The 57,671-nt window shown below is 38.9% G+C and carries 50 protein-coding genes (1 of these 50 running past the window's edge); 10 read left to right on the top strand and 40 right to left on the bottom strand.

The genetic code is table 11. The features are described from left to right. The 16 genes from KI363_RS13490 to flaG form a co-directional block, all read right to left on the bottom strand. Positions 1–339 carry the 5' portion of a peroxiredoxin family protein gene (locus KI363_RS13490; protein WP_212966633.1) on the bottom strand. The gene continues 273 nt to the left of window position 1, outside the view, so the window shows 339 of its 612 coding nt (coding positions 1–339); its start codon is at positions 337–339; its stop codon lies off the left edge, out of view. Further along, a complete protein-coding gene (locus KI363_RS13485) occupies positions 336–914 on the bottom strand; it encodes an LPXTG cell wall anchor domain-containing protein (RefSeq protein WP_281414131.1) in 579 nt (192 codons plus the stop codon). Before KI363_RS13485 ends, KI363_RS13490 begins: the two co-directional genes overlap by 4 nt. 66 nt (positions 915–980) lie before the next feature. After that, the gene (gene cls, locus KI363_RS13480) at positions 981–2,435 is read right to left on the bottom strand and encodes a cardiolipin synthase (protein WP_158320875.1); all 1,455 of its coding nucleotides are present in this window, start codon (positions 2,433–2,435) and stop codon (positions 981–983) included. A gap of 179 nt (positions 2,436–2,614) precedes the next feature. After that, positions 2,615–4,042, bottom strand: a complete 1,428-nt coding sequence (locus tag KI363_RS13475) for a murein hydrolase activator EnvC family protein (protein WP_212966631.1) — start codon at positions 4,040–4,042, stop codon at positions 2,615–2,617. Between the two features lie 82 nt (positions 4,043–4,124). After that, the gene (gene ftsX, locus KI363_RS13470) at positions 4,125–5,015 is read right to left on the bottom strand and encodes a permease-like cell division protein FtsX (RefSeq protein ID WP_158320873.1); all 891 of its coding nucleotides are present in this window, start codon (positions 5,013–5,015) and stop codon (positions 4,125–4,127) included. After that, entirely contained in the window at positions 5,005–5,691 is a 687-nt protein-coding gene (gene ftsE, locus KI363_RS13465) for a cell division ATP-binding protein FtsE (protein WP_212966630.1), read from the bottom strand. Before ftsE ends, ftsX begins: the two co-directional genes overlap by 11 nt. Before the next feature lie 397 nt (positions 5,692–6,088). Next, complete coding sequence (gene cccB / locus KI363_RS13460; RefSeq protein ID WP_212966629.1) at positions 6,089–6,436, bottom strand: cytochrome c551; 348 nt, start codon at positions 6,434–6,436, stop codon at positions 6,089–6,091. 245 nt (positions 6,437–6,681) lie between these two features. Further along, positions 6,682–7,780 (bottom strand): peptide chain release factor 2 gene (gene prfB / locus KI363_RS13455; protein WP_212966628.1). Its coding sequence is split into 2 segments (ribosomal slippage): positions 6,682–7,707 and positions 7,709–7,780, totalling 1,098 coding nucleotides; the frame shifts between segments, so codons are not numbered across the junction. A 100-nt stretch (positions 7,781–7,880) separates the two neighbouring features. After that, a complete protein-coding gene (secA, locus tag KI363_RS13450) occupies positions 7,881–10,391 on the bottom strand; it encodes a preprotein translocase subunit SecA (protein ID WP_212966627.1) in 2,511 nt (836 codons plus the stop codon). Positions 10,392–10,561: 170 nt separating this feature from the next. Then, positions 10,562–11,089 (bottom strand): chromate transporter, encoded by a 528-nt coding sequence (locus KI363_RS13445; protein ID WP_158320868.1) that lies wholly within the window; start codon positions 11,087–11,089, stop codon positions 10,562–10,564. A 2-nt stretch (positions 11,090–11,091) separates the two neighbouring features. After that, the gene (locus KI363_RS13440; RefSeq protein ID WP_158320867.1) at positions 11,092–11,661 is read right to left on the bottom strand and encodes a chromate transporter; all 570 of its coding nucleotides are present in this window, start codon (positions 11,659–11,661) and stop codon (positions 11,092–11,094) included. Positions 11,662–11,802: 141 nt separating this feature from the next. Continuing rightward, positions 11,803–12,357: a ribosome hibernation-promoting factor, HPF/YfiA family gene (hpf, locus tag KI363_RS13435; protein ID WP_158320866.1), complete on the bottom strand. Its 555-nt coding sequence runs from the start codon at positions 12,355–12,357 to the stop codon at positions 11,803–11,805. 196 nt (positions 12,358–12,553) lie between these two features. Continuing rightward, positions 12,554–12,904, bottom strand: a complete 351-nt coding sequence (gene fliT, locus KI363_RS13430) for a flagellar protein FliT (RefSeq protein ID WP_158320865.1) — start codon at positions 12,902–12,904, stop codon at positions 12,554–12,556. After that, positions 12,904–13,308, bottom strand: a complete 405-nt coding sequence (gene fliS, locus KI363_RS13425) for a flagellar export chaperone FliS (RefSeq protein ID WP_158320864.1) — start codon at positions 13,306–13,308, stop codon at positions 12,904–12,906. Before fliS ends, fliT begins: the two co-directional genes overlap by 1 nt. A 32-nt stretch (positions 13,309–13,340) precedes the next feature. After that, positions 13,341–15,377 (bottom strand): flagellar filament capping protein FliD, encoded by a 2,037-nt coding sequence (gene fliD, locus KI363_RS13420; RefSeq protein WP_212966626.1) that lies wholly within the window; start codon positions 15,375–15,377, stop codon positions 13,341–13,343. 21 nt (positions 15,378–15,398) lie between these two features. Beyond that, entirely contained in the window at positions 15,399–15,773 is a 375-nt protein-coding gene (gene flaG / locus KI363_RS13415) for a flagellar protein FlaG (protein WP_246516868.1), read from the bottom strand. A 351-nt stretch (positions 15,774–16,124) separates the two neighbouring features. Between flaG and ymaG the strand changes: the two genes are divergently transcribed. From ymaG to KI363_RS13400, 3 genes are all read left to right on the top strand, one after another. Further along, the gene (ymaG, locus tag KI363_RS13410; protein ID WP_373306788.1) at positions 16,125–16,373 is read left to right on the top strand and encodes an inner spore coat protein YmaG; all 249 of its coding nucleotides are present in this window, start codon (positions 16,125–16,127) and stop codon (positions 16,371–16,373) included. 531 nt (positions 16,374–16,904) lie between these two features. Then, on the top strand, positions 16,905–17,891 hold the full coding sequence (locus KI363_RS13405; RefSeq protein ID WP_246516867.1) for a Gfo/Idh/MocA family protein: 987 nt from the start codon (positions 16,905–16,907) through the stop codon (positions 17,889–17,891). A 16-nt stretch (positions 17,892–17,907) separates the two neighbouring features. Then, positions 17,908–18,837, top strand: coding sequence for an aldo/keto reductase (locus tag KI363_RS13400; RefSeq protein WP_212966625.1), 930 nt, complete (start codon positions 17,908–17,910; stop codon positions 18,835–18,837). A gap of 33 nt (positions 18,838–18,870) precedes the next feature. On the opposite strand, the gene KI363_RS13395 is transcribed toward KI363_RS13400, so the two are convergent. The 6 genes from KI363_RS13395 to KI363_RS13370 form a co-directional block, all read right to left on the bottom strand. After that, positions 18,871–19,644 carry a YybI family spore inner coat protein gene (locus tag KI363_RS13395; RefSeq protein WP_212966624.1) on the bottom strand — a complete coding sequence of 258 codons (774 nt, stop codon included), beginning with the start codon at positions 19,642–19,644 and terminating at the stop codon, positions 18,871–18,873. 224 nt (positions 19,645–19,868) lie between these two features. Further along, the gene (locus tag KI363_RS13390; RefSeq protein WP_212966623.1) at positions 19,869–21,551 is read right to left on the bottom strand and encodes an ABC transporter substrate-binding protein; all 1,683 of its coding nucleotides are present in this window, start codon (positions 21,549–21,551) and stop codon (positions 19,869–19,871) included. A gap of 58 nt (positions 21,552–21,609) precedes the next feature. Further along, positions 21,610–22,524: a carbohydrate ABC transporter permease gene (locus KI363_RS13385; protein WP_212966622.1), complete on the bottom strand. Its 915-nt coding sequence runs from the start codon at positions 22,522–22,524 to the stop codon at positions 21,610–21,612. A gap of 12 nt (positions 22,525–22,536) precedes the next feature. Beyond that, positions 22,537–23,508, bottom strand: coding sequence for an ABC transporter permease (locus KI363_RS13380; RefSeq protein ID WP_212966621.1), 972 nt, complete (start codon positions 23,506–23,508; stop codon positions 22,537–22,539). Positions 23,509–23,649: 141 nt separating this feature from the next. Further along, positions 23,650–25,167, bottom strand: coding sequence for a response regulator transcription factor (locus KI363_RS13375; RefSeq protein WP_212966620.1), 1,518 nt, complete (start codon positions 25,165–25,167; stop codon positions 23,650–23,652). Continuing rightward, positions 25,160–26,962 (bottom strand): sensor histidine kinase, encoded by a 1,803-nt coding sequence (locus tag KI363_RS13370; protein WP_212966619.1) that lies wholly within the window; start codon positions 26,960–26,962, stop codon positions 25,160–25,162. Before KI363_RS13370 ends, KI363_RS13375 begins: the two co-directional genes overlap by 8 nt. A gap of 307 nt (positions 26,963–27,269) precedes the next feature. Here KI363_RS13370 and KI363_RS13365 point away from each other — a divergent pair, with 307 nt between their 5' ends. Beyond that, the gene (locus KI363_RS13365) at positions 27,270–27,725 is read left to right on the top strand and encodes an NUDIX hydrolase (RefSeq protein WP_212966618.1); all 456 of its coding nucleotides are present in this window, start codon (positions 27,270–27,272) and stop codon (positions 27,723–27,725) included. Between the two features lie 52 nt (positions 27,726–27,777). Here the strand turns inward: KI363_RS13365 and KI363_RS13360 are convergent, their stop codons facing one another. The 9 genes from KI363_RS13360 to KI363_RS13320 form a co-directional block, all read right to left on the bottom strand. After that, the gene (locus KI363_RS13360) at positions 27,778–29,319 is read right to left on the bottom strand and encodes a plasmid pRiA4b ORF-3 family protein (protein WP_212966617.1); all 1,542 of its coding nucleotides are present in this window, start codon (positions 29,317–29,319) and stop codon (positions 27,778–27,780) included. 248 nt (positions 29,320–29,567) lie between these two features. After that, positions 29,568–31,253, bottom strand: coding sequence for a methyl-accepting chemotaxis protein (locus KI363_RS13355; protein ID WP_212966644.1), 1,686 nt, complete (start codon positions 31,251–31,253; stop codon positions 29,568–29,570). A gap of 460 nt (positions 31,254–31,713) precedes the next feature. Continuing rightward, positions 31,714–32,067, bottom strand: a complete 354-nt coding sequence (locus tag KI363_RS13350) for a hypothetical protein (RefSeq protein ID WP_212966616.1) — start codon at positions 32,065–32,067, stop codon at positions 31,714–31,716. 226 nt (positions 32,068–32,293) lie between these two features. Further along, on the bottom strand, positions 32,294–32,494 hold the full coding sequence (locus tag KI363_RS13345; protein ID WP_212966615.1) for a YjfB family protein: 201 nt from the start codon (positions 32,492–32,494) through the stop codon (positions 32,294–32,296). Between the two features lie 45 nt (positions 32,495–32,539). Beyond that, positions 32,540–34,003 (bottom strand): methyl-accepting chemotaxis protein, encoded by a 1,464-nt coding sequence (locus KI363_RS13340; RefSeq protein WP_212966614.1) that lies wholly within the window; start codon positions 34,001–34,003, stop codon positions 32,540–32,542. 1,038 nt (positions 34,004–35,041) lie between these two features. After that, positions 35,042–36,448, bottom strand: a complete 1,407-nt coding sequence (locus KI363_RS13335) for a vWA domain-containing protein (RefSeq protein WP_246516866.1) — start codon at positions 36,446–36,448, stop codon at positions 35,042–35,044. Positions 36,449–36,629: 181 nt separating this feature from the next. After that, positions 36,630–37,586: a metallophosphoesterase family protein gene (locus KI363_RS13330; RefSeq protein ID WP_212966613.1), complete on the bottom strand. Its 957-nt coding sequence runs from the start codon at positions 37,584–37,586 to the stop codon at positions 36,630–36,632. 105 nt (positions 37,587–37,691) lie between these two features. Then, positions 37,692–38,147: a DUF2269 family protein gene (locus KI363_RS13325; protein ID WP_158320850.1), complete on the bottom strand. Its 456-nt coding sequence runs from the start codon at positions 38,145–38,147 to the stop codon at positions 37,692–37,694. A gap of 39 nt (positions 38,148–38,186) precedes the next feature. After that, on the bottom strand, positions 38,187–38,591 hold the full coding sequence (locus tag KI363_RS13320) for a globin domain-containing protein (protein WP_281414130.1): 405 nt from the start codon (positions 38,589–38,591) through the stop codon (positions 38,187–38,189). A 450-nt stretch (positions 38,592–39,041) separates the two neighbouring features. Here KI363_RS13320 and KI363_RS13315 point away from each other — a divergent pair, with 450 nt between their 5' ends. From KI363_RS13315 to KI363_RS13305, 3 genes are all read left to right on the top strand, one after another. Further along, complete coding sequence (locus KI363_RS13315; protein ID WP_212966611.1) at positions 39,042–39,179, top strand: hypothetical protein; 138 nt, start codon at positions 39,042–39,044, stop codon at positions 39,177–39,179. A gap of 470 nt (positions 39,180–39,649) precedes the next feature. Next, positions 39,650–40,882, top strand: coding sequence for a dicarboxylate/amino acid:cation symporter (locus tag KI363_RS13310; RefSeq protein ID WP_212966610.1), 1,233 nt, complete (start codon positions 39,650–39,652; stop codon positions 40,880–40,882). Between the two features lie 37 nt (positions 40,883–40,919). Next, positions 40,920–41,345, top strand: a complete 426-nt coding sequence (locus KI363_RS13305; protein WP_212966609.1) for an OsmC family protein — start codon at positions 40,920–40,922, stop codon at positions 41,343–41,345. Positions 41,346–41,496: 151 nt separating this feature from the next. On the opposite strand, the gene KI363_RS13300 is transcribed toward KI363_RS13305, so the two are convergent. The 7 genes from KI363_RS13300 to KI363_RS13270 form a co-directional block, all read right to left on the bottom strand. Next, the gene (locus KI363_RS13300) at positions 41,497–42,387 is read right to left on the bottom strand and encodes an RpnC/YadD family protein (RefSeq protein WP_212966608.1); all 891 of its coding nucleotides are present in this window, start codon (positions 42,385–42,387) and stop codon (positions 41,497–41,499) included. Between the two features lie 454 nt (positions 42,388–42,841). After that, the gene (locus tag KI363_RS13295) at positions 42,842–45,010 is read right to left on the bottom strand and encodes a DUF4350 domain-containing protein (protein WP_212966607.1); all 2,169 of its coding nucleotides are present in this window, start codon (positions 45,008–45,010) and stop codon (positions 42,842–42,844) included. Between the two features lie 25 nt (positions 45,011–45,035). Then, a complete protein-coding gene (locus KI363_RS13290) occupies positions 45,036–47,060 on the bottom strand; it encodes a glutaminase family protein (protein WP_212966606.1) in 2,025 nt (674 codons plus the stop codon). 91 nt (positions 47,061–47,151) lie between these two features. Continuing rightward, positions 47,152–48,783: an extracellular solute-binding protein gene (locus KI363_RS13285; protein ID WP_212966605.1), complete on the bottom strand. Its 1,632-nt coding sequence runs from the start codon at positions 48,781–48,783 to the stop codon at positions 47,152–47,154. Positions 48,784–48,844: 61 nt separating this feature from the next. Further along, positions 48,845–49,735, bottom strand: coding sequence for a carbohydrate ABC transporter permease (locus KI363_RS13280; protein WP_212966604.1), 891 nt, complete (start codon positions 49,733–49,735; stop codon positions 48,845–48,847). Positions 49,736–49,753: 18 nt separating this feature from the next. Further along, entirely contained in the window at positions 49,754–50,719 is a 966-nt protein-coding gene (locus KI363_RS13275) for an ABC transporter permease (protein ID WP_212966603.1), read from the bottom strand. 654 nt (positions 50,720–51,373) lie between these two features. Further along, positions 51,374–52,477, bottom strand: a complete 1,104-nt coding sequence (locus KI363_RS13270) for a GntR family transcriptional regulator (protein ID WP_212966602.1) — start codon at positions 52,475–52,477, stop codon at positions 51,374–51,376. Positions 52,478–52,755: 278 nt separating this feature from the next. Between KI363_RS13270 and KI363_RS13265 the strand changes: the two genes are divergently transcribed. Then, the gene (locus tag KI363_RS13265) at positions 52,756–54,795 is read left to right on the top strand and encodes a GxGYxYP domain-containing protein (RefSeq protein WP_212966601.1); all 2,040 of its coding nucleotides are present in this window, start codon (positions 52,756–52,758) and stop codon (positions 54,793–54,795) included. Positions 54,796–55,152: 357 nt separating this feature from the next. Here KI363_RS13265 and KI363_RS13260 read toward each other — a convergent pair whose 3' ends face one another. After that, positions 55,153–55,449, bottom strand: coding sequence for a helix-turn-helix transcriptional regulator (locus KI363_RS13260; protein ID WP_212966600.1), 297 nt, complete (start codon positions 55,447–55,449; stop codon positions 55,153–55,155). Between the two features lie 625 nt (positions 55,450–56,074). Between KI363_RS13260 and KI363_RS13255 the strand changes: the two genes are divergently transcribed. Together KI363_RS13255 and KI363_RS13250 are read left to right on the top strand one after the other, a co-directional pair. Then, positions 56,075–56,581 (top strand): hypothetical protein, encoded by a 507-nt coding sequence (locus KI363_RS13255; protein WP_212966599.1) that lies wholly within the window; start codon positions 56,075–56,077, stop codon positions 56,579–56,581. A gap of 298 nt (positions 56,582–56,879) precedes the next feature. Continuing rightward, on the top strand, positions 56,880–57,539 hold the full coding sequence (locus tag KI363_RS13250) for a hypothetical protein (protein ID WP_212966598.1): 660 nt from the start codon (positions 56,880–56,882) through the stop codon (positions 57,537–57,539). Here KI363_RS13250 and KI363_RS13245 read toward each other — a convergent pair. After that, on the bottom strand, positions 57,520–57,671 hold a 152-nt coding region (locus KI363_RS13245; protein ID WP_212966643.1), incomplete at its 5' end, for an ATP-binding protein. The two genes, KI363_RS13250 and KI363_RS13245, sit on opposite strands and share 20 nt — an antisense overlap.

Here is a 57,671-nt window from a genome sequence, read left to right as displayed (position 1 = left end):
TTCTTTATAAAACTTTTCCATATGGGGCATTTCCGCTTTACATGGGGGACACCAGGTTGCCCAAAAATTCAATAACACCTTTTTGCCATTGAGATCAGACAATCTGATTTTTTCACCAGATATGGTCTCTAATTCAAAATCTGGAGGAATATCACCTGTAGATAATCCTTCCCCCATGCCATCCACCGTCGTTTCAGTTGCGGCCTCCAGCCTTTTCTGGAGGATTTGTTCTTGATTTTCTTCCACCTCTTTCTTCGCTTGTGTTTCTTGGACAATATTAATGACTAAAACTCCTGCTAAAATCGCTAAAAGAGTAAAACCAAATATTTTCTTCGTCATTCTAAAACCTCCCATTTTCGCAAAGCGATGACTAAGAATATTGCCATGAACAAATAAGTTAGCATTGGAGCGGATAATAAATTGTGGTGAATGGAATAAAATAAAGCTTGTCCACCTGTATAAAGGATGAGCAATTGTTCCTTCCATAATACCTGCTTTTTCTTCACCACGAGTAATAAGAATGAAACGCCGAAGAATAATTGAATGCCTGTCCATAAGAATAATCCTTGATTCAAAATCGCCTGAAGCACTTCATAAAAAATCATGGAACTTATCCAAACTTGATAAATATCCGCTACTCGTAAATTCTGGCTCCACACCTTACTTAGTGTATAAAGGATCGTTATGGCAAAGCCTAACCAATATCCTTTCACACCACCATGAAAGTATAAAATGGATAATGGATGAGACCTTATCATAGAAAATTGGAAAAGAAGGACACTGAACTTCCATGTTAACAGCCATATAAAAACGGCATTGCCATACCACTCTGCTGCTGACTTCTTTTTAAAAAAGTAGAGACCTGCAGATGTAAGGATGCAGGCCCCCACAATTGCTAACCAAGAGGCGGGAATGGTTACTGAACCAATTGTATACCATTTAATGGATCATCACTCGCTTTCCACAATCAAGATGATGGTTTACAAAATTGGCGATAACAGTCGGGAGAATGATTCCTTAAAGCGAATATAAAGAGGACGATTTTGATATTCCTCCCAACTTAATTCATGGGAAAGCTTAACATCATCATGAAAAATACCGACTAATTGTTGGACAAGCACTCGATCATATAAAAAAGCATTCACTTCAAAATTTAATTTAAAGCTACGTACATCAATATTCGCCGTACCAACGGTGGCAATTTTACCATCGGCGATAATTGTCTTCGCATGGATAAACCCATTATCGTAAATATAGACCTTTGCCCCTGTCTTTAATAATTCGCCCACATTCGAATAGGTGGCCCAATAAACAAAGGCATGATCAGGTTTGTTGGGGATCATTAGCCTTACATCAATCCCTGAAAGAGCGGCTATTTTTATGGCATCCAATACACTCGCATCCGGAATAAAATAAGGTGTCTGAATGTAAATATATTTTTGGGCAGATGAAATAAGTTTCAGAATACCGTATTTGATCTGTTCCCATTCAGAATCAGGTCCACTTGACACAATTTGGACATCTGTATCCCCTTTTGCCCCAATTTCCGGAAATAGACGATCCTCATAGCGAATTTTGGCCGTAGAGGCTTGGTTCCAGTCAAGGATAAACCGCGTCTGCATACCAAAAACAGCCTTCCCGGTAATCTTCAGGTGGGTATCTCGCCAATAACCAAATTTTTTGTTCAGACCGAGATATTCATCCCCAATATTAAACCCGCCGATATACCCACTTTCCCCATCAATAATGACAAGTTTACGGTGATTACGAAAATTCACCTGTAAGTTCAAGTGAGGGATTAATGCTGGAAAAAAAGCACTCACCTTTCCACCGGCTTCTATCAAAGGTCTAAAAAACCTTTTTGGTAATCGCCTTGAACCCATTGCATCATATAAAAACTTTACATCGACGCCTTCTTTCGCCTTTTTAACAAGCATTTGCAATAACTCATTGCCAAGCTTATCATTCCTCACAATGTAATATTCTATATGGATATGATCCTTTGCTTTATCTAAATCATGTAATAAAGAGCGGAACTTATCATTTCCATCAATGAAAATTTCTACTTTGTTATCCTGTGTAAGAATGGAACGATCATTCACAAGTAACATATAAATTAAATCTTTGTATTGAACCGTTTTAGTATCGTGGAAAGGAAAATCCCCTCTTTGTAATAGTTCAATCTGATTTTTAGTGATTTCCATAATGCCAATTTTATTCGTATCATTCCATTCAAAAATCTTTTTACGGCTTAAATTCTGTCCAAAGATAAGATATAAAATAAAGCCAACTACTGGAACAAAAAACAGCACTAAAAGCCAAGCCCAAGTTGAACCGGGATCTCGCCTCTCCAAAAATACTACGAAGACAGCCAAGATAATATTTAATAAAAGTGCTAAACTAACCAAAGCTGCTGTGATCGTTGTAAAAGTCATATGAACTCCTTATGTTTCCCTTTTTTATTGTATTCAATTGATCATCTATATTTTAGCATGTTTTTACAACCGACTGTACCTTTATCAACTTTATTAGAGTTAAAATGAAAAAAGTACAGAAACTCAAGGGTTTCTGTACTGATTCAGTGAAATTTATTTAACTTTAAAATATGCTAGTGTTATTTTAAATATCCCATAGGATTTACTCCACCGTGGTAACTCCATGGACCATTATGGACTTCAAAGTGCAAATGATTACCAAATGATTCGCCCGTATTACCTATTTCACCTAGTTTTTGTCCTTCACTAACATTTTGGCCAGAGGAAACCGATCTAGCAGACATATGAGCATAAACAGTTGTTAGATTTAATTGTGGGTGGAACACATACACAACATTCCCATAGCTGCTTGAATAATCTGATCTAGTTACGACACCAGAAGCGGCAGCGTAAATTGGAGTTCCAGCGGCATTAGCAATATCAATACCAAAATGGGTGCCTCCTGATCTTCCACCATAACCCGAGGACAATCTTCCACTTGCAGGCCAACTTAACACACCACTACCACCAGCATTTAAATTAGCATCATTACTAGAGTTTGTGCTTGGGGTTGAACCTGAAGTTTGACTTTTTGCGGAAGTGCTCTTTTCACTTTGAGTTTGAGTTTGAGTTTGTGCTTGATTTTGTTCTTGAGCTTTAGCCTGTTCTTGAGCTTTTGCTTGTTCTTGAGCTTTGGCTTGTTCTTGGGCTTTAGCTTGAGCTTCTTGCTGTGCTCTTTTTTCCGCTTCTGCTGCTTCTTTAGCTTTTCTTTCTTCCTCCGCAATTCTTGCCTTTTCATCTGCCATGGCTTTACTTATAATCGCTTCTTGTTCCTTTAATACTCGCTCCTGCTCTTCAAGAGACATTTTTTCATTTTCCACATGCTTTTTCTGAGCAGCTAGTTCCTTCATTAACACTTTCTTTTCTTCATTTTGGGCTTTCAAGTCCGCTTTTAGAACTTCTAATTCTTCAAGCATTTTATTTAAACTATCAAGTTTTTCTTCTACTTTCTTTTGATCAGCTTCTAACTTTTCCATGTCAGCTTGTTGCTCGTCCAATATTTGTTTATCAGCACCCACTAATGTAGAAACAGCCGAAACACGATCTACTAAATCTCCAAAACTATTAGCGCCTAATACAACATCAATAAATTTAACAGAACCACCGTTTTGTTGAATATTTCTCGCGCGGTCTCTAAGAACTTCATTTCTCTTTTCAATTCGTTCTTTCAAATCTTTAATTTCCGCTTTTAATTTTTCAATTTCCGCTTTTGTATCATCGATTTGCTTTTCTTTTTCTTTTATTTTTTGATCCGTATCAGCCATTTTAGCTTCTAATTTTTCGATTTCATCTTCGACCGAATTTTGCTGATTTAAAATATTAGAAATTTCCCCATCTTTTTGATTGATCGACTTGTTTACGTTCGATCTTTTATTATGAATATCGGATTGTTGTTGCTCCAACTCATTAAGTTTGGAATTGGCTTGTGCTTTCCCCGTAAAGGTGAATAATCCTCCAAAAGCTAATGTTGTTGCCAGTGTTACCGAGAGTACAGAACTTTTTTTCAAGAATAGCTTCCCCTTTCTCCCCTTGAATTTATCTCTCTGTTTAAGTCGTTTCGATCTTATCCAGAGCACATTCGAAAATCTCTTATATTTTTAAAAAGCGTCGAACAGAAATGAAACTTCCCCATGCTCCGATGATAACCCCAATGAGTAAAAGTAAGAGACTTACTTGATAGACAAATGGAGTGTATTCAAGTGGAGACATAAAATAATTTTCCGGAATACGTCCGGCCAAAAAGTCATATCCATAATGATAAGCTGTTGCAACGGTGGTGATCGGAATAATGGCACCCAATATTCCTAGCCAAATCCCCTCAAAGATAAATGGCCAACGTATAAACCAATTCGTTGCTCCTACTAGTTTCATAATCTCTATTTCTCTTCTTCTAGCAAAAATGGTGATTTTAATTGTATTTGAGATCAAAAACATAGCGGTAAACAATAGTCCAATTACGAGCACAATTCCTACATTGCGGCTTGTTCTAAGTAAGCTGAATAGTCTCTCAACCTTTTTTTCGCCATATTCAGCAGAGTGAACATGATCTAATGCCCGGATTTTTTGGGCTATGACTGGAGTTTCATCTGGTTTCTTTGTTTTGACAATAAAGACATCATGAAGAGGGTTTTCGTCATCTTCAATCAGACTCCACTCTTTCCCCATTGTTTGAATAAGATGATTAAGCTCGTCCTCTTTCGACGAGAATTCAACCGATTCTATTTGGGAGATTTTTTTGATGTTATTCTCTAAATCCTTTTGTTCATCTTGATTCGCAGTTAAGTCGATATGTACACGGATTTCCACATCATTTTCTATGTCTGTTGCAAATTTGTTCATATTCATCATAATGACGAGAAAGACACCAACTAACAGCAATGTCACCGTTACTGCGCTTATTGATGCAAATGTCATCCAACCATTACGGCGCAGACTCTTGAAGCTTTCTCTTAGATGGCGACCGATGGTTCTAATTTTCATAACCGTATTCCCCCCGCTGCTCATCACGGACAATTCTTCCATTTTCGATGGCAATAACCCGATGTGTAATCGTATTTACAATCTCTTTATTATGGGTGGCCATTATAACGGTTGTTCCATTTAGATTAATTTCTTCTAAAATACTCATAATATCCCACGCCGTATCAGGGTCTAAATTTCCAGTAGGTTCATCCGCAATAATCATTTGGGGATTATTAACAAGTGATCTTGCAATGGAAACACGTTGTTGTTCTCCACCTGATAATTCCGAGGGAAGCATACGCATTTTATGTTTTAGCCCTACCATGGAAAGAACATCCATCACTCTATTTTTTATGTCTTTCGGTCGATGCTCTGTTACTTCCAAAGCAAAAGCCACATTTTCAAAAACAGTCAATGTGGGCAATAGTTTAAAATCTTGGAAGACGACACCGATATTACGCCTTAAAAAAGGAACTCTTCTATTTTTTAATGTAGTTAAATCAATCCCGTTTACAAGTATTTTTCCAGATGTTGGTTTCTCTTCCCGATAAACCATTTTGATAAAAGTGGATTTACCAGCACCACTAGGACCAACAATATATATAAATTCGCCTTGTTGTATATCAACGTTAAAACGATTTGCGGCTATAATACCGTTCGGGTATTTTTTCACAACATCCTGCATTTTAATCATTTTCTCACCCGACCTTAAAATTTTCGCCTAAAACTTGCAAAAAAAATGAAGCTATTTGAATGTCAAATAAAGATAATTACCGTCAATCCATGACGAAATTTCATAACATGCTCATTATAACATCCCTATTCGGGCTTTTATATTACAGTTATATTTCATTTTTAGAGCTTTAGTTCTAAATTTTTACAAATTGCGCGATAGCAAAATTAGTGACAACTTTCCATAAACATTTTTAATAGAGGAGTAAAGAACTATCTTTTTTAGGAAGTATGAGGGGTAGGTTTGGAATAAAATGGAAGGTTTAGATATTAGTGATATGACATTAGGTGTGGTTTTATATAAAACGTTTGTCACAAAAAAACGACAGCAACTTTTCTCACTGTCGTTTTGGTCCTACTTATTTTTTCTCCGATAACCATTGAGCTACTTTGTCAGCATCATCACCTGTAATGAGGTTTCCAGGCATTCCAGGTCGGCCATTTTCAATGACATCTAAAATGTCGTCTTTAGATAACTTCGAACCAATATGTGCTAATTCTGGTCCATTTTGACCTTCTAAGTTTTCTCCATGACATGAAATACAATTGTTTTTTACGATTTCTTCTGCGTCGTTTGTTGCGGTTTCGCCGCCAGTGTCATTACCAGTATTATTATTATCATTATCTGCGTTATTTCCGCCGCCACAAGCTGCCAGACCAATCGCTAGCATAAGTCCTAGTGATAACCCCATCCATTTTTTCCTCATGGGAACAACTCCTTTTTTAGATTGATCAATTTTAGTATACCAATAATACACTTTATTTAAACGCAAAAAGGAGGCGGTGAAAAAGGTATAATTTAACAAAAAGCATACGGATCGCAGCAGTATCATGAACTTACGCAATTAGCACAAGTTTGTGAACCAAAAAAGGGCAAGGGATGAACAAAGGATAAACGGCTAAAAGCGCCATCTCCCGTGTTGGTTTCCCTAACCCTTATTATTTACGATATTTATACCCGAGAACGTAAGTAGGCATTGATAAAGGCATCAATATCTCCGTCAATTACTGCTTGAACATTTCCAGTTTCTTCATTCGTACGATGATCTTTCACCATCGAATACGGGTGAAAAACATAGGATCTTATTTGGCTGCCCCAACCAATTTCTTTTTGTTCCCCGCGAATTTCCGCCAATTGCTTTTCCTTTTCTTCCAACTCACGTTGATAGAGCTTAGCCTTTAGCATGTTCATGGCTTTTTCGCGGTTTTTAATTTGTGATCTTTCATTTTGGCACGTTACAACCGTTCCAGTTGGTATGTGGGTAATCCGAACGGCAGAATCTGTTGTATTAACGTGTTGCCCCCCCGCACCACTTGAACGATAAGTATCAATTTTCAGGTCATCCTGTTTAATATCAACCTCGACATCATCTGTAAATTCAGGCATGACGTCACAGGAAACAAAGGATGTGTGACGACGACCGGAAGAATCAAATGGTGAAATCCGCACTAAACGATGAACACCTTTTTCGGCTTTTAAATATCCGTAGGCGTTATGACCTTTAATTAACATCGTCACACTTTTGATCCCAGCCTCATCACCAGGTAAATAGGAAAGAATTTCCGTTTTGAAATTTTTCTTTTCTGCCCAACGTGTATACATGCGCAAGAGAATCGATCCCCAATCTTGCGACTCTGTTCCACCTGCTCCCGGATGGAGTTCAATAATTGCATTGTTTTTATCATAGGGATCACTTAATAATAATTGCAATTCAAAATCATGAAGTCGTTGAATAAGCTCCTTTAACTCTCCTTCAAGTTCAGCTTCAAGATCAGGATCACTTTCCTCTTTAACAAGTTCATGGGTCAATTCTAGATTTTCATGGATCTCTAGCAATTCTTTGTATTCATTCACAAGGTCTTTCAGACTATTTGCCTCATTAATGACCGTTTGTGCTGATTGTTGATCATCCCAAAAACCGGGCTCAAGCATCCTTTCGTCCAGCTCAGCGATTCTCGTCTCCTTCTCTTCTAAGTCAAAGAGACCCCCTAAATTCAGCTAATCGCTCCGCTGTTTTTTCAAGTTCTGTTCTTACTTCAAATAATTCCATCACAAACACCTCTACTAGTGATTTTTAGGCCTGCGGGGCGCAGGTCAAAACGGCAAAGACATTCGGAAGTGACACCTTTAGCCGTTTTGAACACGCACTTTTAAGTTAGCCGACCATGACATTGTTTATATTTCTTACCACTTCCACATGGACAGGGATCATTCCGGCCAACTTTTTCACTTCTGCGGATTGGTTTTCTTTTAACCTCTCCCCCGTCTTCTTTTGGATTGACCGCTTGCCCTTTTGCCACTTCTTCCCGTTCCAGATTATTTCGTATTTCAGCTTTCATGACATATTTAGCCGTGTCTTCCTCAATGGCCTCCACCATGCTTTCAAACATGGCAAATCCTTCACTTTGATACTCTCTAAGCGGATCAATTTGTCCGTACGCACGTAAATGGATACCTTGGCGGAGCTGATCCATTGCATCAATATGATCGATCCATTTCGTATCAACAGAACGGAGCAAGATGACTTTTTCAAATTCACGCATCTGTTCAGGTGTTAAATATTCTTCTTTTTCATCATAATGCTGTTTCACCTTAGCAAAGATGATTTCTTTCATTTCTTCTGGATCTCTTCTTTGCAAGTCTTCAACAGTCAAGTCACCTTCAAACAGAACAGTCGCATTTAAATAGTCAATTAATCCTTGGATATTCCATTGTTCTTCATCAGGTTCACTTGTATAGTTAGCAACCGCGCGATCAATGACAGATTGAATCATTTTCTCAATGATATCTCGTACATTTTCCGAGCTCATTACATCGTCACGCTGCTGATAGATAATCTCTCTTTGTTGACGAAGGACATCATCATATTGTAAAAGCTGTTTCCGCGCATCAAAGTTATTTCCTTCTACACGTTTCTGAGCTGATTCCACTGCTTTGGAAACCATTTTACTTTGGATCGGTTGAGAATCATCCATTCCCAATTTTTCCATCATCGATTTCATATTTTCTGATCCAAATCGGCGCATTAATTCATCTTCCATAGAAAGATAAAATTGCGTAACCCCTGGATCACCTTGACGGCCAGAACGCCCTCTTAACTGATTATCAATTCGGCGTGATTCATGGCGTTCTGTTCCGATTACAGCCAATCCACCCAGCTCTTTTACACCTTCACCCAGTTTAATATCTGTTCCACGACCGGCCATATTCGTCGCAATCGTGACAGCTCCCTTTTGCCCCGCCTCTGAAATAATTTCCGCTTCTCTTTCATGGTTTTTCGCATTTAATACATTATGTCGCACACCTTTTTTCGTTAAAAGCGAAGAGACTAATTCCGACGTTTCGATGGCCACTGTACCGACCAGGATCGGCTGTCCTTTTTGGTGTCTTTCATAAATATCGTCAACGACTGCACGGAATTTACCATTCATAGAAGCATAAATTAAATCAGAACGATCATCGCGGGCAATCGGCACGTTTGTTGGGATCGAAATGACTCGCATATTGTAAATATTGCGAAATTCTTCTTCTTCCGTTTTGGCTGTACCGGTCATCCCGGCTAATTTTTCATACATCCGGAAATAGTTCTGGAATGTGATTGTCGCCATGGTCATCGATTCACTTTGAATTTCGACGCCTTCTTTGGCCTCAATCGCTTGATGGAGTCCATCACTAAACCGTCTACCTTTCATCATCCGGCCCGTAAATTGGTCGACAATGATAATTTCGCCTTCCTGAACAACATAGTCTACATCTTTTTGCATGCTGACATGGGCTTTTAGAGCTTGATTAATATGATGATTGAGGACAACGTGAGAAAGATCGAATAAATTATCGATTTTGAAGAAACGTTCGGCTTTATTGATTCCTTCTTCTGTTAATTGGACCCCTTTTGTTTTCTCATCGTACGTATAATCTTCTTCTCGCTTTAATATTTCCGCAAAAGCATTGGCCTGTAGATATAATTGGGTTGATTTCTGCGCTTGTCCGGAAATAATGAGCGGTGTTCGCGCCTCATCAATTAAAATCGAGTCCACTTCATCAATCACGGCGAAATGAAGGGGACGTTGGACCTTTTGTTCTTCATACAACACCATATTATCGCGAAGGTAATCAAAACCAAACTCATTATTCGTTCCATACGTAATATCTGCAGCATAAGCTTCTTTCTTTTCTTCCTTCGACATGCTGTTTAAATTGAGCCCTACGGTTAAACCAAGAAATTGATAAAGCTCACCCATTTCCGTCGCATCACGACTAGCCAAATATTCGTTCACCGTGACAACATGAACACCTTTTCCAGTAATGGCATTTAAGTAAACAGGCATTGTGGCGGTTAATGTTTTTCCTTCACCTGTTTTCATTTCCGCGATGTTTCCTTCGTGTAAAGCCACGCCCCCCATAAGTTGGACAGGGTATGGATAAAGGCCTAACACTCGGCGAGAACCTTCTCGAACCACAGCAAAAGCTTCCTCTAGCATATGATCTAACGCTTCACCATTTTGATATCTTGCTTTTAATTCATCTGTTTTTTGGCGGATTTCCTCATCTGATAACTTCTCCATATCTGGGGCTAGTTGATCAATTTTCTCTGCCATCTTTTCTAGTCGTTTCAGATCACGTTTATTGGGATCAAATAATTTATTAAGAAAAGCAACCATATTAAAACGCTCCCCTATCTATTGAAAATGCATACTTCTCAATTCAAATTGTAATACATTAAAAAGCTATTTTATTAAAAACGTTCTGTAAAAACTAAAACCTTTTACCTAATTATCTATCATAACACTATCGGTTTTCCCTGACAACATGGGAAAAGATTGAAAAAGCTTTAAAGGAAAAGCGCTCCATAAATGAGGGCCCCAGTAATAACAAGAGCAGGATGGATTTTCCATTTCGCTAATAACAAATAGCTCATAAGACCGATAAAGATGGTATGCGGAAAACCGGAGCTTTTTACAGAACCTGCAAAGAAATCAAAGGTCATGACGCCCAAAAGTACGGCAATCGTAGGGCGAACCAATTGTGTCATCCTCCTGACCTTTGGTGAGTCTTTATGTTTCAAAAGAAATCCTAATAACGGAATCATCAGGGCGATAGAAGGGGCGACAGTGGCGAACAAAGCAATGATAGAGCCTAACACCCCACCTTGTTGATATCCAATATATCCCGCCATTTTCGTAGCGATCGGGCCTGGTAATGCATTGCCTAAAGCCAACACTTCACTAAACTCTTGAACAGAAAGCCATTGATAACGATCCACGACTTCATGCTCAATCAATGGAATCGAAGAAGGTCCTCCTCCATAACCAAGAATACCCGGGATGAAAAAAGCAATAAAAATTTGCCAGTAAATCATGGCTAGCTCCTTTCTTCCTGTTTGTTTACGGAAGATTTCTTCTTACTCCGAGCTGATAGGGCAACGATTAATAAGACGGCGATCACGATTGCAGGGTGAACACCAAATAATTGCATAGCTAGAAAGCTTGCAATGACGAGGAGAAGACTATAAATCCAACCGAGCGATTGGTTGGATTTTTGAATAAACTCCCATGTAAGGATGCCCATTAAAACACCTGCCACCGGGAGAACCGCCTGTGACATGCCTGCAACCCACGGTTTATCTTTATAAGCACTTAATAAAGCCAAAAATAAAATCATCAACGCAACAGTTGGCACAACCGTTGCAAAAATCGCATTTAACATCCCCATAAATCCACCAACTCGCCAGCCAATATACCCGGCCATTTTTGTATTAATGGGACCTGGTAAAGCATTGGCAAGCGCCAACACATCGCCAAACTCATCGTCATTCATCCATTTATACACACGGACGACTTCATGCTGAACAAGTGGAATCGCTGAAGGACCTCCTCCAAAACCAAGAATACCCGAGCGGAAAAAGGCGATAAAAATATGTACCTGTTTCAAGTGAATCACCCTCCCTAAACCTTCTATAAGAATAACAAATGATAGCTCAGCCGAGAAGATGACTTTCTAATCATGAAAATCCAATTAAGAGGGCAAAAAGCACGCCACCGTTGAGGCAGCGTGCTCCAGATAGATGATTTCTTAATTTGTTTCAATTAATCCATACTTTCCATCTTTACGGCGATACACGATGTTCGTCGCATTGGTCTCGGCATCTGTATAGATAAAGAAGCTATGCCCTAACATGTTCATTTGCAAAACGGCTTCTTCACTATCCATTGGTTTAAGACTAAACTGCTTAGTACGGACAATTTGAAGCTCATCTTCTACTTCATCATTGGCTGGAATCTCATTTCCATTCATTTTGAAAAATTCTTTGGCATTCCCTCGATCTCTAAATTTACGATTGACCTTTGTTTTATGCTTACGAATTTGTCGCTCTAATTTATCGACAATCAAGTCAACGGCTGCATACATGTCGTCATGTACTTCTTCAGCGCGAAGAACTAATTGTGGAAGTGGAATCGTTATTTCAACTTTTGCTTTTTTATTTGGATTTACTTTTAAATTAACGTGAACATTTGCCTCAGGAGTTTCATTAAAATATCTCTCCAGTTTACCCACTTTCTTTTCAATGTGATCACGTATTGCATCTGTCAGGTTGATGTTTTCACCGCGAATATTATATTTTAGCATCTTAACTCCTCCTTATTTAAGGCTATGTATATATACTTCTATATATCCTTGTAAAATCCTGCTTAATTCCATAAAAATTTTGTCGATTTTGTGATTGTTTTAACAAAAAGATGAACAGGTGGACCCATACAGGTCCATATCTGCTCTAAAATAAGGAATAGCGAAGCAAATGATGCAAATTTAGCTATGTTCTAATTTATTGCCGTTTATCGTAAAACATCCCGTCCAAGCTATCTGTTGCCGCATAAGGATTAGAATAATGGCTAACAGATTTCTTTTTTCGGTCTAGCGTTTCGAGGTCTTTTTGTATGACTTTTAAATATTGTTTTAACAATGCATTCATTTCTCGATCGCGGGCAAGTAACGCTTTCCCAAGCTCCTTCTCTTCATCTGAATAAGGAGCTTGGAGTTTTGCAAAAAAGGTTGAACGCTGTCGTAATAATTGTTCTATTTTCTCAATAATCGTGTCTCTTTGTTCATCATTCGTTGTTTGGGCCAACACGATGATTTTCTCAGTAAGGGCTAAACATTTTTGTAGATCATTCATTAAATGCCACTGCTTCCTGCTATGTGTTGATGTTGGCGATTTAATTGAATCGCTTGTTTCCAAGTATCACGAAATTCTTTCATCATCTCTTCCACTTCCGTAAGAATGTCAACATCATTTTTAATATTGGCTTCCATTAAACGGCGGTTCATATAGTCATAAAGAGTCATCATGTTTTGGGATATCGCTAATTCCATATTTAAGGTGACCATTAGCTCACTAACAATGTTTTGCGCTTTTTGGATATTCGTATTCTTTTCTTCGATTTTATTATTTTCCATGCCGACTTTAGCCATATGAATAAATTTCAGACAGCCATTGTACAGCATTAAAGTTAACTCACCTGGAGCAGCCGTTGTCACAGCATTTTTCTGATACGTTTGGTATGGGTTTGCACTTGCCATTTTTCCACTCCCCTAAACTTCAAAAATTGATCTTAAAAACCACCAAATTGCTGCATGAGATACATCGATTGTTGATTAGCCTGTTGAATCGCTTTTTCCATCGCAGTAAATTGACGCCAATAACGATTTTCCGTCATTTTCAGCCTTTCTTCAAAGCGATCAATACTTTTATCCACGTTAATCAATTCACGTCCAAGTGTGAACTGTTGATTGGTTGAAGTAGCACGACCAGCTTTTTCCTGTAGTTTTTTCATCGAAGCATCTACTGTGTCGTAAAGCCTGTGGACGATCCCTTTCCCTGCTTCGGAATCGTTACCACGGAATAAGTTTTCAACAGATTCTGGATCCTCTTCTAAGGCTGCTTTTAATTTCGCTTCATCGATCTCAAGCTTTCCGCCTTCAAGATAATTCGCTGTCGTTTTAATGCCGATACTAGCTAATTGTTTAAAAATACCGTTTGTCTCAACTGTGCTATACATATCCATTCTCATACTGGATAACACACCAGATAACACCATATCGCCTTTGAGCAGACCACTTCTCGCCATTTCTTCCCATTTTTCTTGTTGCTTTTCGGAAAGTTCTTCCCGCTCATCGTCGGTCAATGGCTTGTAATCGCGGTAACGTTCCTCCTTCAACTTATCGCCAATTTCTTTGATTAGTTCGTTGTAATCTTCGACAAACTTTTTAATGTTTTCAAGCACTTGCCCTGTATCATTTCCGACTGAAATGGTTGTTGGTTGCTGGTCTCCTTCACCGAATGTTTGCTTTAAGGTAATAGTTACGCCGTTCATGTCGAAAGTGTTGGAGCTTCGTTCAGTTTCAAGTCCGTTGATCGTGAATTTTGCGTTTTGGCCGTCGGTGACATCATTATTATTAAATTGCAAAACATTTGTCATAAAATCGCCAGATACTTCAATATCTCTTTTTCCCTCTCCAAATTTCCCCGTTTCTTTACGGGTTAAAGTCACTCGATCTGTGACAGAATCATAAAACATCGTCACACCAGCAGATGATTCATTGACCTTACGGATGACGCTGTTTAATGTATCCGTGCCCGTCATAAAGATGGTTTCGTTCACTTCGCCTTTTGATGTATGGGTGTTAATGCCGAAGGAAGCGTAGTTTTGGGTGAAAGTAGCTTCTATTTTTTTAGGCCAGTTTTCTTCATCGTCCTCTTTAAACTTGGCAGAATTGAAAGCAATAGCTCCTGTATCTAAGTTGATATGTCCAAGCACATCTGTTGTATCGTTCTTATTTACAAGTGTGCTGCTACCTTGTTCATCTGTTGTAACTGTATATTCCGTACCATCAACAATTACTGTAACCCCTGCGGTTAGCGAACTTTTCCCTAAATTCCAAGTCGTAGGTGGTTTTTCACCAATCTCCAATGTTTTTGTTTTTTCATCTATAACATAATCGACTTTCACAACACTGCCTTTTGTTGGTTTAACATTATCACCAAACTTAATCGTGCCATCCTTTGTAACAAGAATTTGATTCTCTGTTGGTTGTTGTGAATCATCTTCAGTAATTGTTGCTTTTACCGCACGGCCATTCACTTTAATGTTAATCTCGCTGCCGTCTTTAAGGAATTCGTTTCCCTGAAGATCAATTTTCAAGCCTTCTGTCGAATCTCCTACATTAATTGTCTGGGACTCCACTACACCTGTTTCCCATGTAACTTTGTTACCGACCTGCTCCCTTAAGCTTTTAGTGGGGGCAATAGAAATTTGGCCATTATTCACCAATGTCGCCGCCTTAGCAAGCTGATCCACCTTCGAAATCGAATACGATGCCTGTGCTGCCCCGCTAGAAACCGTGGCTGTGACGAATTGGTCATTCGAAGAGGAGACGGTTCTTGCCCGATAATTGGTTGTTAATTTTAGTTGTGCGAGTTTGTCCCGGAAACTCAGTAATTGTGTGTTGAGTGCACGGTAATCATCTCTTTGCCATTCTAGGATTTGTTTCTTTTGTTTTAATTTGTCGAGCGGCATGCGCTCAGCTCGCATTAAATCCTTTACAATTTGATCTATATCCATTCCACTTGCCAAACCGGCAATTCTCATTTATCTCACTCCATCTACCATTTATATTTTCTTATCAACCATGATGCCTAAATACTCAGTCATGGCGGCAAACATATCTAGTAACTTTTTCGGTGGAATTTCTCTTACCACTTCATCTGTCACTTCATCCACGAGTGTGACATAGTATTCATTTAATTGATCATGGAATTCAAATTTTAAATGAGTTTGTGGAGAGGCTTTGAGAAACTTATTCATTCCATTGACAACATGCGTTAAATCTTCTTTTGAAAAGGAAGAATTCATGTTTATCACATGGTCCTTCGTTCCGGTCTTTTCTGCTGCATGATTCGTTATTGGCGTTTCGTCAAGTTTCCCGATCATACTCCCACTATGTGTAGATGTGGATGAGAGACTTGTCCCTATTTGTCCTGACATCACTTTACTCCTTTTCACACATTGGTTTATTTAAAACTAATATCGGCATCATACGCTTTTTGTTTATAGATAATCTTTACTAAGTTTTATCCCGTATTAACTAGCTGTAAGCCCCCCACTTCAAGAATTTGCGGAAGTGGGGGGCAGGGGAATGCACACTAAGTTCGCCACAATCCCAAGCAACGTCTGCATGAACTGCATCCCACAGTCCCTCCTCCTGATTGAAGTTTATGGCTAAAGCCTATTTTTGTCTGGTTATTGCGCCTTCTTTTAGATTATGCATACTATGCAATGAAAAGAGATTTAGGTTATTTTCACCCCATAAACTTTAAGCAAATTGGAGGTTCCCTTATGAATCAAATGCAATATCCTGTAGAAATTCATGATCACTTAGGAAATGCGGACGAAAGAATAATTCGCCCATTCGGATTTGGCAGACCATTTGGTTTTCGACCAGGCTTTGGACGACCTTTTGGATTTGGCGCTCCATTTGTCGGAGGTTTTTTAGGCGGTTTAGCATTAGGTTCCTTGGCACGGCCATACCCTTATCCTTATTATCCTTATTATCCATATTATCCGTATGGGGGGTATTATTGGTAAACACCTGTAACGATCAGCAAAGATTTCCCGGGAAATGGTGGGTTTTGTTGAAACATGGAAATTCTCCAATAATTAACTATATAGGCTAAATATTTATTTTGCGGATAGGTTAATTTATTCGTGAATGGGAATACCAAAAGAGAAGGAGAATTTCATAAAAAGGAGTGACCTTCATGAAAGGCAAAGCGATTATGGCAACTGTTGCCCTTGGTGCTGCGTATTTACTCAGAAATGAAAAATCACGCAATAAATTAATGAATCAATTTAAGAGTATGGCTTCAGGATTGAAGTAAATAAATAGCCTATCCGTCGATTTTTTATTTGGACGGGTAGGCTATGGTATTTGTTAGATATTGTCGATTCATTTTTATTTCAAAAACGGAAAATGTTGTATACTATCGGGAAATTACGATAAATTCCAACGTTCTTAAGCTGAGTTTAATAGAATTTTAGAAAACGCTCACTTCTCTACTGTTACTCTGGGAATGATATGCTATACTAAACATGAAATATAGCAAAGGAGTTGAGCTTTTGAAAAAATTACGTTGGGGAATTTTGGGTACGGCTAGTATTGGTAAGCGTTCCGTAATTCCTGGAATTCAAGAATCAACAAGCAATGAAGTGGTGGCGGTTGCTAGTCGATCCCTGAACAAAGCCAGCGATTTTGCCAAGGAACTGGGAATTCCAAATGCCTATGGAAGTTACGAAGAGTTATTAGCGGACCCAGAAATTGACGCCGTTTACATTCCCCTCCCAAATCATTTACATAAACCATGGACCATTCAAGCTGCACAATCCGGCAAGCATATTTTATGTGAAAAACCCATTGCCCTTGATGCTGATGAAGCAAAGGAAATGGTCGCTGTCTGTGAAAAGGAAAATGTGCTATTAGCTGAAGCTTATATGTACCGGCATCAGCCTCGATATGAGGAAATTAAAAAGCGAATAAAAGCGGGCGAAATCGGGGCCATACGAGGGATTCATGGCGTCTTTACGTTTAATAATGCAACAGATTATGAAAATATCCGTTATACGAAGGAATGGGGTGGCGGTTCGATCTATGATGTTGGCTGTTATCCGATCAGTGCCGCGAGATTATTATTAGATGAAGAACCAACCGCTGTCACCACACATGCCTTTTTCTCACCGGAACATGGTGGAGTGGATATGATGGCTTCAGGACTAATGGAATTCTCTAACGGTGTCGCTTTAACGTTTGATTGTTCTATGTGGGCCGCTGGCCGTAATGAGCTTGAAATTCTCGGATCTGAGGGAAGAATCGTTTTGAATAACGCCTTTCTGGGGGATCAGACGTATCAGATTATCAAAGGCGATAAAATCGAAACGATTCAACAAGAAAATAAAAATCCCTATGCATTACAAGCAGACGCATTTGCTGAATCTGCATTAGAAGGGAAACCACTAAAATTTTCGTATGAAAACCTTATCAATGGAATAAAATCTGTTAAGGCAGCACTAGATTCCGCTGAGAAAAATGAAAGAATGATTTTGTTATAGAAAGGGAGACAATTTTATGAAAAATATTCGTGTCAAAGGGATGGACAAAGAAATATCCAGTTTAGTAATGGGATCAGACTATTTCGCTCCTGAAAAAATCGAACAAGTTACTGAGATTTTAAATGACTATCTTGAAATCGGTGGCAATACGATTGATACCGCCTTTATCTATGCAGGGGGAAAAAGTGAAGAAGCGATTGGGATTTGGATGGAAGAAAATAAACGGCACGATGATGTGATCATTCTAACAAAAGGTGGCCATCCTAATGCGAAAGGACCACAAATCAATAAGCAAGCGATTGATAATGAATTGAAGATCAGTTTAGAGAGATTGCGTACGGATTATGTTGAATTGTATGCCCTTCATCGTGATGATCCAAATGTACCGGTTGGGGAGATTTTAGAAATTTTGAATGCTCATGTAGAAGCAGGTCGCATCGGAGCCTTCGGCGGATCGAATTGGTCTTTCGAACGTCTACAAGAAGCTAATGAGTATGCCGAAAAACATGGGTTAGTTGGCTTTAGCTTTAGTAGTCCTAATCTTAGTTTAGCTAAAGCACAGGAACCTTATTGGGCTGGCTGTGTTTCTGTAGATGATGAAATCATGTCATGGCACGAGAATACCCATATGCCGCTATTCTCATGGTCATCTCAAGCACGTGGATTTTTCACTGGCCGTTTTACACCGGAAGACCGCTCCAATGAAGATTTAGTTCGTGTTTTCTATAATGATGAAAACTGGGAGCGTTATCGTCGTGCTGAACAACTCGCCAAGGAAAAAGGGGTGGAAACGATTCAAATCAGCCTTGCCTATGTATTGAATCAAGCCTTCCCAACAGCCGCTATTATTGGACCGCAAAACAGGGAGGAAATGCTATCCTGTCGTCAAGCTGCTGATATCCATCTGACAGAGGACGAAATTCAATGGCTTGACTTAAGAAAATAACGATGTTAGTAAACTAAAAACCGTTGAGCAGTTTCAACGGTTTTTTCTTGGCTTTGCTTTTTGATCTGCGGCTTTCCATTCGATATGAACGGGATGCCATTTTCCATTTTCGAAATACCAATCTGTTTCAACGACCCCAAGTCCATCGGCATGATAGGCGCCGCTAATCTGCCGATATCCTTTAAGTCCGTAACCATTTTTCCCCTTTATTTTGATCACTTCAAAAAAAGCAATAGGATCAATCATTAATTCCGTTGGTTCATTGAGCTGGCCATTTTTTTGATATAAGCCCATCGAAATATAATCCTTCCTTCTATTCCATAAATCCAGAATAATCGGTTTCTCTATTCCCGGAATCTTGATGACAGCGACAAAATCTTGGTCAAAATAGCCTTGGATCGTAAGTGGCGTTGGCAGAGGAATTTCTTTTATCTTCCCTCCTTTTGCCGTATGCAAAGCGTAATTATAGAGACCACCACTTCCTCCGGTTGCACTAGAATACAATATATCCTTCACGCCGTCATGATTGAGATCTGCAAAATCCAGCTTCGGTTCATAGCCACCTTCATAATCAATTTTTAGCTTTTGACCTCCAGATGTCATAATTTCGGCCCAGACTTTTTGGTAGTATGGAGAATCTCCTTTGAATGGAATGCCATACACCATAATTTCATCCGCTTTTCCGTCCCCTGTCACATCATGTTTATATTCTAAAATAGCCCTCCCCTGCTCCGCCGCTACAGTCGGAATGGCAAAAGAAAGAATGACAACAAACACAACTGAAACAAGTGCCATTTGCTTTTTCAAAAAAATCCCTCCAAACAGTGGGTCATATTAATAGATTTCCCTGTTTGGATAGATTTATGAAAAGTCATTTAATCATTCAAGAGATTCTTACCTTTATCATCCAACTGGGCGTATACAAGCAGACTTTTTCAATGTCCCAGAAATGAAATCATGATATGGAAATTCCCTTTATCCGAATGTCAGAAAAGGGATCCGCTCAAACGAATCCCTTACTTTTTTCGATCTTACTTACTCCATAATTCCACTGTATTTTGAATAATCGTTGTATATTCCTTTTCGGCCTCTTCCACTCCTGCTTTATCGAGATCTTTCATAAATGTATCCCACACATCATCATAGTCTTCTGGATCTGCCAGGATGGCTTCTGGAATCCGTTTAAATGTCACATCTAACATTCTTTGATTTTTCACTTCGAGGTCTGAACCACCTGGAATGGGAATATTGTAAGCTGCTCCCCACGGCTTGACTTCAAATTCATCCATTTGTGGATATAAATCCTTCCATAATTCCACACCATACGCTTTTAGTACTTCTTTTTCTACGTCGGTTTGATTTTCGATTTGTTGTTCACGTGTAGCTACCGTAAACGTTTGGCCCGTTGAATCTAACACACCATCGCCATATCGTGGGGCAAAGCGTTGGAAGTTATACCCAATTCCCGTTTCCTTCGCAAAGTCTTTATTATTATTGCGGTACTCCCACACCTCTTCGGGAATCACACGTTTTCCATCCACAATCTCATAATGTTCACCTTCGAGACCCCAGTTTAGCATGATCTGTGTTTCTTCCGCTACCAAATAATCAAGGAACTGAATCGCACGAACTGGATCATCACAATCAACGGAAATCCCGATTCCCCAACCCGCTTGAAAACCTGGACTTTGGTAAACATGAGATTGATATTCTTCACTTAAAGTGATTGGATACATGCCATACATTCTGTCATGCTTACCTGCTTCTCGTAAAGCATTTTGTGCTTCGCCTACCATATAATCAGGGGCAATGGTAGCAAGTGCTCGACCAGTGGAAAGTTTGGCTAGCCATTGATCATTTTTTTGCACAAAAGATTCAGTATCTAATAATCCCTCGGCATTCATATGGTTGTACCAACGGAATACTTCCTTTTCAATTGGACGACGATAATGTAATGTTGCTTCATATGTTTTAGGGTCCACATAATACTCCCCATCATCCCCAGCCCCCGTCATCATAAAGCCACTGTTAAGAGTGGATGCTTGAAAACGCCATCCATCTGATTGCAGGGTTAATGGAATTGTTGGTTGTCCATCAATTTCCGGGTGTAATTTATAATATTCTTTCAGCGCTTTTTCTAAATCTTCCAATGTCTTTAATTCCGGATAATCTAACTCCTTCACCACCGCATGTTGTACAAGCGCTCCATAGCCAGGATACATCGCTTGGTTATCCACTGCGGCGTTTGGAATAATATAAATGGATGGATCATCCTTGCTCCATTTCAAGCGATTCATATTATCTCCAATCATTTTCTTTAGGTTTGGAGCATGTTCTTCAATCAGATCGGAAAGATCAATTAATGCCCCAGCATCTACTAATGTCCCCGCTTCTCCCTTTGGTAAAATCATATCCGGGTATTCTCCACTCGCCGCCATTAAGGCAATTTTTTGTTGCCCGCCATCAATATCAAACTCCGGCTTCAAGGTGACACCTGTATCTTCCTTCACTTTTTGGCCAATCGGACTCTCCATTTTTTCCCAATCAGCATTCGCATCCGAGTCAAAGACGGTTAAGGTGATGTCGCCATTGTCATCCCCTGTTGCTCCGTCCGTTTTCTTGGCAGTTCCTTTCTCTGAACTTTGACAGGCAGTCATAACGATCATGAAAGTCGCAATAAGCAATACAGCAAGAAGCTTTTTAAATGATTGCATCCCTTTTTCCTCCCCTTTTATTTTGTATCAACAGATAAGCCTGTTATTACCAAATTCATCACTGCTTAACGGCCCCTAATGTCATGCCTTGGATAAAATAGCGTTGTAAAAATGGGTACACCAACACAATCGGAATCACGGTGACCATCGTAATCGCCATTTTAATCGAATCTGGTGACACCATTTGCGATTGTTGAGCCGCATTGGGACGCATTTGATTGGCATCCGTATTTCCACCCATCGTGGTATTTTCAAGAATTTTCATCAATTCATATTGTAGTGTCGTTAAGTTTTCATTCATGCTGTTATATAAATACGTATCAAACCAACTATTCCATTGCCCTACCGCAACAAATAACGCAATGGTCGCTAAAACCGGTTTACATAAGGGTAAAATAATTCGGTAAAAAATCGTAAAGTCATTAGCCCCATCCATTTTCGCCGATTCCTGGAGAGAAAATGGTAATCCATCCATAAACGAACGAATGATAATGATATTGAAAGCACTGACTAATCCGGGCAAAATATACACCCAAAATGTATTCATAAGCTGTAAATCACGGATTAACATATATCCAGGAATTAACCCTCCCGAAAAATACATCGTTAAAACAATCACAGTTGAAACGAACCGTCTTCCCTGAAAATCAGTTCGACTTAATGTAAAAGCGACCATCGCTTGGATAAACACTCCCAATAAGGTTCCTACGACTGTACGAAGCACAGAATTACCAAAACCCGTTACTAAGTTGTCGTATTTAGCGATTTCTAAATAATTATTAAATGTAAATTCTCGTGGCCATATATAAATCCCACCCCGAATTGTATCGGTTGATTCATTTAGAGAAATCGCCAAAACATTTAAAAAGGGATATAGAGTTACAACCATTACAATGATTAAAAATGTATAGTTGAGAATATCGAATAGATAATCCTTATACGTTGATTTATTTAACACTCTTTTTGTTGCCATGAACTTCCCTCCCTACATGACACTTTGATTGGAGTAGCGCTTAAATATGCCGTTCGCAAGGAATAACAGGAAAATACTTACAACCGAATTGAAGATCCCGATGGCTGTGCCATAAGAAAATTGGCCTAACCCAATCCCATAATTAAGCGCATACAATTCTAGCACTTCGGAATAATCCACAACGAGCGAATTCCCTAACAGCATTTGTTTTTCAAAGCCAATACTGACTAAATGCCCTATATTCAATATCAACACCACTAAAATGGTCGGGCGAATTCCCGGTAAAGTAATATGCCACATTTGCCTTAATCTGCTTGCGCCATCCACTTTTGCTGCTTCATAAAGTTGGGAATCAAGACCGGCAATCGCCGCCAAAAAGATAATTGCATTCCACCCCATCTCCTTCCATAAATCCGCTGCTGTCACGATCCCCCAAAACCATGATCCTTCTGCCATAAATTGGAAGGGTTTATCAATAAAGCCAAATTTTAAAAGCAGATCATTCACGATCCCACCATCTGTTGAGAGCATTTTTGTCACAATTCCGGCTACCACAACCCATGAAACAAAGTGAGGTAAATACGTAATCGTTTGGACGGTGCGCTTAAATAGACTATGGCGGACCTCATTTAACAAAACGGCAAATATAATCGGAACAACAAACCCAATCGTCAAACCGAGTAAGCTCATTGCTAATGTATTTCTTAGCGCTAAATAAAATCGTTCATCACTTAATAAAGCAATAAAATGTTTCAGTCCCACCCATTCTTGTTCGAAAAAAGAACGACCAGGCCGAAAGTTTTGAAAAGCCATTGTCCATCCCCATACAGGGAGATAATTAAACACAAATACCCATAATACGAAGGGCAGTGACATCATATATAATATTTTTTGCGAATAAAACGTCTTCCAGAAATGTTGGCTTTTTGTTTTTGGCTTTTTAGGACTGAAATTTGAATGCGCTTTCCTCTTTACCGTCTCCATCTAACCCCCTCCTAATCGGTAACTTCATTTTAACGTGTAGGTAAAGCGAAAAATACCACCATAATTAAAGTGAAAATCATATAAAAATGTAAGATCGATTTTGCGGAGAAAAAGAAAAGAGAAATAACCATCCGCAAATGATTATTTCTCTATCGCCTTCTTTTTTCGATATTCTGACGGTGAAATCCCAACATACTTCTTAAATTTACTATGAAAATAATCAACATTGGCATAGCCAATTCTTTCGGCTACTTGATAAACCTTTAAATCTTGTAATAATAATTTTTTACTGTTTTCAATCCTCACTTTATCTAAATACGTATTAAAATATTGGCCTGTGGAATCTTTAAATAATTGGCCTAAATAGCCCCGATGATAGTGAAGTGTTTCTGCTAGAGTGTCAAGTTTAATATTGGAATGATAGTGTCTTTCAATTAAGTGAATCATTTTTTTCACAATCAAGTCAGAATCTTCCCGATCGATCTGTTCCATGATTTCTACCAATATAGAATTGACATGAATTAAGAGTCGGTCGATAGTGGGTTGCTTTTCAATTTCCATTACTTTTTCCATTAGGTTTGTGAGTTCTTTATAATCCGACATCCATTTATTGATCAGAGTGGAAACCAAATGAATATAATTCTTTTTGATCGATTCTTCAGTTGGATTTTCATGTGTCCACTGCTCTCCCATTTCTAGACAAATATCTTTAACAGCCTGCTGATCTCCTAACTCAATCATGTAAATTAATTTCTCCATTTGCGTTTCCGAAGATTTTCCTTGCTCTTTTTTATTTCCTTTGACTAAAAAAATCGGTTTTGATTGTGAAGTTAAGATTTGTTGTTCATCGTAAAAAAATTTATTGGCAAGCAGTTGCTCAGCTATTTGATAGACTGTAGGCAATTCTTCTATCCTTTCAACTGGATCAGTCAATGCCGCAGCAAATGGCTCTGACATGGGAAACATCCTTTGGAGCTTTTCATATATAACATTCGGTTGATGGGAAAGAAAAAACTGCCCATTCGATGCAATGACTAAACGTCGTTGATGAGTACATACAATCACGGAATCATCCTTTTTAAAATAGGCTTTTAATTGTTGTTTTCTATTTGCTAACTCTAGATCGTTGTCTAAAGTAATGAATAGAAGACGATAATGAGACCATCCCAGTTTCCGGAAAAATTCAGTCACCTGCGCATCTACATTCCCTCTTAAGAGGCTTTCTAGCATCCTCTCTTTGTTTTCAGCTTCTAACTTATCTTTCATCTGTCTATAGTCGCGTTCTTGCTCCCATTTCAACTTTAGTTTATCTAAATAGTCCATCAACTCTTCTTCTACGATTGGTTTTAATAAATAGCCCTCTACACCAAAAGAAATAGCCCGTTTCGCGTATTCGAATTCTGCATACCCACTTAAGATAATAAAATCTACAGATGGATCCCTTTTTCTTATTCTTTCCATTAATTCAATTCCTGTCATTCCAGGCATTTTGATATCGACAATCATAAGATCGGGTACCAACCTTTCATGCTTATGGAGCGCCTCTACACCATTTTCTGCCGTTTCTACCTGGCTAATCATATATTCTTCCCACGGAATAAGAGCCGCCAAACCTTCTCGAATGGTTGGCTCATCATCGACAATCAATACTTTAAACAATTCCATTCCCCCCTTCAATCGGGATTAAAAATGATATTGTCGTCCCTTTCCCTAATACACTTTCAATTGTCAAACCAGCTGAATGACTATACGTTAGTTGTAATCGTTGATGTACGTTTCGCAGACCAATGCGAATACCTTCTTTTTCCTCATTCTCCGCTAACATTTGTTTGATTTCTTTCAATTTATCCTCACTAATCCCTTTACCACTATCCGTGACTGCAATATAGATTCCAGTGGAAGTCCATTTGCTGATGACTGATATCACTCCCCCTTTAGCTACATCTTCAATTCCATGAACAACTGCGTTCTCAACAAGTGGCTGAATGATGAATGGTGGTATTTTCAAGTCATTCGTTCGTGGATCAATATGAAGCTCGTAATCAATTCGCTCCCTATAGCGGAATTTTTGAATTTCAAGATAGGATTGGATCACGCCAATTTCACTGCTTAGCTTGACTTTACTTGTCCCAACTTCAATACTATTGCGCATCAATTTTCCAAGTAATTTCACAACTTGAGCGATTTCCCTTTCGCCATTCAAACTAGCCCTCATTCGTATCGATTCAAGTGCATTAAATAAAAAATGCGGATTAATCTGACTGGCCATCATTTTAAACTTGATATGATTTTGTTTTTGTTCCAGCAAACTTTTCTGTTTATTCGATTCTTCTATCTCTCGGAGGAGTTGTTTCGTATTCGTCGCCATAGCATTTAATTGTTTAGAGAGTTGGCCGATTTCGTCTTTTCCATCTACCAATATCGCATGATCAAAATTTCCCTTACCCACTTCATGAATCTGTTCGCTCAAAATCAATATTCGCTGTGATAACCATTTGGAGAAATAGTAGATTAAACATAAAGCAATAATCACGCTAATGGTGACAACGAACAGCCCCATTCTGCCGAATCGATTGGCATTTTCGACGATCTCTTGGTTCGGGATAACAGAAACAACCTTCAGTCCATTCGAACTATGATCCGGGTGTATCTCTTCTAAAAAAATATAGGATGGTTCTCCATTCACCTTTCCACGGAACGCTCCTATTTGCTCTTCTAGCATTTGTTTGGATTCAATCATTTTACTAAAGGATTTTGTTGTAAACTCAGGATCATTCGTTGCAATAATATTATTTTTATCATCGATGATCATCATGGGGGATGATTCCTGTGATAATATCAAATTTAAATGATCCGTATTGACGGTTATAACCAACATTCCATATGTTTTAAAGTCTAAAAAATCAATCCGTCGAACAAAACTGAGATATTTTCTATTTTGTTTCGTTTCATCTTCTATATATGTCCAAGAAGCCAATCCTTTGCCCTTTTTTCCATTGATATACCAAACAGATTGGCTTACTTGTTCAGAGGACGGAATGATTTGCCAGTTGTTTAATAGAGTAGGATTTTCCATATAAAAACGAATACTGGAAATTTCATGGGGGTATGTATTTAAATAGTGATCAAAGGTGGAATAGTTTTTATAGGCTGCTACGACATCATACGTATACTGATATTCTGTATTGACAATTTCCTTTAATCGCTGATCATATAAAATATTATTCGATAAATACAATGGGATTTTCAATGTTTCCAAGGTTCTTTTTTTGACACGATCAAGATTAGCCGTCTCTTGTTTGACAGCGTCTGTAAGAGCCAATTGCTTTAGTTCGTTTGTTAGGAAACCCCCTACGATTAAAACTGGTACAAAAACAACGAGTACAAAAGAAAAAAATAACTTATTTCGCAACTTCATGTCATTTAGCATCTTTTTAATCGATAAAAATATCATCGCACTTCCTCACATTTCGTTGTTGTCTAATCACGGTTTCTTGCCTGTTTTTTCATGATGAATGAACGGGAATTGTCTATTATGCTCCTAAATATGAAACCCCCGCAGATGATAACGCTGTCACTAAACATTCCTTACATCTCCTTTGAGACAAGTGTAATCCATTTTACATAAAAAAGTAATAACGTTTACCTTTCTTTTCAAAATCGATCGGTTAATTAAGAATCAGCCAAACACCTAAAGAAAGTTTATGGTGTAAGCGATATAATAAGAATAAGCTTAATTGTTCGAAAGGAATGAAATAGATATGGGGTATGTCGAGGATTTAAGAAAAATAGTGGGACATCGGCCATTAATACTCACAGGCTCTGTTGTGATCGTGTTGAATAAGCAAAATAATGTTCTTTTACAGCAACGCAAATATCCGTATGGTGTTTGGGGATTGCCTGGCGGGTTAATGGAATTAGGCGAATCTACAGAAGAATGTGCACGGAGAGAGGTTTGGGAAGAAACAGGACTCACGATTGGGGAGTTAGAATTGATTAGCGTTTCCTCTGGGAAAAACCATTACGTCAAAGCACAAAATGGCGATGAGTTTTATGTCGTAACAATCGTATATATGACAAAGGATATCGTTCAGGGAAAGCCTCAAGTCCATGACGACGAGTCCCTGCAAATAAAGTATTTCCCCCTCCATCAACTACCTGATAATATGGTCGGCAGTCATCGAAAAGCCATTCACAATTATCTTGAACTCACTTGAAGGGATGAGGGCAATTCAATCATTACAAAATAATAGATTGAATTGCCCTTTTTTAATTCTGCATTTGTTCTAATATTTGCTTAAATTCTGCCATACCAGGTAATTCTTCGCTCTCAATAAGATTTGATGCGTAGAGGAATTTTAGTGGAAGTAACATCTCATAAATGGACTCTGAAACCAAAATTTTATTCGGAACTGTATTACGATTTTGCAAAAACTTTAAAAAAGCTCGCTGGCACTGTTCCACCCTGTTTCCACCGGCTTGCATCTCTTGAAATAAAACCATGCCACTTTCTTGATCGATCGCCACACTCAAATTAGGAAAATAAGGACGTTCTCCTTCCAGTTCTTGAATCGGCATATTAACGGGAAAGAAATCAAACTCGACGCTTCCCTGATCTTGTTTATATTTAGATAAACGTTTGACATCCAGCTCTGAAAGGTAGGAAGGATGTCCCTCATCACTTGTCACATCCCAATTAAAAATCGAGGAGGTGACATACTCCGTTACCCAGTCTATTTCCCCGTTTGCATTTTCTTTTGGGGTTCGTGCTAACCATGCTCCTTGCCCTGTTTCATCTAGAGAAAATTTCTGTTCTTTAATATCTTCAACTAAATAAGGCAATTGCTCCAACGCCAATAAGAGGAATCTAGCTTCTTCGTGATCAATCATCCATGGGAAAAAGCCTGGTTGATAACTGCGAAATTCTGGCCACTGATTCTTCCCTCTAAACGATACAGTGGTTGCTTTAATTAATTCATAATCCGCTTTTTCAAGTTCATCGCGATTCACAAATGACACTAAAACAGCTCTTTGTTTCTGTGAAAGTTCAAACGCACTCTCGTTTCCTTGATTTAATAATTGTAACAAAGATTCAAAGCCTTCCTTCCCAATATATACGGCAAGTCCGTATAGTTCATGGGCATTCCCAAGTACACTGCAAAACAACTGTTTTTTTGTGATTGGGTCTGTAATAATAAAGATATCGTCACCCTCTAATCTGTTCCAAGGGGCTAATTTATTAAAATCTTTTGCTGCCATAAGCAAACGTGACCAATCAAACTCCAGTTCATTTTTTTCTTCCAATAGCCAAATGGATAATTCCTCATTTATATAATCCGTTAAAGCCTGTGAATTCATTGTTTCTTCAGGAGAAACGCCATCAAGGTACAATCCTCGACTATCTTCTTCTGGCGCTTCTCTCATCGCCTTCACACAATTAGGATAGGTCATTCCTTTTTCAGATGCTAACACTTTTTCCAAAACAATTTCATGATTCCAATCGTCACCAAAATCATAAGTATAAACTGCACGATCCTTCTCTTTTACAAAGAAATCTGAGAGCACAGTTTCCTCTTCATCGTACAAAGGTGAAAAAAGACCATATTCGTCCATCATTCCGATTTCAATTGGCTCAACACCCTTCCCATTGGACTTTGTCATCCTATATGTGTGTAAATGGTAATCCCCCCATTCAAAAGCTATTTGTAAAATTTCGTGAAAATCTAAAAAGGTCATATTGGAATCTACCTGTAATCGCCGCCAAATAGGAGGGCGAAACCCAAGCAATTGTATTTTAAATTGATAAATCAAACCGTCACCTCATCATGCTTTTCTTTTTAGTGTAAATGATTCATGAGGAATTTTCTAGACATTCACCGTCCTTTAGCCCTTTGGCTATTCAATATCCATGAAAAACTACCCTTATCAACTTGAAGGGTAATTTTTCATCAAAAATCGTTACGTAGTTCTCTTTCCGGAGTTTTTCTACTTCGTCGGTAATCGTACCTGGATTCCAACGCCAATTTTAACACCTCTTACCAAACCACTTTCCCTTATTTTCACAAACGAAACTGTTTCACTAATTTATTTAGATCCTCTGCCATTATTTCCAACTCTTCAGAGCTGTTTGCGACCTCGTCCATCGAACTACTAATTTGTTGGGAGGATGCTGACGTTTGCTCCACACCTGCAGCTGATTCCTCTGAAATGGCTGCGATATCGCCAATAGAGTGATTCATTTTTTCACTAATTGATGTAATAGTGGCTAAATTCTCTGAAACCACCTTTATTCGATCCACCATTCCCATGACGGTACGATTGATTTCAGCAAATGTTTCACTTGTCGAATTGATTTGCTTCGTTCCCAACTCCACTTCTTCATATCCTTTATTAAGGGAAGTCTTGACTATTTTTGTTTCATTTAAAATATCCTCTACAAAACTTGTAATATCCCCAACAGAATTAGCAACTTGTTCAGCAAGTTTTTTTACTTCTGTTGCTACCACTGCAAAACCTTTTCCCTGTTCTCCTGCTCGTGCCGCTTCAATCGCGGCATTCAGTGCCAATAAATTAGTTTGTGCAGCAATATCTTCAATAACTGAAACGAGTTTTGCGATTTCTTGTGATTTTATATCTAATCCATCCACTTTTTGAACTGCGTTATGGACAATTTGATCAATCTTTTTCATTTGTTGATTAGAGGAATCCATTAATTGCGTGCCATTTTCAGTCATTTTCAGAACTTCTTTGGAGACTCGTTCTATTTGCTTTCCATTTGCATTTGCTTCATTCACAATAGCTGAAAATGTGGATATACCAGAGGCAAGATCACTTGTATTTGTAGCCTGAGTTTCCGACCCGATTGCGAGTTCTTGCATGGTTGAGGCAATTTGTTGGGATCCTTCTTTCACTTCATTCGCTGATTGTGTTAATTCTTCACTTTGGCTTGTCACGCTTTCCGAGACGGCATTAATCTTGATAAGTAAATCACGGTTGCTTTGTTGCATTTCATTTGCCGCTTGCACAAGCTGACCTACTTCATCATTAGAATGTAGGATTAAAGGGTCGTGGTTAAGATTACCGGCCGCGATTGATTTCATCCTTTCCTTTATCTCTTTAATTGGTTTTGCAATGAGATGGGAAGTAATCAATGCAACAGCAACGCTGACGAATGTAATTAGAATAATTACAGACATAGATACAACTAAATTTCTTTCTCCATTTGTCATAATGCTCTTTCCATTTTCTTCTATTTGGTTTTCTCGATTTGCTGCCAACTCCTCATAACCCTCCATAATTTCCCTTGCAACAACAGCTGCTTCAGAGAGATTTTCTTTCGCCATTTCTTCGTTACCTTTATCATATTCACTAAAAACATTGGTCAAAATAAAGTTTTGCCATTCGTTTGTTCGTTTCACAAGATCCTCAAATTCTTCCGCTCCACCTTCTTCTTTAATTATTTCTTCATATTCCTTCCCTTTTTCCGTGTATAAGTCAAAGCGTTCTTTAAAATCTTGATCCCCAAATAACACATATCCACGGACAGTAGCGATTCGATTAGCCATTACGGTGGCTAATTGTTCATCAGCAATCAATATTTTCATTTCTTCGTCTAAAATTTTACTTGTGTTTTGATTTGTCGATTTGACGGAATAGAAGTTATATATCCCGAAACAGACTAATAGAATAATAATCAAAGAAAAACCGAAAAGCATTTTCGCTTTTATACTTTTGAATTTAATCATACTTTTCAAAACTCAGTCACCTCATTTTATAATTTTCTAAGTTTCATTCCACTTTTATATTGTGTACATTTTCACATTAGGCCCCTCCCTAACATTGGTTGTGATTTTATTTGTAAAAATCACAAAAAAACAGCCCCCTTTTCATGACCATTTTACCGGGGCCTATCAGCCGATATCCAATTCTTTTATCATAGGATTTTTTTACCAATTACCATGAAATATTACTACAAAAATCGACAAAGTACAACAATAATCTATCCGTATCCTTTACTAAATAGGTGAAATGAACTAAGGTGATTTAAAGCGCTAGGAAAGTAAGTATTCAATGAAGGGGATGATTTAAAGCAAATGTCGCGAGAAAAGCGAAGTCGGAAAGCCGAATTTCTGTCATTTGTGAGGTTATGAACTTGATGCTTGTTGCCCTAAATTCCGGGAAAACTTTGATTCGGCCTATTCATTCTTACTCACTAACTTGGTTTGTAATTTGCCTCCACAAGTTATCATGAAGTAAGGTAAGATCCAAATTTATCATACAGTTAATTTCTTTACTATTTTTTAAAAACCAAGTAAAGAACTTAAGATCTTTTATGACTTCGCAGAAAGAGATGGGGTGAAATTGCTTTTGTGCATGATATTGTATGTATTGGATTAGGGTTTCCTCGCGAATGAAGGATAAATATAGAAGATCCGTATGCTCATATAAAAAATGAAAGATTCTATCCAATGATTCCTGTTTTGCTGTGGGGATTCCCAAATCATCGACTTTGAATTGTGATTGTAAAACATCAAACCTTGATAGCTCTTGTAATCTCATTCTTTACACTCCTATGTTTATATGTTCGAACCAGTGAATTTTATACACGTAAAACTAAATATACATATTTTTCCATATAGTATAACACTATATATCATACGATAAGCTTATTTACTTTTCAACGTTCAACTCATTTTCATTGAAACCAAAGATACTATTTTACAACAAAAAATGGAGGAGATTGGTAGAATTACTACGAATCTTCTCCATTTTTTGAAGGTCCTTTTTAGCGTTTAATGTCAATAGTTCCACCTAAATGGGGTTGAGCTACATGTTGAATGGCAGAAACATTGGTCGATTGCATCAATGTTTTCAGTGCCTCTCCTTGTTGTCCCATCATTTCCATCGATTTTTTTGCGATCAAAATCGAGGACTGTTGCTTAAGCTGTGTCTGATTCAAAGCCATTGAAAGGCCGGCAATATCCACTTCCTCTCCTCCTTTCTAACTTTTAATATTTTTTAACCTAAGACATTAGCGAACGAAATTTTCTCCCAGCACACTGGCTTCCTTATAAGTTTGTTGGACATACTCTGTGATTTTTTCCTGTTCATCACTGAGCTGTGTCAAGGTTGCATGCAGTTCTTCCACAGCTGCAGTGCTTTCTTCCACGATGGAGGCAAAGTCATTGGTGTGTGCTTGAATCGTCTCACTATTATCCGCAACCACTTCCACTTCTTGTAAAAGTTGCTCCAGTTTTCTTTGTAAATCATTCATGGCGCCCGTAATTTCTTTAAAAGCGATATCGGATTCATTCGTTAATTCAACTTGAGTATGAAGTTGCTTCATCCCATCATGTAATTTTGTTACAGCCATTTCATTCGAGTGATTGACAGCATCTAAATTAGCATCAATTTTTTCTAAAGTGTTGTCCGTTAAACCAGCAAGCTTGCGAATTTCTTCGGCTACAACCGCAAACCCTTTTCCATGTTCCCCTGCTCTTGCTGCTTCTATGGAAGCATTTAAAGATAGCATATTGGTTTGCACGGTAATTTCCCGAATCGATTCGGCAAAGGTATTGGTTTCCGCAATTTTTTCTGTCAAGTCCTGAAAAGTGGCCATTAACTCATTGAAAAAATGGGAAAAGGCATCGAATTGTTCCTTCATCATCTTCATTTTTTCAATTCCAGCACTTGCCTTTGCCCCACCTGCATCCGCTTCTACAACTAGCACCTTTACATTCTCTTGCATTTTTTTGACCGAAACGTTGGTATCCTCTGTCGTCCCGGCGATTTCTACAATATGGTCAGCTTGACTTTGACTCCCCGTACTTACTTCTTCCAAAGCGGTCAGCATTTCCTTTTGTGAAGCCAGAGAATGATTGGAATTCTCTTGTATTTGTCGTAAATTCACGGTAATCATGTTGAATGCTTGATTTAACTTCGTTGCCAAGTTTTCTTCCAATTTCATTTTCTCTTCGGCATCTGCTACTAACACTTCCAACTGCTTTGATAGACGCCTACTTTGATGAACCGTTGCTGCGAACATGACGGAAGCTAAAAAGTGAATTAATAGTAAATTCCCAGTTTGCGTATCAGTCATCTGGAATTGAGAAATTCCGATCGCGACTGAGCTAATCAAATACCCATAAATAAAGACACCATAAGAACCTGGTATACTTGCAAATATCAGCACTAGAAAGGATAAAGCAATTGTGGCTATACTTACCCCAGCTAGCAAGATCGTCCCCAGCACCATAGCAGAAATTAAGGTGATCACGATATAAGGGAAAATCCGTTTGATTCCTTCAACCCGCTTACTTAAGAAAAACAAACCAATCAGTAGAACCAAAGGAATGGCAAGCGATAAAAGGATCGCGACATAAGTTTCCATAAATATTTGCCCGATCAGGCCTACTCCTAATATTAACCCACAGGCAAGGCCCATGATCGTATTTTTCCTATTGTGATCTGCGATACGTATCTGTTCTAAGTTCATCTAATCGTCCCTCTCGGAAATTTGAATCTTTCTACAGATTATATCGTCCCAGAGAATGATTTGTTTAGGTACGGAAAGTTAAAAAACACTTCCAACGCCTAAAGGCGCCACGTCCTCTCGTCTTCGTTAGATGCTCTGCGGTTTCCTACATCCAAACACACTTTGGATCTACGTTTTGCCGCTTCTTCCGCGATTTCGTACACCCAAATACACTTTAGATCTACGTTTTGGATCTTCCTCCGCAATTTCGTATATCCAAACACACTTTGGATCTACGTTTTGCCGCTTCTTCCGCGATTTCGTACACCCAAATACACTTTAGATCTACGTTTTGGATCTTCCTCCGCAATTTCGTATATCCAAATACACTTTGGATCTACGTTTTGCTACTCCCTCCGCGATTTCGTACACCCAAATACACTTTAGATCTACGTTTTGGATCTTCCTCCGCAATTTCGTATATCCAAATACACTTTGGATCTACGTTTTGCTACTCCCTCCGCGATTTCGTACATCCAAACACAATTTGGATCTACGTTTTGCCACTTCCTCCGCAATTTCGTATATCCAAACACGCTTTGGATCTACATTTTGGATCTTCCTCCGCGATTTCGTACACCCAAATACACTTTGGATCTACGTTTTGCTACTCCCTCCGCGATTTCGTACATCCAAACACGCTTTGAATCTACGTTTTGCTACTCCCTCCGCGATTTCGTATATCCAAACACACTTTGAATCTACGTTTTGCCACTTCCTCCGTGATTTCGTACATCCAAACACACTTTGGATCTACGTTTTGCCACTCCCTCCGCGATTTCGTACATCCAAACACGCTTTGAATCTACGTTTTGCTACTCCCTCCGCGATTTCGTACATCCAAACACGCTTTGGATCTACATCTTGGCATTTCCTCCGCGGTTTCGTACATCCAAACACCTCTTCAATCTACATCTTCGCCGTTTTGTCCAATCCTGTTGGCTTCCGCCCTGGGGCAACGCCGTTTTGGCCAACGTCCTGTTGGCCTATGCTTCCTGATCATTCGTTTTTCTTTTTAATCGTTTCTCTAATTTTCTCATTTCCTTCCTCGACATAATCTCGATATTGTTTTCTCCCACTTTCTACACTTTCCCGATAAGCTTTAGTTCCAACGTCCACAGCATAGCGATATTTTTCCTTTCCATAATCCACAACCAATGAATAGAGAGGGGATGAAGCAGGATGGCCTATTTCATCAAATTTTTCCTTTAAATATTGTTGGGCTTTCTTCATTCGTTCTTTTTCTTGATAACTTTTCCTTTTCATGCTTTCTTTTGTCTCATAAGCGAGCTTTTTCTTTTCTTCCTTTGATTCATAGGCCTGTTGCTTTCCAGCCTCTTTCCACTCATACCATGCCTGTTGAATTTCTTGATATTGGGCTCTTAAATATTTTTTCAAATCCTGTTCTGAATCCACATACGTGAATTCGCCATTTCCGGCACTTGCCACTTCTTTTAATAACTTTTGCCCTTCGTTATCTACGTCAAAACCGATAATATTAACGACCGTTTCGATATCGGCCGACACTAAATCCTCGGCGGCTTTCACCGGGTCTCCTCCACACGTTTCAATGCCATCACTTACGACATAGACAATCACATCATCTGTGTTTTCTGGAATATCCTCTTTCACTGTTTCTAAGGCAAGACCAATCGGTGTCCAGCCCGCAGGTTTTACTTTTTCAAGAGCTTTCTTAAATTTTCCATCTTCAAAATTTCCATTATAAAAGTTCTCTGTACTTGTACAGGATAATTCTTTATCCGCGTCACTTCCCGACCCCTTATGACCATAAACTCGCATGGAGATCGTGGCGTTTTCTGGAATCTGTTCCGCAAACTCTAATACTGCCTCTTTTGCCGCATCCATGCGATTTTTATTCCCCACCATTGCCTTCATGCTTCCGCTAGCATCAATCAAAATCGCATAATGAGCCGTTTTGACATTCGGGGAGTCAATCGTTTCATCAGGGCGAACAACATCTACTTCTACTGAGGAATCAAAATGGAGGAAAGTCTCCAGCTCTTCGTGATAATCCTCTGTTAGTAAGTACTTGAGTTCTTCTAAGTATTCCGCCTCTGTCAGATCATCTGGTAATTTGTCGAGCGCCTCCTTCACTTTCGCCTCATCATAATCGTCTCCACTATAAATCCCGGGATAACGCAGCAATTCTTTTTCAAGCTCCGTTACATCCCGCCCAGGATTTTCGATTTCATAATACTGCACCTCTTTAGGCACATATTCCTCCGCTTCTGTTTGACCATCATTTTTCACAGCTTCCCCTTCATCCTTTGTAGCCACTTCTTCGGCAGAAACGTCCTTTTGAGGTTCCGCCGGTTCTGTATCCTTCCCCGCACATGCCGTCAATAATAAAAAGGCCAACAGCCAGACATAATAATATTTTTTCACAAGCTAAACTCCCTTTTTCATTGAATTCTGTCTGTATCATAACGAAAGTCATTATGTATAAAAAGTGGCTGAATCACTAGTTCTTTTTGGCTACGATAGAATCGGCATTTTTCCCGCAAAAAAATATCCATCCTTAAACCAAGGATGGATCACTGTTTTTTCTCCACACTCTTCTTTCGATCTATCTTTCTGGATAGTGTACGGGTTGCTCATGCACGACAGACCCGTCATTTTGGCGAATCCATGTGTCAAATTCCCGCGCTCCTGCCTGCAATTTAATGACACGCGCTCCTGTTGGAAAATAGTCATTGCGCTCATTGTCAATGTAACTTACATATTTCGTCGCACGGCCATAACAGAGTCGAATCCCATGGAGTGTACTACAAAAATCATTGGCATGGTCATGACCAACGAAGGTCCCCATCACATCGCCCATTTCCACCATCGCTGAAAAAAATCCTGAATTTAGCATTGGCGTATGACATTTTCCGTCTAATCGATGGCCGTAACAAATATGATGCTCCCAAGCCTCACTATATTCTGGTAACGGTATATGAAAAAAGGCAAGCGCTGGTAAAGGGATTCCTCCATTTTGTTCTGTCAATATCTGGGACGTTGAAACATACCAGTTAATCTGATCCCTCCGAATCCAATCATACCCACCAAATGGGGAATAATCGCCACTATCCAAAAAATATAGCGCAGCGGCCACCTCATCTTGATCATTCATAACCGTCAGTACATAGTTTCCCGCACCACTTACCCCCGGTGGATCCTCTTTCGCCACGCAATATTCATGCTCCAGTTGAACCCTATGCATTTGTTTTCTCGAAACACTCCCCTCGGAATCATGATTTCCAAAAACAGCGGCCCATAGAACTTGATGATCCTCAGCAACCGCCACTGCATGACGAAACGATTGGATCGGGTCTCTCGTTCTCGCACTCGCAATCACATCTCCGGAAAAAACAATGAGATCTGGTTGTTCCTCGCGAATCACCATCTCCATTAAACAACGTGTTTCCTTATCCAACTTAGGTGAATCAGGATCATGATCAAATTCATCGATAAACTCCACATCCGTAAACTGAACGATCGTAAATGTACCATCATCCCGGAACTTTAAGGTTTTATTCATCCTTTTCGCTCCCCTTTTTTATTTTTCATCTGTATCACTTCACCACCCATCTGAACTTTTCCTCCCTAACTAGGCAAAAAATAACCATCCAAGTAATTAGGATGGTTAAAAGGGTTTTAAGATCATTAAGATAATGATGATCAGGAAGAAGAGATTTTCAATATTTTCATAGAAACCTAGTTTTTTAGATAAGCGAAAATATGCTTCCGGTATTTCTTCTCCTTGATGTTGGTTGACAATTTCTTTAACGGGAACGGATAAAGGTTTTAAAACAAATGGCCCCATGGCAAGAGCAACAAAAAATAGAATCATGCTTACGATATACCAGCCCATTCGAAAAAGGTAAGGATGGATCATGCCCATTAGTAAACCGGTAATCAACAATAAGGTGCCACCTATCATAACGATAATATGGAGCTGATGTTTTATTTTATAAGCATGGCGCAATTCTGTCATCGTCTGGGCCGATTTCGGAATGAAGCTCAAGACAAACCCAGGTCCCATTCCAAGAATGGCCGAAAAGATGTGTATAAAAACAAGGATTGTGTAAATTGTATTCAACTAATATTCCTCATCTCTCACAAATAATGGGACTCCCCGTTACTCTTGGGAATCCTCGATATCTTCACTATTCACCATTATCGCAGCAACCTGGGTAAGACGTTGAAAGAAAAAATCTCCTGCTGGATGATCACTCAATCCCACCTCATCAAAAGCTTCTTTCATACATTTCAACCAATTTTCAGCACGAATCGGCGTTATTTCAAAGGGAAGATGGCGCCGTCTCATCGCGGGGGGACCATACACTTGGCTATATAAAGGAGGTCCTCCGAGAAACTGGGTAAGAAACATGCGCTGCTTCTCCATAATTTCCTCCATATCCCCTTCAAAAAGCGGGCTAATCACTGGGTTCGCATAAACCTTCGGATAAAAGGCTTGGACTAACTTCTCTACCATTTCCGCACCAATTTGGCTATACAACGTTTGTAAACGAGGTTCTGTCACTTCTATCCCTCCTGTGTACTTATATTTTATCATATCCGATCAATAGATAAATCAATGTGATTTATATCACAAAATTGCTTTTTATTATGCGAAATTTTTCCACAATAGCTGAGAAACCCGTTCAAAAGGAGAAGAAGTCCCTTTCGGGGTGAAGAAACCTATTATGTGCGGGGGAACCCATTCTTCGCCGGAGAGACCCATTTATCCCCCTTGAAACCCATTTTGCGCGAATGATACCCATTTTTTCCACTGGAAACCCATTCTTCACCGAAGAAACCCATTTATCCCCATGGAAACCCATTTCGGTCGGGAGAAACCCATTTTAAGGAGACGTTCCCATTAAAATCATATTTAAGATTTGGTTAAGGAGAGAAAGGTCAGTAATTTGAATGAAAAAATGGGGCATGATACGAGATAGATTTTCATTTGATGGAGGGAGGAATATATTAGGTGACTGAAAAAGGAAAAGTCCGGGGAGCAACTAATCACAAAAACTCAAAAGGTATAGGTAGGAAGGATAATACGGACAAACAAACTGTTAAGTCTGAGCAAATCCGTTATAAAAATGCGGACAAAATTTATGAGTGACAGTCATGTCTTGTTCTCATGATCCATTGATTCAAAATAACGAAGAGACTCTTATACCTACAAGGACAGTAACTCAAATTGCAAATGGTTACATCCAGGTAGATTGTAGCCATTTGATTTTTTTCTAATAAGTACTACGTGATCATACGCTTTTATTTGCTATAAACATAATGAAAATCGATTCGTGGCCGATTCGGTGCAACGATGCGTGAACAAGAAGAAGAATAAGAAATAGAAAAAGAAAAAGAATAACAACAATAACCATTTTTCGTAGTGGTGTTTTTATATGTAAGTAGGAATATTACAGGTGTCTAAATTTAAAATCATTCTGTATATACATAGTGTCGGGGGCAAAAGTTCAGAATTTCATCCTAGTGAAAAGCGGATACTATTTCATTTCCTGCTTGACAATCCTATCAGAATTTAATATATTATTCCTATCTTTTTTGTTGGAATTATGGAGGGCGAATATGAAACTATCAACGAAAATCACAGTTGGTTTGGTTTTGGGGATTATTTTTGGGATTATTCTAAATCTCTTTTTTCCACAATTTGTTCCAAAGCTTGATCAATATGTGTTAACACCAGTGGGCAAGGCCTTTTTAAATGTTATTCAGTTTGTTGTTGTACCGATCGTATTTACGTCATTGATTGTCGGTTTTTCCAGTATTGGTAATTCGGAAAAAGTAGGACGCTTGACGTGGAAATTAATATTTTTATATATTATGACGAACATTCTTGCACTCGTTATTGGTTTTGTGACTGCCTATATATTAAAACCGGGAAAAACGGTTGGTGATTTAGGCGAGGTAGCAGCTCAGGAGGCTCCGGAAGGACAAGGGATTATTGATTGGCTTGTTTCGATTATTCCTACCAATCCATTTGCCGCCTTTTCAACCGGTAATTTGTTGCAAATTATTTTTACAGCCATACTCTTTGTAATTGGGATTCGAATGGCTGGAGATCGCTCTAAACCATTTCTTTCATTTATTGAAAGCTTCCACGGGATCATAGAAAAAATTACTTTCATCGCCCTGAAGTTTTCACCAATTGGGGTTTTTGCGTTAATTAGTTCGGTTATTGCAACCCAAGGTTTTGATATTGTGCAAAAATTAATCATGTATATCCTTGGTTTAATTATCGCCATTGTCATTATGATCATCGCGTATGCTTTCATCTTAAGTCTAATCAAAATTTCGCCCATCCGTTTTTGGAAAAGTTTTCAACCAACGTTCGGAATTGCCTTTGGTACAGCCAGCTCGAATGCCGCATTACCCGTTGCTATCGATAATGGGAAAAGTGCCTTTAACATGCAGGAGGAGATTGCAGGTTTTGCTATTCCATTAGGAACAGCTTTAAAACGTGATGGTGCTTGTATTATGCAAACTTTTAACGCATTGTTTGTGGCGCAACTATTTGATGTCCACTTAACTGGTACACAAATTGTGGCGATTATTATTAGTGCCCTCGTTGTTTCATTCAGTACAGCAGGTGTACCGGGTGCGGGGATTATCATGATGTCTACTGTGTTGACAGCTGCCGATCTTCCACTTGCAGGTATTGCGCTTGTTGCCGGTGTTGACCGTCTAACGGATGGTTTTAGGACATTACTAAATGTTGTAGGAAATACAGCAAATGCGGTAATGTTAAATAAGTGGGAAGAAAAAGGTTCGGTTGATACGAATCAAAAGGTCTCCCAGTAGAAAACCTAAAATAGTAAAAGATGAGAGGAGATAAAAAATGAAGTCGACAATAAATTGGCAAGGCAGTATGGCCTTTTCGGGAAAGACTGCCTCAGGACATGAAATTCGAATGGATGCTTCTGAAAAAATAGGCGGCCAAAACTCTGGAGCTAGACCAATGGAACTTCTTTTGTTCTCTGTAGCAGGGTGTACGGGAATTGATATCATTTCCATATTGAAAAAAATGCGCATAGAACCAACGGCATTTAGTATGGATGTGAACGGAGACCGTGCAGAGGAAGTACCAAAACGTTATACCCATATTCATATCCATTACTCCTTAGAAGGAGAATTGCCTGAAAATAAGGTTGCACGTGCCATTCAATTATCGAAGGATAAATATTGTTCCGTTGCCCATTCTTTAAATGTCGATATGACCGTTAGCTATTCTATTAACGGAGTAGCTGGGAAAGAAAATTTATAAAACACAAGGGAACCGCGAGCCTGGATGGTTTCAATATCAACGACCACCCCAATTGTTAGACACAATCTTTAACCATTGGGGTGTCTTTTTTATGGCTATATTTTCTGATGAAAAATTACAAGCTGTTACTCGATACATAAACGGTAATAGTTTAAATCAGCTTACGAAGCCTTTCAATCTCGTGTCGATCTAACTGGGTAACCTCAACGATTAAATCAAGGGGAAGATCTTTTTTTAACATTTGAAATGCAACTTCTTGTTTTCCTTCTTGCTTCCCTTCTTGTCTACCAATTTTCTTCCCTCTTTCTTCATACGAAATGGGCAATTCCATAATTTTTTCGGCATCTGGCAAATTTTGAATTTCCTCCATTAGCTGTTCCTCCTCTTCATCACTTAATTTTAAATACGTTTCAAAGAATCCATAGATCAGTCGCTGTTTGGCCGGATCTAGTTTCATTCTTGTCATCATTTTCAGGAATTCAATTTTCACTTGAACTCTTTCTTTTTCTGTATAGCCCATTTTGCTGATTAATGCAGCCGCTGCTGGGTTATCCGAATGGACAAATTTGCGCCAGTTTTGCTTACGCAAATGCAATGTTAGATAATTAAACGTCAAAACATGAAAAAAGGGAAATGCCATCATGTACTTTTTCTTTTCCCAGTTTTCTGGATAAGTTAGAACAGCGATGGGGATAATAGGCTTCCGATACTTGTTGTAGAGCAAACTGAAATATTGATACATGCGTTCGTGAAAATAGGCCTGAGCAGAACTTTGTGGCTCAACATGGACAATGATCACCACATCCGTTCCCTTCAGTTTCGTTTCGACAACGATATCAAGACGTCGTGTCCTTCCTTCAATCAAATCGGTGTAGACCTCTTCCGATAATGGGCGAATTGCATGAAAATCAATATTTTCATGCACCTCTGGAAAAAATACTTCTAAAAACTCTTTGAAAAATGTGTGAATCAGTTGTTTGAACAGTTGGTCATGTTTTGTATAGGAAGAGGGTTTTTCTTTTACAATGGAGAGGACAGTCATGGTACCACAACCTTTATGATGTAGTGGTGTCATTGCCATGATGAGGGTCTAGGTATAGAGTAGCATAATTCCACAATAAGAACAAGTGTTTTTGAACAAAAATCTTTCTGTAAAGTTACTGGGTCAATTTCAGAAAAAATCATCCCAAGGCTTTCCATTACCCGGGGGTAAAGATTCACCAAAGCGATTTTCATCACTATTCATAAATGTATGGTTCATCAAATTTTTCACTCCAGATTATTTACCTGTTTATAACGTTATTTTAGCACAATTATTACAGGTAATATCCATGATAGCGAGAACTAGGTGAACATTTCTCAGGAATCCCGTCTTCATTGCTTCGTCCCGAAACTGTACGAGGATACAGACAAAATAAAAATCCCGGTAAAATAACGATTGTCTGTTACTTTCCGGGAGCATTTTTATATACGATTGTTTCACCTAGCCGCTGACGCTAAGGAGAGATCTTCATGTTGATACCATCATGCTTATTTTCATAGCGCACCAAGGCAGTCTGACTCTCTTGATCCCAAACAAATCTAATATCCTGATAGCCATCTTGTGCATTTTCTTTTATTCGTATTTTCGATGGTTTTTTGGCAAATCTTAATCTACTGATTCCAGGTATCCCCAACGGTCCTGTCAGTAACATGTCAATTTCACTGCCATCATTCACTATGTTTTCCACTCTTGAGGATGAAGCGATCACTTGACAATCCATTTGTTTGGTTGTTCGGTAATTTAGGTCATACAAGAGCAACTGCTTTCCCGGTTGAACCACAACTTCTTTACGTATTGGTAAATGATGGTCAAATAAATCGACATATACACCTTGTAATTTTAGAGGCTCCTCACTTAATGATTCATCCATTACAGCACTAATGATGTAAGGTCCACGCTTCAGAAGCAAATAATTTTTTTCCTCCCAATCGTTTGTTGAAAATAGCTGTCTTACAGTATCCTTCAACAACTCCGCGTTTTGTCGATTTTGAGCGCATGCCTTTGGGTGCAAGGGAAGAAAACTGACAATCCCGTTTCCAACTGGATAGGTGCCTTGTTCCAACTTTCGTTCAAGTCCAAGCGTTTCAAACAGATGTTCAGCCGGATTCTCATATGAAGAGCCATTCGAATTCCACCATTCTCTTACATGGTGATAATCATCACTATGATCACCAACATAAAGTAAACGGCCACCATTTTGCACCCATTGACTTAAACCAAGATGAATATCAGGTGCTTCGGGTTTCAAAAATTCATAGCTTAGAATCAATGTTTGATAGTCATCTAGATATGAAGAAAAGCGCCTAATATTATCTAACTGAACAGGTCTTACTGGAATCCCTGATTTTAACAAGGGGAACGTCAGACCATAGAACTCCGACCAATCAAGCAATTCCTGCGCTTTGTCCCCTTTCAGCATCTCCGCATCTGTTCCATCATATTTTTGCGAGCCATCCTCTCCCAAAATATCAGGATGGTTGCGTTGGAACATAGTGGAATCAGCAAGCAGAACACCAATCGGGGCCATTTTCCCAACCCATTCAATCTCGCTTTGGTCAAAATCACGCAATGTATTCATCAATATAAGCAAACTAGTTGCATACTCTGGTGGGATCGCTTCTTTACCCTGCCCGTTCTTTTTAGGATAAGATCCATTAAATACTCTGTTTGGCCATGGTGATATTTCATAGCGATGAACAGCTGGATGAAATAAAGAAGCAGTTACGATTTTATAATAATTGTTTCGATAGTCATCCCAATCATAATTCGGGTTATCTTCAATTGGATCATGTAAAAACCACATTCTTCTTTCGGTCCCACGCACTAATTCCTGCATGATTCCATATTCTAAGTATGCTGTTTCAAATGTCCTTTCCTTTCGGATACCGTTGTATACATTGGGCGTACGCGAGGTACCCGTCCATACCTGTGCAATGTATCCATCAACAGTCGGTAAGCTAAGCAGCTGGGATTGTGGACTCACAATTCTCCACTGTGTATAGTTAATCAGACTATGAGTAGGAACGTAGAAACGTAAAGTTCTCTGATACCTTACTTGCGCGTATTCCTTTAGTTCGGCACATAACCGATCCAAACAACGTGTATACAGATAAGCCTTTAATTTTGATGCTCGATACTGAGCATCTACTGATTCATGAGGTGGGATCCATGCTTCCTTATAAAAGATCTGCCATTCTCTCTTAAAAGCTTCAGAATAACCACCTTCCACCCAAAACTCTGGCTCTTCAAGGTGAATCGCTTCTACACCAGCATCTACAGCCACTTTAATCCTTTCAGTTAAATAGTTGGTGAAAGCGATTGTTGGGACCATATAGGGTACATCTTTTCCGTGGCTAATGATTTCACCAAAGCGATTTTTCTGGGCTTCGTCCCAATGTTCTCTTCCATCCACTTCGCCATATAGATAATCCTGATATTCGCCCCACGCCACACCTGTCATTAGATGAACCACGTACCCACGACCTTGCCATTCCTTTATTCTTTTCGGCATCGAATCATCAATACCATACACCATGACAAAATCCGTTCTCAAATCAATTGTAGGGTGATAGGCTACTCGCTCCTGGAAACCCGTTTTTTCGGCCAATCTAGTATTCTCCATTGTTCCTTCCCCTCCCATTGAATCATTATGCGTTGGCCTTTTTCCAATCCGTTTCCTTTAACATCAACATAAATAATCCACCTACAACTGATCGATTTTTAAAATTTAATCTTTTTGCTGACTTCGTATCAAACCAATCGGAAAATGGAACTCGATCCTCTGTTTCATTTAAAAAATCCCATAGTGGTTCCATCAATGAACGCTCATCCTCTTTCCGGTCAGCTAAAGCCGCAGCCCATACAAGCCAATCTGCTTTTGTATAGGTTTCTCGACTATCAAGTGGTGTACCAAAACGATTCTGTTTTGACAAATAATACAATATTTCTTTTTCCCTTACTTCTTTCGAAAATAAGTTTAGGGAAAAGATTGTATCCCAAATCAAATTATACTTAAGACTCCAAGTACCAGATTGGTCAAACGTTAATTTATAATGATCATTGTCTACTGCCATCTCTTCCCATTCTAATGCCATCTGCTGAGCCAAATCGGTATATTTCCTCTGTTCTTCCTTTTTCCCTAATAATTCACATAAGATTCCATAGCTCCCTAGCCCAATAATGGCTTTTATGGATAGATTGGCATTATGGGCTAAATGACCAGCAAAATCATCTGTACATAGTTGATTCCCTGGATCTAATCCATTCTTTTCAAGGTACTTAGCCCACCCGGTAAGTAAATCCCAATTCTCTTTTGCGAAAGTGCCCTTTCCTTCGGCTAAACAGACTGCCGTCATCATAATTAGCATATTGCCGCATTCTTCAATCGGCATTTGATTTTCTAGCTTATTCTCCCCATAAACCTGACCATTGGCGATTGGGTATACACCAACATCATGTGGAGCAAATTCAAATGGCCAATCATCAGATCTGGCATAGCGAAAAATAGGTCGCATCATCCCTTTTACTAATTCAGGGTTATAGAGCAAAAATAGCGGGATCGATGGGTAACTTACATCGACAGTACCTATACAGCCATTACTGTTATTTTCTTTTGAGAGAAATAACAAATCCCCTTGGTCATCAAGGACAAGTTTGTGAGCCGCAACAGCTTGCCGATAAGCCAAAGAAGTAATATCTCTATATTTTGTCCCTCCCGCATCTGTTGCCTTTTGCATCAAGCTTTCGTTAAACTGATTACAGGCTTTCATAAGTTTGGGGTACTCCGTTATAGACAATGTCAACATTCGCTCTGATGTTTGCCCTTTTCTTTTCCAGTAACCTGGAAGTCTTTGCTGAAAATATTCAATGGAATCAATATCGTCATAGGCTAACGTTAAAAATTTTGTCTCTTTCGTTGCATCGACCGATTTAAAATCTAATACTACCGCCATCACAGGAGTATTCTCTTCTACTGCGCGGGGCATTTGACGATCATCTTTATCAGGTAGGGAGTTTGTATGGATCCACTGCTTCCGCACGTTATGGGAATGAATAACAGATACAGTATCACTTGCATGAGGGATCAATAAATGAAAATATCCCCAATCAATCCGTGTATCATCACCTTTTCGTTCCAAAATAGGCTGATCGACCGTTCCGATCCACATATTTTCTATATCATTTTCTAAGGTGGATCGTGACCATGTCACTTGTTGACTTGTTTCATGGACACACCATTCCGCTGTCACATCAAAATAAATGTGTACATCATGCTCCTTTCCATCATCCGCCCACACATCAAATGTGATATACGAAGCTGGTCTAGAGAGCGCATCCAAATCATCTAATAAGAGTGGCGTTGTAAAATCGACTTGAAGTGTGATTCCTGCACCTTGAAAAGTATAAATAGTTGATAAAGGCTTTACAGTTAGTTGAATTTGTTCCAAAACATTTAATTCTTGTTCAGTGTCGGGCACTTGCCCCATAAAACGCCAAACTTCTCCGTCTATCCTGATCATTCCAACCATTCCAAAAATACCAGACTGTCCATTTTTATCATATGTCCAATGATGTACATGATCATCATACAAATGATCCGCGTTGGACCAAGCATTAAAATAGGGGTCAACCGTTACTAATGGCACCGCCGGAGGTCTAAGTGAATTTCCCATTATCCCACTCCTCTTTTTTCCTGATTAGATTTAAGTTCCCTCTTTTAGGCAAGCAAGAGGACTTAAAATCGCATCCTTTTTAAGCTAGACATTAATTTGAAGTTCGATAGCGCATAAATTCTGTACCATTTTGAGCTTGCTTGGTTATTTCATCTGCCACTTCTTCGATCCCTGCGTCCTTTAAAGCATCTCGAGTTTTATTAATAATACTAAGTGCCTCTTCTTCAGTACTAGCGTGAATCGCCTGTTGTACAGTATCCCCCATTACAAGGGTAATCGGTTCTATTTGCGCGAAATTCGGATGAGCTTTTAAGATTAAATCTGGATCACTTCCGGTAGTCGCTTTTATTCCATCCTTTCTAACAATCTCTATAAATTCATCTTTGACTTTATATTGTTTATCAAATTGATGAGCAAACGGTCCACCCCCAAGAGAATTCCCACGGTCTAAACCAGCAAAAGCAATATAATGACCCACCCCTTCCTCTTTAAAGGTTTGATCCTCTATTTTTTGTACCATCTCTTCCTTCGCTACCACCTCGCCGTCCTCTAAATCATAATGGACCCCTTCAATCCCAAAATTTGCTAAAAGATACCCTTCATCACTAGATAAATAATCAAACATTTTGACGAAAGCCTCTAGCTTTTCTTCAGAAACTTCCGCAGAGACAGCCACTAACTGACTCCCTTGAACATTAAATTCTGTGCGATACCGATCCCCATTAAAATCTTCCAATGGGCCAAGTGGGACATATTTGTCTTCCAGCCCGCCTTGTTTTGTATCATTCCAAAGTCCTGGGAACTGGTTTGGAATGACAGCATACCTGCCTTGAGTGATTTTTTCCCTGGCAATGGTGCCTGTATGGGAATATACTTCAGGATCTAATAATCCTTCACTCATAAGTTTTCTCATGAAAAGAATCCATTCCTCATATTCCTCTGTCATAAAGTTATACCTTGCATTCCCTTCGTCATCAATAAACCAACCGCCAGCACCAGCAACAGGGACAAACATCTCAGACGTAATATCTAGTGGCCAGCCATTATCATAGGCACCTAGCGGAAACACCGCGTTGCCATTTACCTCAAATCCCCCTTCCTTAATCTTCTTCAAAAAGGTATAAAGGTCTTCAGGCGTCTGTACAGAATCCGGATCCACTCCTAATTCATCTGCTATATCTTTATTTACATATAACTCATATAACCAGTCATCAATATCCTCTTCCGTAGCCGGATAGGCGGAGTGCAGAAGATATTGACCACCTTGCTGTTTAGACATAATATTATCGTATAAAGCAGTGGACATATTTTCTTTTTTAACCACCTCAGCCAAATTAGAATACTTTTCTATATATGGCGTTAAGTCATGCAACATTCCTTGATTAGCAGCTTGCAATAATAATTCGGATTCCTTTCCCCAGGCTGGACCTATATACACATCAGGGAATTCACCCGTTGCCAATACTTGAGTCAATTTTTCTACTTCACTACCATTCGTATATTCAAAGTCCAATCTTACCCCAGTTTTTTCTGCTATTTTATCCGCAACTGGATTATCCTTTGGCGGCGCACCCGCTCCTGATCCATTCCAGTTATGCAATACTTTCAGGGTGATTTCTCCATCCTTCTGATTGCTACTGCTTTCATCACTACATGCAGCTAAAAAACTAAATAGTAAAACCGTCATGAATACCATTAACATCCTGATGAATTTGCCCTTCATTGTAACCCCTCCTTGAACTTTTTCATGTATAATCATCTTCATCATAACGATGAAGAAGTTATTATTCTTTGATGGAGCCGATCATGACTCCTTTTACAAAATATTTCTGTAAGAATGGGTAGATACAAATAATCGGTAAAGTGGCCACTATTAATGTAGCCATCCGCAGCGACTCTGGTGTAACCGTAATCATCCCGTTTGAAACAGTCGTACCTGTTTGGGACGCCCTTTGAGCGGCATTCGCTAAAGCTTCGGATTCTGTTAATAGTTGATTCAGTAATGTTTGCACGGGTCGTAAAGACTCTTTTGTCACAAAATAGGTTCCGGTAAACCAATCATTCCAGTGAAACACTCCTTGGAATAAAGCAATTGTCGCAAGAACTGGCATCGATAAAGGCAGGATAATTTTCATAAAAACCCGAAAATTACTGGCACCATCTATTTGCGCAGATTCCTCTAAAGAACTAGGTAGTTGTTGGAAGAAGGTACGCATGATGATAATATGGAAAAAACTAAACAAGAATGGGAAAACATATACCCAAAAATTATTTATTAAGCCCAATTCACGATACAAAATGAAGTTAGGAATCATACCACCACCAAAAATCGATGGAATAAATATATAGAAAGTTAAAAAGGTTTTACCTGGCAATTCTTTTCTTGTTAAAGCATAAGCAAATAGCGCTGAAAGAAAGACATGCAAAGATGTCCCAATAATTGTTCTTAGGATCGTAATCACGTACGCATCTAAAAATTTACTATCTTGAAAAATAGTGACATAATTCTCAAACGTGAACCCTCGTGGCAAAAAGTAAATGGGATGATTCATCGCTTCTACACCATCACTTAATGAATAGGCAATGATATAAATAAACGGATATAATGTTGTAAAAGAAAATAAAGCGAGAAAGAGGTAATTAATAACGGAAAATAATGACCACCTTTTTTTCATTTTATACATGAACCTCCCCTACCATAATGATGTTTCGTTTACCTTTTTGCTGATGCTATTCGCTACTATAATGAGAATCACTCCTATGACGCCTTGGAATAACCCTACCGCCGTCCCATAACTTATTCGACCTTGTTCTAATCCGGATTGAATGACATATACGTCTAACACCGTGCCAATTGAAGCGGTTGCAGGAGTGTTCAAAAGCAACAATTGTTCATAACCAACGGTCATAATATTTCCACATGCTAGCAGGAACATAATAACCATTACAGGGCGTATAGAAGGTAATGTAATATGCCACATTTGTTTAAATCGATTGGCTCCATCCATTTTGGCAGATTCATATAATTGCTGATCAACTCCTGAAATCGCGGCCAAATAGATAATTGCCCCAAAGCCAACTGTCTTCCAAATATCTGATAGGATAATAACCTGATAAAAATAAGAAAGGCTGCCTAGGAATTGGATTTTGTCAAAACCTAAAGAAGAGATAAATTCATTTACAGGGCCACCATATGGAGTAAGCATTCGTTGTAAAATGGTAACGACGACAACCCATGAAATAAAATGAGGTAAATATGAAATCGTTTGTACTACTTTTTTAAACTTAAGGGCTTTTACTTCATTTAATAGTAAGGCAAATATGATCGGCATCGGAAATCCGATGACCAATTTCATTAAACTGATCGTAAGGGTATTGCGAATAATTTCCTTGGATTGATAAAACTGGAAAAACTCTTTGAAATACTTCAATCCTGCCCAAGGGCTCCCCGTAATTCCGCCAACAAAATTAAAATCTTTAAATGCTACTGTTAAACCATACATCGGAATATACGAAAAAATAAAAAACCAAACAATACCCGGGAGCATAAAAAGATAGAATAAGCGATGCTGCCAAATTCTGACCCAAAGGCTCTTTTTGTTATTTTTATTAAGATTGGGTCGAGTAGTCTGTGTACTGACTGTACCTACATGATTCATCCCTTCCTCACTTTCCTTTCAATTCAGTTTAAAATACTGAATACAGCAAAACAGCTTCACCCAAAAGCAATATGTATCCGATTACAAACAAGTGTAATCTTAACCTATTATTATGTCAATATGTTTTATCATTCAATTATAATATTACTTAAAAAGTTCCCCCAGTGTATTACATTCCATGTACGGTCCCCCAGGTTTTAGCATGAAATAAGGAACAAAAGCGCAAGCGCCCGTTTAGCGACGGCAAACTTGGATAATAAGGCTGAACGGCTAAAATCGCGCCGTCCTGGCGCAACGCCGTTCTGACCAACATCCTGTTGGCTGAGATAAAGGAAACACGATGAACCACGAAAAGCGGAAGGTGGTTGTTTAGGGGCGACAAGCAAATGTTCCTAAACCTAGGAAGGGCGGTTTTTCCCTTCCTAGGTTTAGGGTTATTTGACCTCGAGCCCCTACCGCCTGTAGCTAGACACCGAAGGGTGAATCGATGTTGACTTATCGTAGGAAGGCACCGAAAGTTTGCTAGTCGCTGGGCGCTGGAGCTGGATGTCAAACCGCAACGTAAACAGTTATCCGCAAGCGACAAATTTTATAATTTCCTGGCTTAACCACAAAAAAATACCCATCTATTTGAGATGGGAATATATTTAATGTTTACCTATCCAATTTTTTAGTTGAATCACCTATCACAAGTTTTGCTGGCACATGAATATCTTCAATTGTAAAATCACCCTTTTGCATTTCTATTAATTTGCTTATGGCTAATCGACCTATTACTTCTTCATCTTGTTCAATATGAGTAAAATTCGATTCCAACGTATTTCGCGGAGGACTGTCGAAACAGAGAATCGATATGTCTTCAGGTACCCTTAGATTTAATTGTTCGACAGCCCGTTTTGCTAATAGTGCGATATTATACTCAAGCGCAAACAAAGCCGTAATTTCTGGATTCTCCTTAAGATGATTTTTTATAGTTTCTATATCTTTCTTTAGATCTCCATCAGTGGGATGTGGACTTTTTATATCTGAACACCAAAGCTCCCGATTAACGACAATCTTTTTCTCTGCAAATGCCTCTATAATGCCATTAATACGATCATAAATAGCCGTTGTATCGTTATCTTTCGGTATTAGAACACCTATATTTTCGTGTCCAAGATCAAATAAATGATCTACTCCCATTTTAGCCGCTTGTTTATTATCTGTTGACACCGTCGTAGCAGCTAATCTTTTAAATGAGCGATCAATTAATACTAAAGGGAATTTATTCACTACCATTTTAAGTATCTCTAAACTATAATGTTCAGCCTTGGCTGGGATGATGATGAGACCATCGATTCCGTATTCAAGTAGTTCTCTGATTACCTTGTCTTCTCGACTCGGAATACTTAAAGAACGTCTTAAAATAATAAAACCTTTGTCCAGAGATGCCTCTTCAAGGCTTGCGATTAAATCATTCCCAAAGCTTTCATCAAAACCAGTAAGAACCAAACCAAACAACAGTTTTTCACTTGTCAAATCTTTTTTTACATGATCCACCTCACTAGTATTTTCCGCAACAAAAGTTCCCCTTCCGCGTTTTCGATAAACCAAACCCTCATTCGCAAGCTTTTCCAAAGCTTTTTTAGTTGTAATCGTACTGACGTTATAATAGGTAGACAACTCTTTTTCTGACGGGACTTGATCACCCACTTTATACTTCGCTGATTTTATATCTTGCTTTAATGATTCATATATTTGTTCGTACAACGGTTTCAAATGTAACACCTCTCAATTAAGTTCAATTAATATAATATTATATTAATTGAACTTAAATTTCTAGTTAAACCAGTTACCTCGTTCCCTCCGCTGTTGACAGAGGTCGCAAAGAAATTGCACATATAGCAAAAGTTATTCCTAACATGTTATGAATGAAATGTCATTAATGATTTGCATAAACATAAACTTAACCTATAAAGGAGGTGAAGCGGGAAGTCATACGATGTTCAGCTGTTCCAGCACAACATATAATATTAATATAGGGAGATGTGAAAAATTTGATTCGAAAACTGACCATTTTTAGTCTGGCTCTTTTATTTATGTTGTCCCTTTCGTTTGAAGCACCCGTTTCCGCGGACTCAAACACGCACAATGGCTCCATTAAATGGCCGAAGCACCAGGAGCTTCCTACCTTTGCAAAAGCTAAGCATTTAGATGTTACCAATGTTTCTGATGCACCAGGAGACATCAAAATTCTTCTAACAACCCTTCAAGGAATTGTCAATCGGGAGAAACCACGAATGTATGTACAACAGAATAAAGTGGATCCGTGGCTGCATGATCTAAAAATTCCTTATACCCGTCATGACGATGCCATGGATGTCTTTATGTCTTATGCAGACGAATTAAAAGGGGTGATCGTATACGATCCGGAAATCCCAGATTCCATTAACGTGGCGACTACGTTGGCTGGGCTAAAAGATGCCGTTGTGGCAAGTCCTGCACTTGCGAAGGAATTGACCGCCGAACCTTACAATCTTAAGGTGATCGAAGACTTGCAAGGCAAATTTAAAAATCGATTGGATGCGTACTCGTGGCAATATGAGAATCTTTGGAGCGAAACGACTAAGAGAATGTTAGTTGGATTAAGTCCGAACACATCAGTTCCAATCCCACCAGACAATTACGATTCTTTTCAAACATTAGCGATTGAGACGGAACAAGTGCGAGATGGTAGCAACCGAAAAACGCATGAGCTTGACTTGTCTTCTTTTTTGGGAAAAGAGGCGGTATATGTACGCTTCAACGATGCCTTTACTCAAGATGGTTGGGGACCAGCCGTTCATGAGGTAATCGTGAAGGCAGACGGACAGATCATCGCTCAATTTAAAACCGGTACGCCTGAAGAAGAAGCGTTTTTATATGACAGAGATGGTTCTAAGTTTTTACCCGGAAGTGATCACAGATTCGCTGATAATGGCAACTACTTCCTATACGAATTTAAACCGCCTGTAGACACAAAGCAGTTGACAATCTCTGTCGATATGTGGAACCAATACAAAGTGTCCGCAAGCAATGTTCGCCCCCTCTCATCTGAACAGAAAGAACCTTACGGATATCTACGTGACTATGCTGTTGCAAACAAAGCGATGGTCTTCTGGTTGTCTACTAGCATACCAGAAGAAAAGGAACTTTTCGAGAAAATTTTGTCAGATGTCGAGCCAGGAACACCTTATCTGGGGTGGTTCGACAACGACTTTGAAGGCGAAGTCGCCGGCATTGATATAACATCTAAGCACGGTGTCTATGTTCTACCTTCCGACTGGTTTCATAACATGACCGTCTTCTCAGGAACAAAAGCGAAAAAGGTAAAAGAGAGAAAACAACCTACACCAAAATTAAAAAACAAAATCTATGTAACGTACACTTTTGGTGAAGGCGATAACTTGCAATATGACCAGAATCATATGCGTTCTTTATGGGATGATCCCGCTCGCGGCAAAGTACCGATTAACTGGACATCAAGTCCACTGCTCTATGAGGCGGCCCCTGCCATCCTACACTATTTCCAATCAACTGCAACGGAAAATGACCTTCTAGTTGCTGGACCGTCTGGAGCAGGGTATTTCAGTCCATATGCCTGGCCAGAAGAAAACCTTTCGAAGTTCTTGAAGGATGGTTATAAATATCTCAAGAAAAGTGATATGTCCTATCCTTATGTCTTGAACCGGGATGTAGCAACAGACCTTCCTTTAAGCGAATCACAGGCAGCTGCATATGAAAAACACTATAAACTTCCGGGTCTTTTCCTCGGTGGAGGAGAGAAAGTCGGCACCGACATTATGAACGGTAGCTTTCCTATTTCGTATTTGCGAGGAATCGCAACTGTTCAAGATGGTAAGGATTTACTAGCAAACTATAAGGAAGACTGGGATGGCGAATCACCTACCTTCATTTCCATCGGTATCAATGCATGGAGTATGAGGCCATCCGATGTACTAGAACTTACAGAATCTCTCGGCCCAGAATACCAAATTGTCAGAGCAGATCAGTACTTCTCTCTCCTTAGAAAAGCGAATGGACTGTCCCCCAAGTAAGGAACAAAGGCGCAAGCGCCCGTTTAGCGACGTACAAACTTTTTAGGGGCCTGACGAGATAAAGGAAACACAGTGAGCCTAAAAGGCGAGCTGATGTTGACTTATCGTAGGAAGGCACCGAAAGTTTGCTAGTCGCTGGGCGCTGGAGCCAGACGTCAATACCCGCTATTAGCACTTATCCACAAGCTAGAATTTTATAGTTACCTGGCTTAACAACAAAACATTAGTAGCACAGACTAGATCCATGGTTTGTGCTACTATTTTTTAGATTAGAAGGTAAGAAGAGCCCTAGGGCTGATATAGAGTGTGTACTTAAACCGGCCAACCTCACAACCTAGAAGCTAACCAACCACAAATTCATATTTTGGCAAAACTACCATGCGGATTATGATCATTCCTTCCATCGATTACAAACGGAATATTAAGGGCTTTAGAGATATCATAAAGAGTGTCTAGTCCAGGGAATGTTAATCCCGCTTCTATACGACCTATCGTAGAATTCGGTTTTCCGATTAAATCAGCTAATTGCTGTTGGGACCACCCTAATTCACGTCTTCTTTTCTTTATTTGAGCTGCAAAATACCCTTGCATTCTTAAATAATCCACTCTTTTTTCACCAACAATATCAGCGTATTTCTTACGAAAATCACTCATGCTTTACACCCTTTCAATTTTAATATAAGTCGGGATCTAGCGCACAATGGTTTGTATGCTCCTATACAATGGGCTCAAACGGACCGCGAGGGATATTGATATTACTTTTTTGTATACTTGGTCATTTCTAAGTCCATATTAGCTTCTTTCATATGCAATCATGCTAATAAGATTTCCTGATGTATTAGTTTCACTCTGTAAATATATTATCTACAGCCACTTATTACCTATTTCACAAGGAAATAACTCTATAAAAAAGTACACAAAAAACAAACACACGTTTGTAAACGTTCTCTAAAATGTGTATAATGGTATATAGGAGGTGACAGTATATTCATAGGAAAACCTTGGAAAATTCCCTCATTGTGAAAGGGGAAAATGAATGTGGTAGTAGAGACATTAATGTTTGAATGTATCGATGAAAATGGGATGGGACAAAGGGACATACGTGTACAGGATAGCAGGATAATAGAATAGGAACCCGCCCTTACGAAAAAACAAACGGATTCCTACCATTGCACCCTTCTGAGAGGTTGCAATCCTATTATATACGGAATGCCTCCTTATCAGCAAGGGAAATGTAAGCGCAATAATAAAACTTATACACTAAATAGGAGGAGTTTCCATGAAGACCGAACAATATACAGTAAAAAATTCAATGGTTTATAACTCAGGCTTGGAGAATAAGCCAATAAACTTTTTCCGGACGCTACGAATTTACGAGGATCAGCATAACTATGAAACAGAAAAACAGCAAGACCATTTTCCATACGATCACAATGTGGTCAAAAGAGCGTTTATCGATGTCATCTTTTTCAAACAAGTCCATCAAGCCGCATTTGCAAGGGTTCGAAACGACGAAGAATACCTTAAGGCAGAAGAAAATAGTAGCCGCCTCCTCTCACAACTAGAAGAATCGCTAATGACGAAAGAACAAAAGAAGTTACTTCGCGATCTAGAATCAGAATGGAGCCATATGTATGGCATTTTCCTTGAACATTGCTATTGCCAAGGTCTAGCAGACAGTAAAATGATTCATAAAGAGCTTGAAAAATATGGTATTTCGATTGCCAAAGAAGCTTCTGAATATCATTATGGATTAACACAGCCTGATTCTTCCATTTTAATGTGAGGAAAGTGCCAAGATCCCAATGCAGTTTATTGGGATCTTGGCATTCCATCTAAATAAACTTTGTTTGATTTTCCATGAAGTAAGACTCTTTTTCTAAAAAGATTTTATAATCTAGTGCCATATACCAATTTATGGTTATTCCAATCTCTGTCATTTTGCTAAAGGCTAATATTATTTTCCAAGTCCCCATTCCACAAAACTTCCTCAATAAGGTATAGTTTTAGATCATAGGAATTGGTAGTGGAAAAATAGGATGAAGTCAATTTAAACAATTTAAATAAGATGGAGGGAAAATGTAATGATCTGTAATAATGAGGGCTTTTTATCAATGATGACAGGCAAGCTACTTGGTGACGGATGTTTTACAAAGCAGAAGGGAAGAAAACCACGATTTCAGTTTATCCATAGAGCGGCTGACTTTGATTGGTCACAGCATTGCTATGAACAGTTAAAGGAATTTATTCCTTTGAATCCTCCAAAATATAAAATGGTTCTGGATCCAAGAATTCAGAAAGGGTTTACTGAATGCTTTTTTGTTCAATCTAAGACAGATGTAGTCATAACAAAACTTGAAAAACTTTGGTATAAAAATAGAGTAAAGAAATTACCAATAGAATTTATTGCAAATTATTTAAACGAACCAGCCCTTGCTTGGTGGTATCAAGATGATGGTCATTTGAAGCAAGAGAGAGGAATTCCGCAAAAAATAATTTTATCGACAGATAATTTTACAGTGGAAGAGAATAACGCGCTAATAAACATCATCCAAACACATTACCATTTAACCTTTACAGTAGATAAACAAAATAGATTAATTTTATACGATCAGTTTCAGATTTTGTATTTTTTAAGATTAATTGAAAAGTATATCCACCCTGTATTTGGCAAGTGTAAAATGTATGAAACGGCAGCCCTTTTTGTAAACCACTTGCCAACCTCTAATTTTTCATCATCATAGACTCTTTCATTCGTTTACTTTCACCCCCAAACAGAATGAGGTGGGAGTGGTGGATTAGGCGATCCACTACGGCTTCCGTTAGAATTGGATCGCCAAAGACATGGTTCCACTGTCCGAATTGAAGATTGGTAG

It is taken from the genome of Lederbergia ruris (assembly GCF_018332955.1).
Taxonomy (GTDB): domain Bacteria; phylum Bacillota; class Bacilli; order Bacillales; family Bacillaceae_C; genus Lederbergia; species Lederbergia ruris.
The sequence above is the reverse complement of the archived record's forward strand: the minus strand, read 5'-3'. Positions and strand labels throughout refer to the sequence as shown.

Excerpts from the sequence above, each read along its gene's own strand:
- cls (WP_158320875.1), bottom strand. The coding sequence starts at position 2,435 with ATGACTTTTACAACGATCACAGCAGCTTTGGTTAGTTTAGCACTTTTA.
- ftsX (WP_158320873.1), bottom strand. The coding sequence starts at position 5,015 with ATGAAAATTAGAACCATCGGTCGCCATCTAAGAGAAAGCTTCAAGAGT.
- ftsE (WP_212966630.1), bottom strand. The coding sequence starts at position 5,691 with ATGATTAAAATGCAGGATGTTGTGAAAAAATACCCGAACGGTATTATA.
- cccB (WP_212966629.1), bottom strand. The coding sequence starts at position 6,436 with ATGAGGAAAAAATGGATGGGGTTATCACTAGGACTTATGCTAGCGATT.
- secA (WP_212966627.1), bottom strand. The coding sequence starts at position 10,391 with ATGGTTGCTTTTCTTAATAAATTATTTGATCCCAATAAACGTGATCTG.
- KI363_RS13445 (WP_158320868.1), bottom strand. The coding sequence starts at position 11,089 with ATGATTTACTGGCAAATTTTTATTGCTTTTTTCATCCCGGGTATTCTT.
- hpf (WP_158320866.1), bottom strand. The coding sequence starts at position 12,357 with ATGCTAAAATATAATATTCGCGGTGAAAACATCAACCTGACAGATGCA.
- fliT (WP_158320865.1), bottom strand. The coding sequence starts at position 12,904 with ATGAATGATCTACAAAAATGTTTAGCCCTTACTGAGAAAATCATCGTG.
- fliS (WP_158320864.1), bottom strand. The coding sequence starts at position 13,308 with ATGGCAAGTGCAAACCCATACCAAACGTATCAGAAAAATGCTGTGACA.
- fliD (WP_212966626.1), bottom strand. The coding sequence starts at position 15,377 with ATGAGAATTGCCGGTTTGGCAAGTGGAATGGATATAGATCAAATTGTA.
- flaG (WP_246516868.1), bottom strand. The coding sequence starts at position 15,773 with ATGTCAGGACAAATAGGGACAAGTCTCTCATCCACATCTACACATAGT.
- ymaG (WP_373306788.1), top strand. The coding sequence starts at position 16,125 with ATGAATCAAATGCAATATCCTGTAGAAATTCATGATCACTTAGGAAAT.
- KI363_RS13400 (WP_212966625.1), top strand. The coding sequence starts at position 17,908 with ATGAAAAATATTCGTGTCAAAGGGATGGACAAAGAAATATCCAGTTTA.
- KI363_RS13390 (WP_212966623.1), bottom strand. The coding sequence starts at position 21,551 with ATGCAATCATTTAAAAAGCTTCTTGCTGTATTGCTTATTGCGACTTTC.
- KI363_RS13385 (WP_212966622.1), bottom strand. The coding sequence starts at position 22,524 with ATGGCAACAAAAAGAGTGTTAAATAAATCAACGTATAAGGATTATCTA.
- KI363_RS13380 (WP_212966621.1), bottom strand. The coding sequence starts at position 23,508 with ATGGAGACGGTAAAGAGGAAAGCGCATTCAAATTTCAGTCCTAAAAAG.
- KI363_RS13370 (WP_212966619.1), bottom strand. The coding sequence starts at position 26,962 with ATGATATTTTTATCGATTAAAAAGATGCTAAATGACATGAAGTTGCGA.
- KI363_RS13365 (WP_212966618.1), top strand. The coding sequence starts at position 27,270 with ATGGGGTATGTCGAGGATTTAAGAAAAATAGTGGGACATCGGCCATTA.
- KI363_RS13355 (WP_212966644.1), bottom strand. The coding sequence starts at position 31,253 with ATGATTAAATTCAAAAGTATAAAAGCGAAAATGCTTTTCGGTTTTTCT.
- KI363_RS13350 (WP_212966616.1), bottom strand. The coding sequence starts at position 32,067 with ATGAGATTACAAGAGCTATCAAGGTTTGATGTTTTACAATCACAATTC.
- KI363_RS13340 (WP_212966614.1), bottom strand. The coding sequence starts at position 34,003 with ATGAACTTAGAACAGATACGTATCGCAGATCACAATAGGAAAAATACG.
- KI363_RS13330 (WP_212966613.1), bottom strand. The coding sequence starts at position 37,586 with ATGAATAAAACCTTAAAGTTCCGGGATGATGGTACATTTACGATCGTT.
- KI363_RS13310 (WP_212966610.1), top strand. The coding sequence starts at position 39,650 with ATGAAACTATCAACGAAAATCACAGTTGGTTTGGTTTTGGGGATTATT.
- KI363_RS13305 (WP_212966609.1), top strand. The coding sequence starts at position 40,920 with ATGAAGTCGACAATAAATTGGCAAGGCAGTATGGCCTTTTCGGGAAAG.
- KI363_RS13300 (WP_212966608.1), bottom strand. The coding sequence starts at position 42,387 with ATGACTGTCCTCTCCATTGTAAAAGAAAAACCCTCTTCCTATACAAAA.
- KI363_RS13295 (WP_212966607.1), bottom strand. The coding sequence starts at position 45,010 with ATGGAGAATACTAGATTGGCCGAAAAAACGGGTTTCCAGGAGCGAGTA.
- KI363_RS13290 (WP_212966606.1), bottom strand. The coding sequence starts at position 47,060 with ATGGGAAATTCACTTAGACCTCCGGCGGTGCCATTAGTAACGGTTGAC.
- KI363_RS13285 (WP_212966605.1), bottom strand. The coding sequence starts at position 48,783 with ATGAAGGGCAAATTCATCAGGATGTTAATGGTATTCATGACGGTTTTA.
- KI363_RS13280 (WP_212966604.1), bottom strand. The coding sequence starts at position 49,735 with ATGAAAAAAAGGTGGTCATTATTTTCCGTTATTAATTACCTCTTTCTC.
- KI363_RS13275 (WP_212966603.1), bottom strand. The coding sequence starts at position 50,719 with ATGAATCATGTAGGTACAGTCAGTACACAGACTACTCGACCCAATCTT.
- KI363_RS13260 (WP_212966600.1), bottom strand. The coding sequence starts at position 55,449 with ATGAGTGATTTTCGTAAGAAATACGCTGATATTGTTGGTGAAAAAAGA.
- KI363_RS13255 (WP_212966599.1), top strand. The coding sequence starts at position 56,075 with ATGAAGACCGAACAATATACAGTAAAAAATTCAATGGTTTATAACTCA.
- KI363_RS13250 (WP_212966598.1), top strand. The coding sequence starts at position 56,880 with ATGATCTGTAATAATGAGGGCTTTTTATCAATGATGACAGGCAAGCTA.